Source organism: Streptomyces chilikensis, assembly GCF_001642695.1.
GTDB lineage: Bacteria > Actinomycetota > Actinomycetes > Streptomycetales > Streptomycetaceae > Streptomyces > Streptomyces chilikensis.
Map to the genome: position 1 here is coordinate 1,349,682 of NZ_LWCC02000005.1, position 55,598 is coordinate 1,405,279.

A 55,598-nucleotide genomic window follows, 5' to 3' on the forward strand; every position below is an offset into this window, starting at 1 on the left:
GGCGCGGGCAGCACGCGCGGCGCGGGCGGCACGCACGGCGCGGGCAGCAGGCGCGGCGCGGGCGGCGGCAACCACCCGGACGGCACGGAGCGGGGGCGGCCACCGGCCGCCCCCGCTCCACGTGTTCCCGGCGTCTACGCCACGTTCACCCGCTGCCCCGGAGGCGCCGCCTCCAGCCAGGCCAGGAAGCCGGTCAGGGCGTCCTCGCTCATCGCCAGCTCCAGCCGTGTGCCCTGGTGGACGCAGACCAGCACCACCGCGTTCAGCAGCAGGGCCAGCTCCTCCTCGCCCTCCGGCATCCGCCGGCCCACCACCTCGATGGCGGAGCGCTCCAGCATCCTGCGCGGCCGGGGCGAATAGGAGAAGACCCGGTACCAGGCGATGCTGTCACCGCTGTACCGGGCCACCCCGTACGCCCACCCCTTGCCGTCGCCCTCCGTGCCCTCGGGCAGCTCGGGGGCCTCCCAGCGCAGGCTGCAGTCGAAGGTGCCCCCCGACCGCTGGAGCAGGCGGCGCCGCATTCCGAAGGCGAACAGGCCCACCGCCGCGAGCACGACCAGCGTCCCGAACACAGTCAGAGCGAGGACCATCGACACCGACCTCCTCGTCTCCTAGAACTGGGAACCTGTCAACTGGCAAAAATGAAGAGCGGTAACGGACGAACCGTCTCCGGATTCACCTCAGCCGCGGCCGGTTCCGGAGTATTCCGGAACCGGCCGCGGCTGAGTCACGCGCGTGCACAGCGCGCGCCGGGCGCGCCGGGGTCAGCGAGCCGACACCGCCCGCAGACGGACGTCCGCACGGCGCTCGGCGGAGGCGTCGGCCTCCGACTTGGCGCGCTCGAGCGCCCGCTCCGCACGCTGGACGTCGATCTCGTCCGACAGCTCGGCGATCTCGGCCAGCAGCGACAGCTTGTTGTCCGCGAAGGAGATGAAACCGCCGTGGACCGCTGCCACGACCGTCTCACCACCACTGGTACGGATGGTCACGGGGCCCGACTCCAGCACACCGAGCAGCGGCTGGTGACCGGGCATGACGCCGATGTCGCCGGAGGTGGTGCGCGCCACGACCAGGGTGGCCTCACCGGACCAGACCTGGCGGTCGGCAGCGACCAGCTCGACGTGCAGCTCAGCAGCCAAGGGTGGCTCCTCGGGTCACCACCCGGCGGTATGCCGGGTGTTGGGTCAAAGTCTAGACCCGTCCGAAGACGGGGGTCCCGGGAACGCGTCCCCGGGGGAGGTGGAGCGGGAGGTGGGAGGGCCCGCCCGAAGACGGGCCCTCCTTGCCTCGACCGGCTACCCGAACCCGGGGGTTCAGGAAACGCCCAGCTCCTTGGCGTTGGCCTTGAGGTCCTCGAGGCCACCGCACATGAAGAACGCCTGCTCCGGGAAGTGGTCGAACTCACCGTCGCAGATCGCGTTGAACGCGGCGATCGACTCGTCCAGCGGCACGTCCGAACCGTCCACGCCGGTGAACTGCTTGGCGACGTGGGTGTTCTGGGACAGGAAGCGCTCCACGCGACGGGCACGGTGGACGACGAGCTTGTCCTCCTCGCCGAGCTCGTCGATACCGAGGATCGCGATGATGTCCTGGAGGTCCTTGTACTTCTGCAGGATCCCCTTGACGCGCATGGCGGTCTCGTAGTGGTCCTGCGCGATGTAGCGCGGGTCCAGGATGCGGGACGTGGAGTCCAGCGGGTCCACGGCCGGGTAGATGCCCTTCTCGGAGATCGGACGGGAGAGAACCGTCGTCGCGTCGAGGTGGGCGAAGGTGGTGGCCGGGGCCGGGTCGGTCAGGTCGTCCGCGGGGACGTAGATCGCCTGCATCGAGGTGATCGAGTGACCACGGGTCGAGGTGATGCGCTCCTGGAGGAGACCCATCTCGTCGGCCAGGTTCGGCTGGTAGCCCACCGCGGAGGGCATGCGGCCGAGCAGGGTCGACACCTCGGAACCGGCCTGGGTGAAGCGGAAGATGTTGTCGATGAAGAACAGCACGTCCTGCTTCTGCACATCGCGGAAGTACTCCGCCATGGTCAGACCGGCCAGGGCCACGCGCAGACGGGTGCCCGGCGGCTCGTCCATCTGACCGAAGACCAGCGCGGTCTTGTCGATGACGCCGGAGTCCGACATCTCCTCGATCAGGTCGTTGCCCTCACGGGTGCGCTCACCGACACCGGCGAACACGGAGACACCGTCGTGGTTGTTGGCGACGCGGTAGATCATCTCCTGGATGAGCACCGTCTTGCCGACGCCGGCGCCGCCGAACAGACCGATCTTGCCGCCCTTGACGTACGGGGTCAGCAGGTCGATGACCTTGACGCCGGTCTCGAACATCTCGGTCTTCGACTCGAGCTCGTCGAAGTTCGGCGCCTGGCGGTGGATGGACCAGCGCTCGCCGTCGTAGGACTCGTCCGCGTTCAGCACCTCACCGAGGGTGTTGAACACCTTGCCCTTGGTGAAGTCGCCGACCGGGACGGTGATGCCCGTGCCCGTGTCGGTCACCGCGGCCTGGCGGACCAGGCCGTCGGTGGGCTGCATGGAGATGGCGCGGACCAGGCCGTCGCCCAGGTGCTGGGCGACCTCGAGGGTCAGCGTCTTCTTCGCGCCGGCGTTGGCCGGGTCGGCCACCTCGACGTGAAGGGCGTTGTAGATCTCCGGCATCGCGTCGACGGGGAACTCCACGTCGACGACCGGGCCGATGACCCGCGCGACGCGGCCGGAGGCCACGCCCGCGCCAGCGGTCGGCTCAACAGTGGTGGTCATTAGCTGTCACTCCCCGCGGTCGCGTCGGCCAGGGCGCCTGCGCCACCGACGATCTCGCTGATTTCCTGGGTGATTTCGGCCTGGCGGGCCGCGTTGGCAAGCCGCGAGAGCGTCTCGATGAGCTCTCCGGCGTTGTCGGTGGCCGACTTCATCGCGCGCCGCGTGGCGGCGTGCTTGGAAGCGGCCGACTGCAGCAGCGCGTTGTAGATCCGGCTCTCGACGTACCGCGGCAGCAGCGCGTCGAGGACGTCCTCCGCGGACGGCTCGAAGTCGTACAGCGGAAGGATCTCGTCCTTGGCGGGCGACTCCGCGGCAACCTCGTCGAGCTTGAGCGGAAGCAGCTGCGCCTGGACGGCGGTCTGCGTCATCATCGAGACGAACTCGGTGTAGACGATGTGGAGCTCGTCCACACCACCCTCGGCCGTGTCCTTCTCGATCGCCTCGATCAGCGGCGCCGCGACCTGCTTGGCGTCCGCGTACTCCGGCTCGTCGGTGAAGCCCGTCCACTGCCCCGAGATCGTGCGCTCGCGGAAGTTGTAGTGGGCGACACCTCGCCGGCCGACGATGTACGTGTCGACCTGCTTGCCGTCCGCCTCGAGCTTCGCCGTCAGCTGCTCCGCCGCCTTGATGGCGTTGGAGTTGAACGCGCCGGCCAGACCGCGGTCGCTCGAGAGGAGCAGGACCGCGGCACGGGTCGGGTTGTCCGCCTCCGTGGTCAGCGGGTGGCGCGTGTTCGAGCCGGTGCCCACCGCCGTGACCGCGCGCGTGAGCTCGGTCGCGTACGGCGTGGAGGCCGCCACCTTGCGCTGCGCCTTGACGACACGCGAGGCGGCGATCATCTCCATCGCCTTGGTGATCTTCTTGGTCGCGGTGACGGATCGGATGCGACGCTTGTAGACCCGGAGCTGAGCTCCCATGAGTCAGGTCCCTTCCTTACGTCACTTGGAGACGGAAACCGGAGCGTCCTCGCCGAGCAGCTTGCCGTCCGACGTCGTGAACGTCTTCTTGAACGCGGCGATGGCGTCGGCGACGGCCGTCAGGGTGTCGTCCGACATCTTGCCGCCCTCGCGGATCGACAGGAGCAGGCCCGACTCGTTCTGACGCAGGTACGCCAGCAGCTCCGACTCGAAGCGGCGGATGTCCTGGACCGGGACGTCGTCCATCTTGCCGGTGGTGCCGGCCCAGACGGAGACGACCTGCTCCTCGGTGGCCATCGGCTGGTACTGAGCCTGCTTGAGCAGCTCGACCATGCGCTGACCGCGCTCCAGCTGCGCCTTCGACGCGGCGTCCAGGTCGGAACCGAAGGCGGCGAACGCCTCGAGCTCACGGAACTGGGCCAGGTCGACGCGGAGACGGCCGGAGACCTGCTTCATCGCCTTGTGCTGCGCGGAACCACCGACTCGGGAGACGGAGATACCGACGTTCAGCGCGGGGCGCTGACCGGCGTTGAAGAGGTCCGACTCCAGGAAGCACTGGCCGTCGGTGATGGAGATGACGTTGGTCGGGATGAACGCCGAGACGTCGTTGGCCTTGGTCTCGACGATCGGCAGACCGGTCATCGAACCGGCACCCATGTCGTCGGAGAGCTTGGCGCAGCGCTCCAGCAGACGCGAGTGCAGGTAGAAGACGTCACCCGGGTAGGCCTCGCGGCCCGGCGGACGACGCAGCAGCAGCGACACGGCGCGGTAGGCGTCGGCCTGCTTCGACAGGTCGTCGAAGATGATCAGGACGTGCTTGCCCTGGTACATCCAGTGCTGGCCGATGGCCGAGCCGGTGTACGGCGCCAGGTACTTGAAGCCGGCCGGGTCGGACGCCGGGGCGGCGACGATGGTCGTGTACTCCAGAGCGCCGTTCTCCTCCAGCGCGCGGCGGACCGACGCGATGGTGGAGCCCTTCTGGCCGATGGCGACGTAGATGCAGCGGACCTGCTTCGACGGGTCGCCGGTCTTCCAGTTGGCCTTCTGGTTGATGATGGTGTCGACGGCCAGGGCGGTCTTGCCGGTCTGGCGGTCACCGATGATCAGCTGGCGCTGACCACGGCCGACGGGGGTCATCGCGTCGACGGCCTTGTAGCCGGTCTCCATCGGCTCGTGCACCGACTTGCGCTGCATGACCGTGGGGGCCTGCAGCTCGAGGGCGCGGCGGCCCTCGGAAGCGATCTCGCCGAGGCCGTCGATGGGGTTGCCGAGGGGGTCGACCACGCGGCCGAGGTAGCCCTCGCCCACGGCGACCGACAGGACCTCTCCGGTGCGGTGCACCGGCTGGCCCTCCTCGATGCCGCTGAACTCGCCGAGGACGATGGCACCGATCTCGCGCTCCTCGAGGTTGAGGGCGAGGCCGAGGGTGCCGTCCTCGAACTTCAGCAGTTCGTTGGCCATGGCCGAGGGAAGACCCTCGACCTTCGCGATGCCGTCGCCGGCAAGGGTGACCGTACCGACCTCCTCGCGCGAGGCCGCGTCCGGCTTGTACGACTGGACAAAGTTCTCCAGCGCGTCCCGGATCTCCTCCGGCCGGATCGTGAGCTCCGCCATCTGGGTTCCCTGCTCTCCTTGTTGGGCCCGAAGTTTCTTGGGGGAATCTGGGGGGCTCCCCCAGAAACTTTGCATCCTCTGCACGGCCCAACCAGGGCCGTAAAAACGTACTGCTTGCGGTGGTTCTCTAGTCGCTGCCGCGGCTCGTCGGTCAGCCCGCGAGGCGCCGGTTGGCGGCCTCGAGGCGGTCCACGACGGAGCCGTTGATGACCTCGTCGCCGACCTGCACCCGGATCCCGCCGAGGACCGCGGGGTCCACGTCGAGGTTGAGGTGCATCGCCCGGCCGTAGAGCTTCACCAGGGCGGCGCTCAGGCGCTGCTTCTGGATCTCGCTCAGCGGCACCGCGGAGGTGACCACGGCGACCATCCGGTTGCGGCGGCCGGCGGCGAGCTTGGCGAGGGACTCGAGTCCCGACTCCAGGCTACGTCCACGCGGCGCGGACACCAGACGGATCACCAGGCGCTCGGTGACGGCGTTCGCCCGGCCGCCGAGCAGGCTGCGCAGCAGACCGCTCTTGGCCTCGGCGCTCGCGGACCGGTCGGTCAGCGCGGCGCGCAGGGGGGCGTTCGAGGCGACGATCCGGCCGAACCGGAACAGCTCGTCCTCGACGTCGTCCAGGGCGCCGGCCTTCTGCGCGGCCGTGAGGTCGGCGAGGTTCGCCAGCTCCTCCATCGCGTCCACCAGGTGGCGCGGGGCGGACCAGCGGGACCGGACCGTGCCCGACACCAGGTCGGTGGCCGGACCACCGATCTGGCTGCCCAGCAGGCGCTGGACCAGGTCGGCCTTGGCCTCTCCGGACTGCGCCGGGTCGGTGAGGACCCGACGCAGCGACACCTCACGGTCGAGCAGCGCGGTGACGGCGGCCAGCTCGTCGGCGAGCCGCGTCGCGTCGACGGACGTGGAGTCCGTCAGCGCGTCGAGTCGCTCGCGGGCGGCTGCCAGGGCCTCGCGGCTCGCTCCGTTCATCGCGCGGCCTCGGCCTTCTCCTCGAGCTCGCCGAGGAAGCGGTCGATGACGCGGCTCTGACGGGCGTGGTCCTCGAGGGACTCGCCGACGAGCTTGCCGGCCAGGTCGGTGGCGAGCTTGCCCACGTCCTGGCGCAGCGCGGTCGCGGCGGCCTTGCGGTCGGCCTCGATCTGCGCGTGACCGGCGGCGATGATCTCCTCGCGCTGGCGCTGGCCCTCCGCGCGCATCTCGGCGATGAGCGCGGCACCCTGCTCCTGCGCCTCCGAGCGCAGGCGCGCGGCCTCGTGTCGGGCTTCGGCGAGCTGAGCCTTGTACTGCTCGAGCACGCTCTGGGCCTCGGTCTGAGCGGCCTCGGCCTTCTCGATACCGCCCTCGATGGCCTCGCGGCGCTCTTCCAGAACCTTGTTGATGTTCGGGAGGAGCTTCCAGGCGAGGACGCCGAAGACGATGACGAAGGCGATCAGGCCGATGACGAGCTCGGGGATCGGCGGCACGAGGGGGTTCTGGGCCTCCTCGGCTGCGATCGTGAGCAGCTGGCTCATGTCAGTGCCTTTCGTCTAGGTCGGCTGGTCTGGGATCGCGTGGATCAGACGCCGTAGACGAACGGCATGACCAGGCCGATCAGGGCGAGCGCCTCACAGAAGGCGAAGCCCAGGATCTGGTTGGCGCGGATCAGGCCGGCCGCCTCGGGCTGACGGGCCAGGGCCTGGGTGCCGTTGCCGAAGATGATGCCGACGCCGACGCCGGGGCCGATGGCAGCGAGGCCGTAACCGATGGAGCCGAGCGAACCGGAAACAGCGGCAAGGGTCTGGGACATGCCAGTTCTTCCTTTTCTTTACGGACCGGTGGGGGTTGGCCACCGGACGGATCGGGGGTCTGTGCGCGGGGCGGCGCTCAGTGGTGCTCTGCGAGCGCGCCCTGGATGTAGGTGCAGGCCAGTAGCACGAAGACGTACGCCTGCAGTGCCTGGATGAACAGCTCGAAGACCGTCATCACGATGGTCATGACGAAGCTGACGCCGGCGTAGGCGATGCCGATGCCGTTCAGCAGGTACCAGCTGGCGATCGTGAAGAGCACCAGAAGCGTGTGGCCCGCGAACATGTTCGCGAACAGTCGCACCGCGTGGGTGAAGGGGCGGACCAGCAGGTTCGAGAAGAACTCGATCAGCATGGCCAGCGGCAGAACCGGGCCGAGGTCCTTGTTGTAGCCGGTGATGTTCTTCCAGGCGCCGACGAAGCCGTGGCGCTTGAAGGTGAGGGTGACCCACAGGACGTACACGATGAGCGCCAGGACCGCCGGGTAGGCGATGATCGACGTCACCGGGAACTGGGCGAGCGGGACGATCGACCAGAGGTTCATCATCCAGATGAAGAAGAACATCGAGACGATGAGGGGGACGTACTTCTCGCCCTCCTTGCGCCCGAGGGTCTCGTACACCACGCCGCGGCGGATGAAGTCGTAGCCGGCCTCGGCGACCATCTGCAGCTTGCCGGGGACGACCTTCGGCTTGCGGAAGGCGGCCCAGAAGAAGCCGATCACGACGAGCGAGCCCAGCAGGGCGAGCAGCATCGGCTTGTTGAAGTACAGGTTGCTGTCCGCGTCGCCCCACAGGGGCTCGAACAGGAACGAGTGCAGGCCCGGAGCCGGGAAGCCACAGCCATCGAAGATGTGGCAGTCGGTCTCGAAGGCGAGCACCTGCGTCGGGTCAGCACTCACCGCGGGCTCCTTCAGCGTGGCGCATAGGTACGGCAACCTCGTTGTGTCGGCGCGGCACGAGGCCGCGGTTCGGCACGGGACTGGTCTTACGGATGTGGGGGCGGCTGGGGGGCATCAAGCCTCGCGTTCGAGCAGGCGTCAGCTCGGATGCCCGCGCCCGCGATGCCGCAGTCGGCAACGGACGATAGCAGGAACGCTCAGCTGTGCTTGCCCCGGCCCCGTTCCTCACGACGAGCGCCCCGTCTTCTGCGTCTTCTCGTTCTCGGTCGACTCGGGTTCGACGTACAGGATCTTGGCCTTCATGTGCGCGCGGGCCTGCGCGGCGACCCAGACGAGGGTCGCGGCGACCAGCGCGATCGCGAAGGTCTTGGGGTGGAACAGCGACGTGTTCTTGAACACGGCCACGAAGAAGAACATGAGCAGGATCTGCACCGTGTAGAGCATCAGGCCCATGGCCTGGAACAGGTGCGGGAGCGACTTCGCGACGCGCTGCAGTACGTAGAGCCCGATACCCATGAAGAGGAGTACGACCAGCGTTCCGACGACGGCGCCGAGCGCACCCTTGCCGCCGGCGAACACCCCGCTGAGGACCGCGGCGATCGCGCCGGCGGCAGCGGTGGGCACCGCGGTGTGGATGAGCATCCGAACGTCGTTGGACGGCATGGCGGCAACTCCGCTTGCTGAGGGGGCAGGGTGTCGTCATGGACGAGCGTAGACCCGGGGTGAGAGAGAGAACCTCGGTCCGGGGAACCACCGCGCTGGGGGATCGTGCGCGCTCGTCCGACTCCGGTCCGGGCTACTCGTGAACGCTATCACAAACTATTTGATGAGGTCTTTACCTACTTCGTGTGCCCACTGTCACACGAGGGGGCTAAGTGGCGCACCAGTAACGATTCGCCACACCTATTGGATGGTATAGGACCGATTTGCCCGCCCAAGCGCTCCCCAAGAGCGTCCCTCGGGCGGGTCAAGCTCTAGTCGGATTCTTACCTAGCGCCCGGACGAGGACGGGCCGGGCCGGCGGAACCGGGTGCGGTTGCCCACCGCGGAGGATCCGTTGGCGGTCCGGGCGGCGCCCACGGCGACCGGCTCCAGGTCCTCCCGCCCTCCGGGCTCCACCGCGTCGCCGTCCGCGCCCCGCGTGCCGTCGGCGCCGTGCGCGGCGCTGTCGGTCGCCTGCGCGCCCGCGGGGGCCCGCCCGGCCTCCTGGCCCCGGCCGTCCTCCTCCGGGGCGTCCACGGCGCTCCCACCGGCCTCCTGGCCGCCGCCCGCCCTCGGACGGCGGTAGCGCGGCGGCAGCATCCACTCCGCCCAGCGCGGGGCGCGCGGGGTGAACCGCGGCATCAGCAGCAGCACCAGGCCGAGCGCGCTCAGCAGGGCGACGCTCAGCACGATCCACATCGAGGCCGCGGTCACCGAGTACGACAGGGCGCCGAAGGCGATCAGCCCGCACCAGAAGTACATGATCAGCACGGCCCTGCTGTGCGAGTGGCCGATCTCCAGCAGCCGGTGGTGCAGGTGCCCGCGGTCCGCGGCGAACGGCGACTGGCCGCGCCAGGTGCGGCGCACGATGGCCAGCACCAGGTCGGCGGCCGGGATCGCGATGATCGTCAGCGGCAGCAGCAGCGGGATGTAGACCGGCACGGTCGCGTGCACCGCGCTGCGCTCGGAGCCGGCGAACAGCTTCAGCGCGTCCGGGTCGATCTGCCCGGTGATGGAGATCGCGCCGGCCGCCAGGATCAGGCCGATCAGCATCGACCCGGAGTCGCCCATGAAGATCCGCGCCGGATGCATGTTGTGCGGCAGGAAGCCCACGCACATGCCGATCAGGATGGCGGCGAACAGGGTGGCCGGGGCGGCCGCCTCGATGCCGAAGCCGAACCAGATGCGGTAGCCGTACAGGAAGAACGCCAGCGAGGCGATGCCCACCATGCCGGAGGCCAGACCGTCGAGGCCGTCGACGAAGTTCACCGCGTTGATGGTGATCACCACCAACGCCACGGTGAGCAACGTGCCCTGCCAGGAGGTCAGCGCCACCAGGCCGACGCCCGGCACCGGCAGCCACAGGATGGTCAGGCCCTGCATCACCATCACGCCGGCCGCGATCATCTGCGCGCCCAGCTTGATCAGGGCGTCCAGCTCGAACTTGTCGTCCAGCACGCCGATGATCCAGATCAGCGCCGCCCCGGAGAGCAGCGCGCGCGGCTCGTTGGACCGCTCGAAGACCTGGCCGAGGTTGGCGAGCTGGGAGGCGACCAGCAGACCGGCGCACAGGCCGAAGAACATCGCGATGCCGCCCAGCCTCGGGGTGGGTTCGCGGTGCACGTCCCGCGCCCGCACCTGGGGCATGGCCCCCGCCACGATCGCGAACTTCCGCACCGGACCCGTCAGGAGGTACGTCACCGCGGCCGTGACGCAGACCGTCAGCAGGTATTCACGCACGGGCTTCCCCACAGATCTCGCTGGCCAACTCCGACCCACACCCTAACGAGGGACGGTCCCTGGTGATGACTTCCGGGTGGCCGGGACGGTTTCACCCCGCGGGTCACGGGTAGGGCGGCGGGAAGGCCTCGGCCAGTTCGCGTGCCCCGGCGCGCGCCCCGTCCACGTCGCCCCGCAGGGCCCGTCCGACCAGGGACGCGATGGTCCGCGCCTCCTCCTCCCCCATGCCCAGGGTCGTCACGGCAGCCGTCCCCAGGCGGATGCCCCGGCCGTCGTGCGGCAGTGCCGATGTGTCGAGGACCATGCCGGCGGCGCCCAGCAGGTCGCGGGCCGCGCGGCCGTCCAGGCCGCCGAGCGGGGCGGGGTCGGCGGTGATCAGGTGGGTGTCCGTGCCGCCGGTGGAGACGTGGAGCCCCTCGGCGGCGAGACCGGCCGCCAGGGCGCGCGCGTTGGCGACCGTGCGGCGGGCGTAGGCGGCGTACCCGGGCGTCGCCGCCTCCCCGAAGGCCACCGCCTTGGCCGCGACCACGTTCATCGGCGCCCCGCCCTGGGTGAACGGGAAGACCGCGCGGTCCACCCGCTCGGCCAGCTCCTCGCCGCACAGGAGCATTCCGCCGCGGGGGCCGCGGAGCACCTTGTGGGTGGTCGCGCAGACCACGTCGGCGTAGGGCACGGGGCTGGGCGCCGCCCCGCCGGCCACCAGGCCGATGGGGTGCGCGGCGTCGACGATCAGGTAGGCGCCGACGTCGTCGGCGATCTCCCGGAACGCCGCGTAGTCGATGTGGCGCGGGTAGGCGATCGACCCGCACACCACCGCCTTGGGCCGGGTGGCCCGGGCCAGCGCCCTGACCTGCTCGTAGTCCAGCAGCCCGGACTCGGCGTCGACGCCGTAGCCGGTGAAGCGGAACCAGCGGCCGGAGAAGTTGGCGGGCGAGCCGTGGGTGAGGTGGCCGCCGAAGGCCAGTCCCAGGGCGAGCACCGCATCGCCCGGGCGCAGCAGGGCGGCGTAGGCGGCCAGCACGGCGGCCGAGCCGGAGTGCGGCTGGACGTTGGCGTGCGCGGCGCCGAAGAGGGCGGTGGCGCGGTCGACGGCGGTGCGCTCGGCGAGGTCCGCGTAGGCGCAGCCGCCGTGGAAGCGGTTGCCGGGGTAGCCCTCGGCGTACTTGTCGGCGAGCGGCGAGGCGAGGGCCGCCAGGACGGCGGGCGAGGTGAAGTTCTCGGCGGCGATCAGCTGGAGCGTGGTGCGCCGCCGCTCGGCCTCGGCGTCGAGGATCCCCGCCACCTCGGGGTCCCGGGCCCTCAGCTCGGCGCTCCGCGCCTCCGCGCGCACGGCCTGGGTGTTGGCGACGGTGCCCATGCGGAGCCTCCTCGTCCGGACGACAGGTCCAGCGTAGGACGCGGGGAACGGGGGTGCGCGGCGCGCGTGGCGGCCGGAGGTCAGCCCTTGACGCCCGTGAGGGCGGTGACCACCGGGTCGAGGGCTCCGTGTATCTCGTCGCCGACGGACCGGAAGAACGGCAGCGGCGCCCCGTACGGGTCGTACACCTCGTCCGCCTCGGGGGTGGGCGCGAGCAGCCAGCCGCGCAGCGCGGCGGCGGCCCGCACCAGGGCGCGGGCGCGGGCGCAGACGCCGTCCTCGACCGGCGGCAGGGTGGCGGGGTCGATGGCCCGCACCAGGCGGGTGAACTCCTTGAGCGTGAAGGTGCGCAGCCCGGCCGAGTGCCCCATCGAGATGACGTGGGCCCGGTGGTCCCGGGTGGCCGTCAGCACCAGGTCGGCGCGGATGACGTGCTCGTCGCGCAGCTCGCGCCCGGTGAAGCCGGAGGCGTCCGCGCCGTACTCGTCGAGCACGGTGACGGCGTTCTCCTCCATGGGGGCGCCCTCGTGCCCCCAGGTGCCGGCGGACTCGACGACGAGTCCGCCCCACCGGGGGTCACCGAGCCGCTGGGCGAGGGCGTGCCGGGTCAGCCGCTCGGTGATCGGCGAGCGGCACACGTTGCCGGTGCTGACATGCAGGATCCGGAAGCCGGCCTCCCCGCCGTCTTCCTCTCGTATGCCAAGCCCCGCGTCAGGGGCGGGGGTCAATTCGCCACCTCGAGGTCGGGTACCACCTTGCGCAGCTCCTCGGCGGAGAGGGCGCCCTCGCGCAGCAGCACCGGCACCGCGCCGGTGACGTCGACGATCGACGAGGGCACGTTGCCCGGCGTCGGGCCGCCGTCGAGGTAGACGGAGACGGAGTCGCCGAGCATCTGCTGCGCGGCGTCGCAGGTCTCCGGCGAGGGGTGGCCGGTCAGGTTGGCGGAGGAGACCGCCATCGGGCCGACCTCGGTGAGCAGCTCGATGGCGACCGGGTGCAGCGGCATGCGCACCGCGACCGTGCCGCGGGTCTCGCCGAGGTCCCAGACCAGCGAGGGCTGGTGGCGGGCGACCAGGGTGAGCGCGCCGGGCCAGAAGGCGTCGACCAGCTCCCAGGCGGTCTCGGAGAAGTCGGTGACCAGTCCGTGCAGCGTGTTGGGCGAGCCGATCAGCACCGGGGAGGGCATGTTGCGGCCGCGGCCCTTGGCCTCCAGCAGGTCGCCGACGGCCTCCGAGGAGAAGGCGTCCGCGCCGATGCCGTACACCGTGTCCGTCGGCAGGACGACCAGTTCGCCACGGCGGACGGCGGACGCGGCTTCGCGCAGACCGGTCGCGCGGTCGGTCGCGTCGTTGGTGTCGTATCGCCGTGCCATGTCAGCTGGCCTCCTCGTACGGGTCGTGCAGGGGGAAGAGTCGGGGAGAAGAAGTGGTTCCGGTGGGACGCGCGTTCACGGCGTCGCCTTGCGGGCCGTGGCGAACCGCGGCCGCCTGTTGAGGTCGGGGTGGTCGGCGGCGTCGGCCCAGCCCCGTTCCTCGGTGAAGATCCAGGGGACCTGGCCGCCCTGGGTGTCGGCGTGCTCGACCACCACGACGCCGCCGGGCCGCAGCAGGCGGTGCGCGGTGCGTTCCAGGCCGCGGATCAGGTCGAGCCCGTCCTGGCCGGAGAACAGCGCCATGTCCGGGTCGTGGTCCCGCGCCTCGGGGGCGACGTACTCCCACTCGGTGAGGGGGATGTACGGCGGGTTGGTGATGACCAGGTCGACCTGGCCGTCCAGGTCGGGGAAGGCCGTCAGCGCGTCGCCGTGCCGCAGGTCGACGCGTGAGCCCTCCGTGTTCTTGCGGGCCCACACCAGGGCCTCCTCGGAGAGCTCCACGGCGTGCACCGAGGACCGCGGCACCTCCTGCGCCATGGCCAGCGCGATCGCGCCGGAGCCGGTGCACAGGTCGACGATGCGGGGTTCGGCGACGTCCATGGCGCGCACCGCGTCTATGGCCCAGCCCACCACCGACTCCGTCTCCGGCCGGGGCACGAAGACCCCGGGGCCGACCTGGAGCTCCAGGTACCGGAAGAAGGCGCGGCCGGTGATGTGCTGCAGCGGCTCGCGGGCCTCCCGCCGGGCGACGACCTCCCAGTAGCGGGCGTCGAAGTCGGAGTCCTTGACGGTGTGCAGCTGGCCCCGCTTCACGCCGTGCACGAACGCGGCGAGCTCCTCCGCGTCGTTGCGCGGCGAGGGCACGCCGGCGTCCGCCAGCCGCTGGGTGGCCTGGGCCACCTCGGCGAGCAGCACGCTGCGCGGGCTCTGGTTCTGCGGCACGCTGGTCCTCCGGTGTCGTCAGGGGGCGTCTTCGCGCGGTCGGCGCCGGGCGTCAGGCGGCGGCGAGCTTGGCGGCCGAGTCCGCGTCGACGCAGGCCTGGATCACCGCGTCCAGGTCGCCGTCGAGGACCTGGTCGAGGTTGTAGGCCTTGAAGCCGACCCGGTGGTCGGAGATCCGGTTCTCCGGGAAGTTGTACGTGCGGATCTTCTCGGAGCGGTCGACGGTGCGGACCTGGCTGCGGCGGGCGTCCGCGGCCTCCCGCTCCGCCTCCTCCTGCGCGGCGGCGAGCAGCCTGGAGCGCAGGATACGCAGGGCCTGCTCCTTGTTCTGCAGCTGGCTCTTCTCGTTCTGGCAGGAGGCGACGACGCCGGTGGGCAGGTGGGTGATGCGCACCGCGGAGTCGGTGGTGTTCACGGACTGGCCACCGGGCCCGGAGGACCGGTAGACGTCGATCCGCAGGTCGTTGGGGTTGATCTCCACGTCGACCTCCTCGGCCTCCGGCGTGACCAGCACGCCCGCGGCGGAGGTGTGGATCCGGCCCTGCGACTCGGTGGCCGGCACGCGCTGCACGCGGTGCACGCCGCCCTCGTACTTCAGGCGCGCCCAGACGCCCTGGCCGGGCTCGGTGGCGCCGTTGCCGCCCTTGGTCTTCACGGCGACCTGGACGTCCTTGTAGCCGCCCAGCTCGGACTCGGTGGCGTCGATGATCTCGGTCTTCCAGCCGACGCGCTCCGCGTACCGCAGGTACATGCGCAGCAGGTCGCCCGCGAACAGCGCGGACTCGTCGCCGCCGGCGCCGGCCTTGATCTCGAGGATGACGTCCTTGTCGTCGCTGGGGTCGCGCGGGACCAGCAGGAGGCGCAGCTTCTCGGTGAGTTCCTCGCGGAGCCTCTCCAGCTCCTTGACCTCGGCCGCGAAGTCGGGGTCGTCCTGGGCGAGCTCCTTGGCCGCCTCGACGTCGTCCCCGGTCTGCTTCCAGGAGCGGTAGGTGGCGACGATCGGAGTCAGCTCGGCGTAGCGCTTGTTCAGCTTGCGCGCGTTGGCCTGGTCGGCGTGGACCGACGGGTCGGCGAGCTTCTTCTCGAGATCGGCGTGCTCACCGACGAGTTCCTCGACGGCCTCGAACATGTGGGGCTCCTGGCTCCTGGAAGGTGTGCATGGCTGCGAAGGCGGGCGACCAAAAACGCCGGTCCCGGCCGCCCGCGTGGGGCGGCCGAGGACCGGCGCGGTGGCTCGCTACTTCTTCGAGCCGGCAGCCGCCTTGCCGAAGCGGGCCTCGAAGCGGGCCACGCGGCCACCGGTGTCGAGGATCTTCTGCTTGCCCGTGTAGAACGGGTGGCACTCGGAGCAGACCTCGGCGCGGATGGCGCCGGAGGAGATGGTGCTGCGAGTCGTGAACGACGCGCCACAGGTGCAGCTGACCTGCGTCTCGACGTACTCGGGGTGGATGTCGCGCTTCAAGGTGTCTCCTAGGTTCCGGGAGGGCGCCGGGTCGCCGCCGCGGGATGCGGGAGCGTGAACCGGAGCCGACGTACCAGTCTGCCAGCACTGGCCGCATCCCCCAAAACCGGGTCCGGGACCGTTCTATTCCCCGGGTGCTCCCCGGCCCGCCCGGGTCTCAGGAGGCGGCGCGGGAGGCCGCGGAGCGCGACGGGGAGCCGACGACCTCGTCGGCGTGGCCCGTGGCGGATCCCTTGGCCTTGGCCGGAATCGCCTTGTCGTGCCGCAGCGCCGACCAGACCAGCGCGGCCTTGTCCTCGTCGAGCAGGACCCGGTTCGGGGCGTCGGGGTCGTAGTCGACCGGCAGCGTCGTCATCGTCAGCTTCGACGGCCCGATGTCCTTCAGCCCGCCCGCGAAGGAGGCGAGCGCCGTGACGCTGCCGAGGTCCTCGTCGGTGGTGACCGACCTGGTCGCGGTGTCGGCGAGGTCGTACAGCCGCTTCGGGTGGGACAGCACGCCGACCTCCTTGACCTGTTCGGCCAGCGCCTTGAGGAACGCCTGCTGCAGCTGGATCCGCCCGAGGTCGGAACCGTCGCCGACCCCGTGCCGGGTGCGGACCAGGCCCAGCGCCTGGGTGCCGCTCAGCCGGTGGGTGCCGGCGTCGAGCCTGAGGCGGCTCTCCGGGTCGGAGATCCTCTCCCGGGTGGTGACCTCGACGCCGCCCAGCGCGTCGACCATCCGCCTGAAGCCCGTGAAGTCGACCTCGACGAAGTGGTCGACGCGGACGCCGCTCATCGCCTCCACGGTCTTCACCGTGCAGGCCGCTCCTCCGGTGGAGTACGCCGAGTTGAACATGACGTCCTTCTCGGCCGGCTTCCGCTGCCCGGACCGGTCGACGCAGGACGGCCGGTCGACCAGCGTGTCGCGCGGTATGGACACCACGCTCGCGGAGGTGCGGCCCTTGTGGACGTGGACCAGCATCGCGGTGTCCGCGCGGGCGCCCGCTTCCCCGGCGCCGCCGCCGAGCCGCTTGTTGCTGCCTCCGGAGCGGCTGTCGGAACCGAGCACCAGGACGTCCTGCGACCCGTCGTCGGTGTTCGCGGGGCGCGCGGAGCCGAGCATGTGGTCGATGTCGATGCTCGCGATGTTGCCGTCGAGCCGCGTGTACAGGTAGCCGAGTCCCGCGCCGCCGAGGGCCACGACGCCCGCCGCGCTCCAGGCGGCGGCGCGCAGCGCCCTCTGCCGGGGCGTGCGGGGCCTGCGGCGGCGTCCCCCGCCCCCGCCGCGCGTTCTCGCGCGCTCGGGGCCGGGCGTGCCGGGGTTCTCCTCCGGTATGCCGGGCGGCGGCGTGCTCTCGGCTGACATCTGAATCCTCTGGGCCTCTCGGTTGGACGGTGTACCCCTACCGGGTGAAGCCGAAAGATTCGCACATGGGGGGTTTGCGCTCCGTGCCGGAGCGGCCACCGGCCGGCCCGCCGGGGACCCGCCCGCACCGCCTCCGACCAGCGTCTTTCCGCGCCGTCCCCGCGATCACCGGCGGCCTGCCGCCTGTGGGGAAGCTCTCCCGCCGCCCTCCCGGCGCACACGGCGGAGGGCCGCCCCGCGCAGTGCGCGGGGCGGCCCTCCGGGTGCCGTGGTGCCGGTGCGACCGTCAGTCGCCGCTGGGGTTCGGCGTGTTCTTCTGGATCATCATCAGGAACTCGGCGTTGGACTTCGACTGCTTCATCTTGTCGAGGAGCAGCTCGATGGCCTGCTGCTGGTCCAGCGCGTGCAGCACGCGCCGCAGCTTCCAGACGATCGCCAGCTCCTCGGCGCCCAGCAGGATCTCCTCCTTGCGGGTGCCGGAGGCGTCGACGTCGACGGCCGGGAAGATGCGCTTGTCGGCGAGCTTCCGGTCGAGCTTGAGCTCCATGTTGCCGGTGCCCTTGAACTCCTCGAAGATCACCTCGTCCATGCGGGACCCGGTGTCCACCAGCGCGGTGGCGAGGATGGTCAGCGAGCCGCCGTCCTCGATGTTGCGCGCGGCGCCGAAGAAGCGCTTGGGCGGGTACAGCGCCGTGGAGTCGACACCACCGGACAGGATGCGCCCGGAGGCCGGGGCGGCCAGGTTGTAGGCGCGGCCCAGTCGGGTGATCGAGTCCAGCAGGACGACCACGTCGTGGCCCAGCTCGACCAGGCGCTTGGCGCGCTCGATGGCGAGCTCGGCGACGGTCGTGTGGTCCTCGGCCGGGCGGTCGAAGGTCGAGGAGATGACCTCGCCCTTGACCGACCGCTGCATGTCGGTGACCTCCTCCGGACGCTCGTCGACCAGGACGACCATCAGGTGGCACTCGGGGTTGTTGCGGGTGATCGCGTTGGCGACCGCCTGCATGATCATGGTCTTGCCGGTCTTCGGCGGGGCCACGATCAGACCGCGCTGGCCCTTGCCGATCGGCGACACGAGGTCGATGATCCGCGTGGTCAGCACGCCCGGGTCGGTCTCCAGGCGGAGCCGGTCCTGCGGGTACAGCGGCGTCAGCTTGTTGAACTCCGGGCGGCCGCGGCCGTGTTCGGGCGCCATGCCGTTGACGGAGTCGAGGCGGACCAGCGCGTTGAACTTCTCGCGGCGCTCGCCCTCCTTGGGCTGGCGGACCGCGCCGGTGACGTGGTCGCCCTTGCGCAGGCCGTTCTTGCGGACCTGGGCGAGGGAGACGTAGACGTCGTTCGGGCCCGGCAGGTAGCCGGAGGTCCGGATGAACGCGTAGTTGTCGAGGATGTCGAGGATGCCCGCGACGGGGATCAGCACGTCGTCGTCGGCGACCTGCGGCTCGGCGACCTCGTCGCGGCCGCGGCGGCCACGGCGGTCGCGGTAGCGGCCACGGCGGCCGCGGCGGCCGCCCTCGAAGTCGTCGTCGTCCTGCTGCTGACGGTCGCGGTCACGGCCCTGGGCGCCGCCGCCCTGCTGGCTCTGCCGGCCGCCCTGGCCGCCGCCCTGCTGGTCGTCGCCCTTGCGGCGGTCGCCGCGGTCACGGCTGCGGTCGCGGTCCCGGCCGCGTTCCCGGTCACGGGTGCGGCCCGAACGGCCCTCGGCGTCGGCGGAGTCGCTCCGCTCGCCCTGCGTGCGGTCGCCGGTGTCCTGCTTGGTTTCGGTCTTCACGTCGCTCTTGTCACCGCGCGCGTCGCTCTTGGCACTGTCACTTCTGCCACGCTCGCCCCTGTCGGCGGCCTGGGTCTCGCCCTTGGCCTCCGCGGTGACGGTCTCGGGGCTGCCCGCCTCGGCGGTGGCGCGACGGCGGCGGCGCTCGGCCGGCTGCTCGTCGCTCTTCGTCTCCTGCCCGGCCTCGGCCTTCACGGCCTGCTCGGCCTTGGGCGACGGCTGGCCGGGGATCTGCGCCTTCTCGGCGGCCGACTCCTCACCCGTACGGGTGCGCGACGTGGTGCGGCGCTTGGGCTTCGCCTCGCCGTCGGCCCCGGACGCGGCCGCCTTGGCGGGTGCGCCCGCGGAGGCCTGGGCCTCCTTGATGACCTCGATCAGCTGGCTCTTGCGCATCCGCGCCGTGCCCCTGATGCCGAGGCCGGAGGCGACCTGCTGCAGTTCGGCCAGCACCATGCCCTCGAGGCCGGTACCGCGACGCCGCCGCGAGCCGGCACCGCTGGCAGGCGTGGAGGCGTCCGTGGCGGGCGCGGCAGCGGTCTCGTCGACACGTGCGCCCATCAGATCGGTGGTGTCGCTCACGAAGGGTCCTTCCCTGGAGCGGGCGTCGGCCTGTCTGGCTCGGCGACCGGTTGTGCTGTCCGGAATCGGTCCTGATCGAAAGGACCGGTCCGGGGCGGTGGTCCGCCACATCGGCGGAGGAAACAAATGGTGATTGGTGGCGCTCCCCGCGACGGCGACGACGAAATTCGTGTCACGTGGCTCGGGCGCACCGGTTCCGGAGCGTGCCCTGGGAGCTGCTCAGCATTCGCGTACGGGTTGCTGCCCGCGTACTACGTACCGTACGAAACACAGTGCGGCTTGGGAGACTCCCGGAAGAATGTCTGTCCCGGACGGGGACGTGAAGCACCTCGCCACGCTCGGGTGGTCGGGTGCGGACTTGACATTAACACTACCGGATCCCACAAACATTCCCCCTCTCCACATCCGGCAATCGCCTGAATGCGCGCTCATACGCGTCCCCGGTCACTGCTTATCCGGGAACACGGCCGTTCATGCGGCGGCCGCGAGCGGCAGCACGCTCGCGCCCGACAGATCCAGGCCCAGCCGGTTGGCGGCCCAGCCGTCCCCCGCCGACATCTCCACCTTCAGGGCCGTCTCCTCGTCGGCCAGCGCCAGCACGGTGGGGCCCGCGCCGGAGATCACGGCGGGAATTCCGTCGGCGCGCAGACGCTCCACCAGGGCCGCGCTCTCCGGCATCGCCGGGGCGCGGTATTCCTGGTGGAGGCGGTCCTCGGTGGCCGGCATCAGCAGCTCGGGGCGCCGGGTGAGGGCCTCGACGAGCAGCGCGGCACGGCCGGCGTTGGCGGCGGCGTCGACATGGGGGACGTTGCGCGGGAGCAGGCCGCGCGCGGTCTCGGTCAGTACCGGTTTTCCGGGAACGAAAACCACCGGAACGATGGAATCCGCGGGCTCGCTGCGGACGGCGCGGCCGACGCCGCCCTCCATCCAGGCGAGGGTGAATCCACCGAGCAGACAGGCGGCGACGTTGTCGGGGTGGCCCTCGATCTCGGTCGCGAGTTCCAGCAGCGCGGTGTCGTCGAGCCGGTTCTCGCCGCCTATCGTCACCGCGCGGGCGGCGACGATCCCGGCGCAGATCGCGGCGGAGGAGGAACCGAGGCCGCGGCCGTGCGGAATGCGGTTGGCGCAGACGATTTCCAGCCCTCGGGGCTGTCCGCCGAGCGCGTCGAACGCGGCACGCATCGAGCGCACCAGCAGGTGCTTCTCGTCGCGCGGCAGGTTGTCGCTGCCCTCACCGGCGATGTCGATGTGCAGCCCCGAGTCGGCCACGCGGACGACGACGTCGTCGTAGAGCCCCAGCGAAAGGCCCAGGGCGTCGAACCCCGGTCCGAGATTGGCGCTGGTTGCGGGCACGCGCACGCGGACGGCGGCGGCTCGGAAGGCGGGACCGGCCATCGCTGGATGACTCTCCTTGACTGCAGGACACGGGGAGACGCGGGACTTCGCAGGACGCGAACGCGTCGGAACCGGGCACGGCATATGCGGCGGGCCGGTTCAGTACAGACTATCGAAGGATGCTTCTCCGGCGACATAGGGCGCACGGGAGGCGCACGGTGCGTGTCGGTTCACGCCACGGTGCCCGCCGGTTCGCGCCACGGTACGTGTCCGTTCACGCCGAAGTGCGTGTCGGTTCGCGCCAATTCCCGCCGGGGACGGGCGCGGAACGGACACGGGGCGGGGGAACGCGCGACGCGCTCCTCCGCCCCGGTGCCCACCGCCTCCGCGGCCGGGCGCCTCAGGCAAGGCCGAGCCGCTCCGCCGCCGCCGCGGCGTCCACCGGGACGACCTCCGGGCGGGTCGGCGCGCCCATGACCGCCCAGTCGGGGTCCTTGAGCCCGTTGCCCGTGACGGTGCAGACGATCCGCTGGCCCGGGTCGACCAGCCCCGCCTCCGTCGCCTTCAGCAGGCCCGCCACCGACGCCGCCGACGCCGGCTCGACGAACACGCCCTCCTGCGAGGCCAGCAGCCGGTACGCCCGCAGGATCTCACGGTCCGTCACCTCGTCGATCAGGCCGCCCGAGTCGTCCCGCGCCGCCTCGGCGTACTCCCAGGACGCGGGGTTGCCGATCCGGATCGCCGTGGCGATGGTCTGCGGGTCCTTGACGACCTCGCCGCGCACCAGCGGCGCGCTGCCGGACGCCTGGAAGCCCCACATGCGCGGCGTGCGCGTCGCGAGGCCGTCCCCGGCGTACTCCCGGTAGCCCTTCCAGTACGCCGTGATGTTGCCCGCGTTGCCCACCGGCAGCACGTGCACGTCGGGCGCGTCGCCCAGCATGTCGACGATCTCGAAGGCAGCGGTCTTCTGCCCCTCGATCCGCACCGGGTTCACCGAATTGACCAGCGCCACCGGGTAGTTGTCGGACAGCGACCGGGCCAGCGTGAGGCAGTCGTCGAAGTTGCCGTCGACCTGCAGGATCTTCGCGCCGTGCACCAGCGCCTGGCCCATCTTGCCCAGCGCGATCTTGCCCTGCGGCACCAGCACCGCGCACACCATCCCGGCCCGCACCGCGTACGCGGCCGCCGAGGCGGAGGTGTTGCCGGTGGACGCGCAGATGACCGCCTTCGCGCCCTCCTCCTTCGCCCGCGTGATCGCCATCGTCATCCCGCGGTCCTTGAACGAACCGGTCGGGTTCGCGCCCTCGACCTTGAGGTGCACCTCGCAGCCGGTGCGCTCGGAGAGCACCTGCGCGGGCACGAGCGGCGTACCGCCCTCGCGGAGCGTCACGACCTCCGTCGTGTCGGAGACCGGAAGCCGGTCCCGGTACTCCTCGATGATTCCGCGCCACTGGTGAGTCTGAGTCATGACTCCGCCTACTCTCCTTCGACCCGCATGATGCTGGCGACGCCCCGGACGGTGTCCAGGCCGCGCAACGCCTCGACGACCCCGCTGAGCGAGGCGTCGGACGCACGATGGGTGACGACGACGAGCGATGCCTCGCCGTCCTTGCCCTGCTGGCGCACGGTGTCGATCGACACCCCGTGCTCGGCAAAGACAGTGGCGACCTGGGCGAGCACGCCCGGCTTGTCGGCGACGTCCAGGCTGATGTGGTACCGCGTGACCACCTCGCCCATCGGCGACACCGGAAGCGCCGCGTACGCCGAGTCACCGGGACCGGTGGCCCCGGCCAGCCGGTTGCGGCACACCGCCACCAGGTCGCCCAGCACGGCCGACGCGGTGGGCGAACCGCCCGCGCCCGGCCCGTAGAACATCAGCTGCCCGGCCGCCTCGGACTCCACGAACACCGCGTTGTAGGCGCCGCGCACCGAGGCGAGCGGGTGGGTGAGCGGAATCATCGCGGGGTGCACCCGCGCGGTGACCGAGCCGCCGTCCGCGGCCCGCTCGCAGATGGCGAGCAGCTTGATGGTGCAGCCCATCTCCTTGGCGGAGGCGAAGTCCGCCGCGGTCACCTCGGTCATGCCCTCGCGGTACACGTCATCGAGGAGGACCCGCGAGTGGAAGGCGATGCCGGACAGGATCGCGGCCTTGGCCGCCGCGTCGAAGCCCTCCACGTCGGCCGTCGGATCGGCCTCGGCGTACCCCAGCGCGGTCGCCTCGTCCAGCGCCTCCTGGTACCCGGCGCCCGTGGTGTCCATCTTGTCGAGGATGAAGTTCGTCGTGCCGTTGACGATGCCGAGCACCCGGTTGACCTTGTCACCGGCCATCGACTCGCGCAGCGGGCGGATCAGCGGGATGGCGCCGGCCACGGCGGCCTCGTAGTACAGGTCCCGGCCCTGCTCCTCGGCCGCCGCGTGCAGCGCCGCGCCGTCCTGCGCGATCAGGGCCTTGTTGGCCGACACGACGGACGCGCCGTGCTGGAACGCCGTCGTGATCAGCGTCCGGGCCGGCTCGATCCCGCCGATCACCTCGACCACGACGTCGATGTCGCCCCGTTTGACCAGGGCGGTGGCGTCGGTGGTGATCAGCGAGGGGTCGATCCCGGCCCGCACCCGGTCCGGACGGCGGACGGCGACACCGGCCAGCTCCACCGGCGCGCCGATCCGCGCGGCGAGGTCGGCCGCGTGCGTCGTCATGATGCGCGCCACCTCTGAGCCGACCACTCCACAGCCCAGCAGCGCCACCTTCAGCGGACGCGTACGCATCATCCGACCTCGTTTCCTCATACCGGTCAACGGTTGTCCAGTCTCAGGCACCGGACGGAAAAATCTTCCATTCGTCCGGATCCTGAGACCCATGTTTCCGGGATCCAGCCCGGTCCCCAGCGGCTTTTCCGCCGGACGTCCTCACTTCACCCGACGCCACCCGACGTCATCCGACGCCCCCGGCGCCGCCCGACGTCATCCGACGTCGAGGCGGAGCAGGTCCTCCTCCGTCTCACGGCGGACGATCACCCGGGTCCCGCCGTCCTTGACGGCGAGCACCGGCGGGCGCGTCACGTGGTTGTAGTTGCTCGCCATGGAGCGGCAGTAGGCGCCGGTGGCCGGCACCGCGATCAGGTCGCCGGGCGCGAGGTCGGCCGGCAGGAAGGCGTCCCTGACCACGATGTCACCGCTCTCGCAGTGCTTGCCGACCACGCGGGCGAGCATCGGCCCGGCGTCGCTGGCGCGGGAGACGAGGGCGACGGAGTACTCGGCGTCGTAGAGCGCGGTGCGGATGTTGTCCGACATCCCGCCGTCCACGGACACGTACGTCCGCAGCCCGTCCAGCGGCTTCAGCGTCCCCACCTCGTACAGCGTGAAGGCGGTGGGCCCGACGATCGCCCGCCCCGGCTCCACGGAGATCCGCGGCACCGCCAGCCCGGCGCCCTCGCACTCCCGGCCCACGATCTCGCCGAGCGACTTGGCGATCTCGTGCGGCCCCTGCGGGTCGTCCTCGCTCGTGTAGGCGATGCCCAGACCGCCGCCCAGGTCGATCTCGGGCAGCTCGACGCCGTGCTCGTCGCGGATCTCGGCCAGCAGCCCGACCACGCGCCGCGCGGCGACCTCGAACCCGGCCATGTCGAAGATCTGCGACCCGATGTGGCTGTGGATGCCGGCCAGCTCCAGCCCGTCCAGCTGCAGCGCCCGGCGCACCGCCTCGGCGGCCTGCCCGCCGGCCAGCGGGATGCCGAACTTCTGGTCCTCGTGCGCGGTGGCGATGAACTCGTGGGTGTGCGCCTCGACGCCGACCGTGACGCGGATCAGCACCTTCTGCCGCACCCCGTGCGACTGCGCGACGTGGGCGACCCGCACGATCTCCTGGAACGAGTCGAGCACGATGTGCCCGACCCCGACGGTCACCGCCCGCTCGATCTCGGCGAGCGACTTGTTGTTGCCGTGGTACGCGATCCGCTCGGCGGGCATCCCCGCCGCCAGCGCGGTGGCCAGCTCCCCGGCGGAGCAGACGTCGAGGTTCAGTCCCTCCTCGTGCAGCCAGCGCACCACGGCCTTCGACAGGAACGCCTTGCCTGCGTAGTACACGTCGGCGCCCTCGCCGAACGCCTCCCGCCAGGCGCGGGCGCGGGCCCGGAAGTCGTCCTCGTCCATCACGTAGGCGGGGGTGCCGTGCTCCCGGGCGATCTCGCGGACGTCGACCCCGCCCACGCGGACGGCGCCGTCCGCGTCACGGGTCACCGAGCCCGCCCACACCTTGGGGTCGAGGGCGTTCAGGTCGGCGGGCGGGGCGGTGTAGTGGCCCTCGGGGAGGACGTCGGCGTGACGGGGTCCGGCGGGGTGTGCGGAACGGCTCATCGTCTGTGTCTCTGCGTCTCTCTTCGGCTCCGGCCGGTTTCGGTCTCGCCCGGTCAGAGGTGTTCGGGTGCGTCGATGCCGAGCAGGGTGAGGCCACCGGCCAGCACCGTCCCGGCGGCTTCGGCGAGCGCGAGCCGGGCGCGGTGGGCGGCCGAGGGTTTCTCCTCCCCCGTCGGCAGCACCGCGGCGTGCGTCAGGAACTCCAGCGTGGCGTCGGCGACGGTCACCAGGTGCCGGGCCAGCCGGTCCGGGGCGTGCGCCCGCGCGGCCTGGGCGAGGACGCGGGGGTGGTCGGCGAGGGCGCGGAGGAGTGCGGGAGCGGTCGCGGCGGTCGCGGCGTTCGCCGGGGTATCCGCCGGGGTGTCCGCAACGGTGTCCGTGGGGCCCGCCGGGATGCCTGCAACGGTGTCCATGGGGCCCGCCGGGGTCTCCGCAACGGTGTCCATGGGGCCCGGCTCGGCGGTGAAACCGAGCTGCGCGGCGTTGCGGGCGGCGGCGCGGGCACGGGCGTGCGCGTACCGGACGCGGAACAGGGGGTTGTCCTCCCGCTGCGCCAGGTGCTCACCGCCGAGGCTCGGCCGGTCGTGCGGAGCCGGGTGCAGCAGCGCCCAGCGGGCGGCGGCCGGGCCGAGGGGGGCGGGGTCGCCGGGGGCGGGGACGGGGCGGATGTCGGCGGACTCGCCGTGCGCCACCTGCGTCACGCACGCCCGGCCGCCCTGGGCCCCGATCAGCCGCGCCGTGACCTCGGCGACGACTTCGGCGCGGATCTCGCGGGGGACGCGCAGGGTGACCGTCCGGCCGGCGAGGGCGTCCCCGTGGCCGTACCGCATCCCCTCGTCCCTGATGCGCCGCACCAGGGCCGCGTCGGCGTCCCCGGCCAGGCTGATGTTGAGGAACCCGGGCCCGGTGACGGCGACGTCCCGCACCCCGCCCGCCCGCAGCAGCCGGGCGCGCAGCACCTCCGCCACCTCCGCGGCGGGCCGCCCGGCGGGCTGCGCGAGCCGCAGCGCGACGTTGGTGGCGTAGTCCCCGCAGCCCCCGGGGCCGGGCGGGGCGACCTTGACGGTCTCGGGCACGGCCACCGCCAGCTCGCCCTCGTCCACGGCGGAACGCACCGCGTGAAGCACGGTGTGCGAGAGCTCGACGGGGGTCACGGGGACCAGATTAGGGGAGCCGGGGCGGGGTAGGTCGACCCGATTCGGCGGGGTCCCGCCATCCGGACAGCGCGTGTCCCTTTTGATCGCGCACGTCTCAGTTTCCGCCGCTTGACGAGGCGCCCCGCACCCGTTTCATCAACGCCCGCACGACACCGACGAGTTCGGCCGGCTCGAACGGCTTGGCCACGAACGCGTCCACCCCCACGTCCAGCCCGGCCTCCACCTCGGGGCGGCTGCAGGCGCTGACTATGGCGAGAGGCACATCACGCGTCCCCGGGTCCGATCTCAGCCGCGCCGCCGTCCCGAGCCCGTCGAGCCGCGGCATCACGACGTCCAGCGTCACGACGTCCGGCCGCACCTGATGGATCACTTCAAGACACTCGGCACCATCGGCCGCGGTCACCACCTCGAACCCTTCCAGCTCGAGATTGACCCTGATCAGCTGCCGGATCGCCTCACTGTCGTCCACGACAAGGATCCGGCCGGAAGCGCCCGCCACAACTAGAGAGTAGGCACGGCGTGCACTCCCCGTCCCGGTTTTCCGCACTTCCGCCCGTACCGGACAGGACACGGAGTGCCTCCGGGCCCGCGCCGGCCACCCCGGTGAAACCCGTGCACGACCACCCGCGATGAGCTGGTAGTGTTCTACCCGTCACCGCGACGAACGCGAACGCGGACGACACGCCCCCGTAGCTCAGGGGATAGAGCAACGGCCTCCGGAGCCGTGTGCGCAGGTTCGAATCCTGCCGGGGGCACGCAGCAGATCTCATGGCGATCATCCGCCTGACCTGCGAGTGCCAAGCATGAAGGGCGGAACCCAGTCCCACTGGGTTCCGCCCTTTGTCGTTGCTGCGCACTGGTCGCACGTCCATGACGTGTCGGTCATGCGCCGTGTTGGGCAAATGATCAACCTGCTCTCCGACTCTTCGCGCTGGACCAGCGGGACTTCCGGGCCATCAAGCCCTTCACGCGGGGATTCGCCACATTCCGTGTCCTACCCGCCGACGTCTGAGCCGTGAACAGCTCGGTGTTGCGCCTTGCTGCTCCGTGCTGTCGCTCAGCCAGCTTGCGCGCTCCTACCACCAGCAGTCGATACCGTCCATGTCCGATCTGACGACCGGATCGGTGATCGTGCCGATGATCCGTAGGGCACCGGTTTCCTCTCCCCAGTCCAGTTCGTACGCACCCTCTTCGACAGGCCGGTAACCGTCATCGACGGTCCAGGATCCGGCCGTGCCAAAAGCCAGACCGGTGCGTCCCACCGCGAACACCTCGCCGTCGCCGATCACGAGGAAGGATGTCTCACGGACCACGGCCGTGCAGCCCTCCGGGCCCTCCGGGTGCAGCACGTGGTACTCCGCGGAGACCAACAGGTCGGCGGTTGCTTCCAAGACGGTGCCGAGCACTGCCGTGACGATCAGCAGAGCGCTCGTCCGCCGGGCCCACTCGGCTTGCTTCCGCGGGAGCCCGAGCGGCGAAGTGCCATCCCTGCGCCTCCTTCGGGTGAATGCCCACCGGAAAACGAGCACCGCGACGAGGAGAGCCGCACTCACGCCCCAGCCGGGGATCACCCGCCCCTGGACGACCAGCAAGAGGCTGCCCCAAGCAGCCACGGCAGCGAGGACCAGACCCCCGATCACCACCGTGGTGAAGGTCGCCGGCGACAAAGCCCTATTGCGTCGGGCACGGACTTCGGTCATGACAGGGAGGACGCTCCGGCCTCGGCGACAGTTGCGCTGTGGCGCGGAACCGGAGGCAGCCGGTGTCTGCGGTTGACCGTCCGGTTGCCGTCATTGCTGCCCTCCGATCCACCTCCTGCCGCGTGAGTCCAGCCGGGTGGATCGCGACGAGGCGATCCCCGGCCGCCTCAGGTCTTCCGGAAGACCGGCGGGACGCGTTCCATCACCGCCCGGCCGGTCTCGTGCAACGCATCCGCGTGGGCAGGCCTCCACGGGGCCGGGGTCCGCCTGTCCATGACGGGCCCGAAGTTCCCCTGAGGTTCCCCCGGGATGCGGTTCGGCGTAGCGGCACAGCAGGGCCTCCACATTGTTGCCTGCATCTTCTTCGGCGACCTTCGCCAGATCGACGCCGGTGTTCGGTCACGTCGGGAACGCCGAGTTACGCAGGCCGTACAGCCGGAAGGCGAGCAGGGGGTGTCAGCAACGCTTCGAAATGGGTTGCAGCTCCCTTTCCGCGCCGGCACCGCTTTTCAGCCGTCACCTATACGCAGACGCGCGACCAGGCAGACACGGCGGCACCCTCCCTCTGGTGGCATGGAGGGCATGAGCGATCCCACCCGGAAGTACTCGATCACGATGCCCCGGGACATCGCCGAGGCCGCCCCCACCCGTAGCGGCCCCTCCGGCCTGTCCGCCTGCGTCACCGCCGCCGTCGCTCTCCGGGGCACCCGGCGCTGCTGCCGCCACCTGACGGGCCCCCGGGTCGGAAACCGTGCCGTGTTCAGCCGCCCGCGAGGGCCACGAGCTTGATGAAGATCAGGTCCGGGTCGGTGGTGAGGTCCACGACTTCGTCGAGGTGGTCCACCTGGCGGTCGCCGGCCAGGACGAAGAAGCCGTTGGCGAGGAAGGCGCGTTCGGCGATCTCGGCCTGGCGTTGCCAGTCGATGCGGCGGGGTTCGCGGAGGCGGTGGCCGCCGGGTTCCGTCTCGGCGTCGTCGGGGCGGACGAGGCCGGTGAAGCGGTCGCTGGGGCGGGCGTTGTGGCGGGTGACCTCCTCGCGGATCCGGAGGGTGATCAGCTCGCGTACGGTCATCCGCTCCGGCAGGCCGGTGACCTGCCATGCGGTGACCGGCCTGCCGGTCGCGGTCTCGTCCCGGAAGGTCACGGTGGCCATCAGGCGCCTCGCTCGATCTGCGTGAGGATGGACGGATCGGTGATCTTGGTGTCGGCGGCGAGCAGGAAGGCCTTGCTGAGGATGAGGGACAGCCGGTCGTCCTCGAAGGGGAGGAAGAGCTGGTTGGTGCTCCTGGTCGCCGGGCCGGCCGCCGGGACGATGCAGAGGTAGCTGTCGTCCGGTTCCATGAGGATGTTGGCCGAGCCCATGTGGATCTTGTAGGTGCGTAGGTCGCCGCGGACGACGAGGAAGCGGCCGGCGAGGGTGCACCGGTCGGCGATCTTCAGGCGGGGCAGGATGCGTTGCAGGGCGTCGCGGCGTGCCTCGGCGCTCTCGGTCAGTTCGGCGAAGGAGGCCCGTTCCCAGTAGGTCCGCGGGGGGCCACCGTCGGTCCAGTCGGGGTCGGCGGCGATCGAGGTCACGCCGACGAAGAGGTCCACGTCGCGCATCGCCTCGCTGAAGAGCAGCGGCGGGACGTCGGTGAGCGGCGTCTCGCTCCAGGTGCCGTCCACCCGGCGGTGGAAGCGGACCTGGTCGGTCGAGGCGAGTTCGTCGTCGCCCGCCTGGTCGGCCCAGGTGTGGAAGAAGCGGACCCGCCACTCCCCCGCCGCGAGGGTCCGCTCGGCGTGGGCGTCGTCGCCGCCGTCCCAGGGGCCTAGCAGGTCGCTCTTCCATCCCCGGGCCCGGAACAGGGCGAACATCCGGCGGTAGTGGACGAGGTGCGCGGCGAAGCGGTTGGAGTAGACGCGGGTCTGCTCCTCGGCCGGGGTGAGGCGGTAGACCTCGCGGAACGCCTGCTTGAAGGGTTGCCGGATGTGCCGCTCGGTGAGCAGGTCCCGCCAGGCCCGCACGCTGTCGGGGTCGGAGCGGAGCGGGTGCCACAGGCGTACGCGGGCGTCGTCGGCTACGTCGAGGGCGTCCAAGTCGTCCAGGGCGTCGGAGGCGTCGGGCCCGTCCGTCTCGGGGAGCACGGCCCGCCACTCGCCGGGGGTGGCCTCGACCTCCCAGATCAGCCTGCGGACGAGGGTCCGGGCGAGGGGGTGTTCCACGAGTTCGGCGCGCCACCAGCGGTAGGGGTGGGTGGCGTCGACGGTGAAGCCGCCCTCCAGCGCGCGGGTGAGCGTCGCGAGGTGGGCGTTCACGCGTTTCACCAGGTCGCGCAGCTCCGTGACCAGGGCGGGGTGTTCGCGGCGCACCGCTGCGGGGAGGCTGCGGAGCGGGCGGCCGTCCTTCTCCCAGGTCAGCGTGGCGGTCTCGGCGACCGTGACGACGGCCTGGTGGTCACCGGCCGGCCGGCGCAGGACGCCGCCCGCGGTGGAGCCGCTGAGGGTGGAGCCGCTGTCGGTCACGGTCTCGAAGCCGAGCCTCGGCAGTCGCAGTGCCACCTCGGTGCGCTCGGCCAGGGCCGCGTCCACCTTCTTGAGCATCTTGTCGAGCTGCTTGGGCACCCCGGCGTGCCGGACGGTCCGGCGCACGGTGCGGATCGCGGTCGCCAGTTCGGGCGTCGGGAACTCCTGCGCGGCGCGGACCACCTCGTACAGGAGGGCCTGGGAGGGGAGGGTCTTCGCCGACGCCGTCGGGGCGAGGGCGACGCCGGGCAGCAGGCGGTCGAACAGCTCCGGCAGCCACGGCTCGTCGCGGAGCAGTGCCACCCTCAGGGCGTTCCCGAGCGAGATGATCTCCCGGTCCGTGAACGCCTTGTCCGCCTGGTAGGGGATCTCGCCCGCGGCGATCGCGTCGGTGCGGTCGGCAGCCGCTTCCAGCGCACGGCGGGCGAACGCCACGTAGGCGGGGTTGTCGGCCGACCTGCGCCACGCGTCCAGGGGTGCCGAGGTGAACTTGTCGTTCCGGTCGGTGCCGGACAGCAGGGTCTGTTCGGCGCGGGGCAGGCCGGCGATGACGGCCATCTCGTCGGCGACGATGGACCCCACGTCGCGGGAGAGACGCCGCACGGCCGCGCGCAGTGTCACCTGGCCGGCGATCCGGGCGATCGCGAGCAGTGCGTACGGCTGGCGCACGGTTTCCTTCCCCAGGCAGAGTTCGACCAGCTCACGGGCTTGTTCGGACACGTCGGGCAGCGGGCCCGCGCAGTGTTCCAGCGCGCTCAGGCCCAGGGTGAGGTCGGCCCAGCCGCGTGTCCCGCACTTCTCGACGAGCGCTTCGAACAACCGGCGGCACGCGTCGGGCGTGTAGGACGGCTGTCGCTCCGCGGCCGCGTTCTCGATCGTGTGACGGATCGCCGTGGCGTGCGGGGTGGCGGGCATGGGTGCCGCGTAGGCCGTGACGACCAGGCTGCCGAGCTGCTCGTCGGAGAGACGCGTCAGGTCCGGGTGCCTGTCCTGGCCCTCCGTGGTGAAGTCGGGGTCGGTGAGCGCGCGCGTCAGCAGGGCTGCGAGGTCCGTCGGGTCGGCAGCGTGCCCGTCCGCCGGTCCCACGCCGTCGAGCGGGTCGTTCCTGTGGCGTGCGGCCGCCGCCGAGTCGTCGTACAGCATGGCGGGATGCTGGCAGGAGGCACTGACAATCCGACGGTGAACCCGGATGACGATCCGACCGGCACCCGGCCGATGATCCGCGATGCCGTATCAGGGCGCTCCCGGTGTTCGTTTCGGGCCACCGGGCTTGAGGGCCGGGACATCACGGTGGTCCACCTGGCGCTCCTCGGCGAGGAAGTGCCGGAGGAAGTCACCCAGGGCTGACCTGCCGGATGACGGTCCACTCCGCGTCGCCGGATCCTTCACCATCAGATGTCGACCTCAGCGCGTAGCGTTTTGCCCGGTCCCCCGTCCGTACGCGGTACCACCGCCCAGCGGCTCGCCAGCGCTGAGACCAGGCAGAGGCCGCGGCCCGACTCCGCGTCCCGTTCGGCCGGCAACGAGGGTGACTCCGGCGGCATGCGGTCGCCCCGAGTGTCCGTCACTTCCACTCGTACGAGCCCCGCGGCTTGGTCGAGCCACAGGCACAGTCTGAAGTCGCGGCCGGGCACGCGGCCGTGCGTCACCGCGTTCGCGGCGAGCTCGGCGACGATCAGGGTCACCGTGGTGTTCAGGTCGGATTCGTAGGGGTGGCCCCAGGCGTCGAGCCGCTGGGAGGCGAGTCGGCGGGCCAGGCGGGCGCCGCGCGGTGTCGAGGTGAACGCCATGCGGAACTCCCGGACGGGCTGCAGCGGTCGATGGGTCTCCCCGGATGGGTGCGTTTCTGTCGTCATGGCCTTGAGCGTGGTCCGGCGTGCGTACCGTGACCAGCGTCGACACCCATACACAGCGTGACTGTGCCACCGCGTGGGGTGGCCTGTCGGGGTGCTGGTGGGCGGGAAACGGGGAGAACACGATGACGCAGATCCCGGAGCAGACCGTCGCGCGACGGAGCGAGGACCCGGCCGACGAGCTGCTGCGGTCGTTCGGCAGGCAGATCAAGATCCTGCGGGAGCGGGCCGGTCATACCCAGGCCGCACTGGGGCAGCTCCTCGGGTACAGCGAGGCGCAGATCGCGGCGATCGAGCAGGGGCGGCGGATTGCACGGCCCGACACGATCGACCAGCTGGATCAACTACTCGACGCCGGGGGCATGTTGCTGGCGATGAAGCGGCCGGTGGCGTTGACGCGGTATCCCGCCTTCTTCCGTGACGCTGCGCGGATCGAGGAGGAGGCCGTTGAGTTCCACGCGTATGCGGCGCTCGCGATCCCGGGGCTTCTGCAGACGGAAGGGTATGCGCGGACCATGTTCACTGTTCGCCGTCCTCGTCGCAGTGAAGCCGAGATCGAGCAGATGGTCACCGCGCGCATGGCACGGCACAAGATTTTCGAGCGGTTGCCGGCACCAACGCTCAGCTTCTTGATCGAGGAGTCCGTGCTGCAGCGGCCCTACGGTGGCGTCGGCGTGCTTCGTGAGCAGCTGGAGCACCTTCGGCTCATGGGCGAGAACCCCAGTGTGGAGATCCAGGTCATGCTCACCCGAAGCGAGGATCACGCCGGTGCGGACGGCCCGTTCACGTTGATGACGCCGGCGGGCGGGGAGCAGGTCGCCTACGTCGAGAGCCAGGGCAGCGGCCAAGTCATCACCGACCGCGAAACCGTACGCATGATGGCGGTGCGGTATGGAATCCTGCGAGCCCAGGCGCTGTCGCCTGCCCAATCGCTGCGCCACATCGAGAAGTTGCTGCAAGGAGAGCTATGAACACCGAGCAGTCCCATGTCCAGCCCCTCACATGGTTCAAGAGCAGCTACAGCGGCGGCGAGGGCGGCGAGTGCGTTGAGGTCGCCCCCACTCCCGCCATCATCCGCATCCGTGACTCCAAGGCTCCGGCCCACGGCACTCTCACCGTGCGCCCCCACGCATGGTCCGCCTTCCTCGGCCTGGCACGCCAGGACTGACCGAAACGCGACTCGCCGGTCAGCCATGCCCTACACCTGGTCTGACTGTGCAGAGCCGTCTCGGCGGCATCGCACAGGTGTTGGTGGCGCCCGGGGTCGGAGACGACCAACAGGCAGGGACCCGGACAGGTCTGTTCGGGCACAAGAACTGTGGGCCGAGATCCAAAGAGGATCTCGGCCCACAGTGTTTGGTAGCGGGGACAGGATTTGAACCTGCGACCTCTGGGTTATGAGCCCAGCGAGCTACCGAGCTGCTCCACCCCGCGTCGTTGTGTCTTGACCGTACGGCATGGGCGGGGGAATGGCGAATCGGTTATGGCGGATTGCGGTGTCGAAGGGGGCAGGGCAGGGCGGTCGAGGCCCGGGAGGGGTGGGGCTTGGGGGCGGGTTTCAAGGGCTTGGGGCACCGGGGCGTGGGTCCCTGAGTTCCGGGAAGTCGGGACGCTCCAAGATCAAAGAACTGGGGGAAAGAAACGCCTGCCAAGCCCCTCCCCGCCTCCCCGTCGCGGTCGGGCGGGGCGGTGGCCGGCGCTCACACGGGTGAGTGAATATGCCTCAGATCGGGCGGGGTTGGGTGATTCGCGGGGCTACTCTCGGCGCAGACAACCGCAGACATGAGACGACCCCCGCCGGGACGGGCATCCCGGGCGAGGGTCTGACCACCGAGGAAGAAGAGGCTTCCTGATGGGTGCAATGCATCTTACTGGGCGGGTGCGTGACGCCGCCCGAGGCGGCGGTGTGGTCCACGAGATGCACCGCCACACGACGCACTTCACCGTCGTGGGCAATCACTTGGCGCAGCACGATGATCTGTCGCTCACGGCGATCGGGCTGGCCGTGTACGTCCAGTCCCTGCCGTCCGGGACGCCCATCGGCATCAAGGCCTTGGTCAGCCATCGGCGTGAGGGCGCGGTGCGGATCGCGGCAGCGTTGAGGGAGCTGGAGGAACACGGCTACCTGCGGCGGGAGAAGGTCCGCATCGCGGGTGGGCGGATCGTCACGCGAACCGTGTACTGCAACAAGCCGGATGCTGCTGCCCGTCGTGCGGTGGTGGAGACGCGTGAGGGGGCGGTGGCGCAGGACTGGGCCACCTCAGCTGCTCATACCGTTGTCGATGCCGATGCCGAGAGCGATGTCGGTGTCGGCTCGGCTGTGGTGACGTCCTCGTGCGCGGCGTCCTCCGAGGCCGGTTCTGCCTTGCCGCAGCCGGTTGTCGAGCAGCCGGAGGCCGCCCCGGAGACGGCGTCGAAGGTCGTGTCGGCACAGCCGCGGCGCGAGCGCAAGAAGCGCAAGCCGTTGCCGTCCGTGCCACAACCGACGTTTTCGCGGCCGGAGTTGGAGGAGCGGGCCGTCGAGTTGCTCACGGGGCTGCGGAGGTACGTGCCCGAGCTGCGGTTCACCGCGTGCGAGGTCGAGCACCTCACGCCCGGGGTGGTGGCCTGGCTGGAGCGTGAGGTCGCTTCCGGGGAGATCCGCCGGGCCCTGTTCACGGGGCTGCCGGAGGGCGGGCCGCGGTGGCCCGCGGCGTTCGTCGCGTACCGGCTGCGCGTGGACCTGCCGGCGCCGCCACCGCTGCGTCCGTCCGCTGCCGCGGCCCTGGAATCGCCACCGGTGCGGCATCCGCTGCGGAACTGCGAGGAGTGCGACCGCGGTTATCGCGGGCCCGACCCGCAGCGGTGCCGGGAGTGTGCCGGCGTGAACGCGGGGTTGGCGGCCGTCGCATAGGGACGATCGGTTCCCTGGCGGGGCTGGATCCGTGTCCGGCGCCTGAGGAGCGCGGCGCCTGACGTCCGGCACCGGGCAGACCGGGACCTCACGGTTGTGTGCGGTGTGCCTGCTTGCCCGCGCTTCTTCCCGCGCCTTCGTTCCGGCCCGCGCCGGAGCCGGGCAGCAGGCGCTCGCCGTCTCCGGGAGTCCCGCGGGGTCACCCGGGAGACCGTCGGACGCATGATCGAGTTCTAGACTGCCGTTCTGGCCGGCGCGAGCGGGCGGTCGGGGGAGGAATGGGTCGATGAGCCAGGTGACGGAGGTCTTCCGGCCGCTGCAGGCGGATGATCCGGCCGAGGTGGCGGGGTATCGGATCGCCGCGCGGCTCGGCGCGGGCGGCATGGGCGTGGTCTACCTGTCGCACACGCAGGGCGGACGGCCGGTGGCGCTCAAGGTCGTACGGCGGGAGCTGGCGGACGACCCGGACTTCAGGCGGCGGTTCGGCCGGGAGATCAAGGCGGCCCGGCGGGTCCGGGGCGCGTACACCGCCGAGCTGATCGACGCGGACGCGGACGGTGTGCCGCCGTGGCTGGCCACGCTGTACGTGCCGGGGCCGTCCCTGACGGAGGCGGTGGCCCGGCGCGGGCCGCTGCCGGTGCCGGCGGTGCTGTGGCTGATGGCGGGGGTGGCCGAGGCGCTGCAGGCCGTCCACGGGGCGGGCATCGTGCACCGGGACCTGAAGCCGTCGAACGTGCTGCTGGCCGCCGACGGGCCCCGGGTGATCGACTTCGGCATCGCGCTGGCCGCCGACGGAACCGCGTACACGGCCACGGGCGGCGCCATCGGCACGCCCTCCTTCATGGCCCCGGAGCAGGCGGTCGGCGACGAGGTCACGGCGGCCACCGACGTCTTCGCGCTCGGGCAGACGGCGGCGTTCGCGGCGCTGGGCCGGCCCCTGTACGGCGAGGGTTCGGCCATCAACGTGCTGTACCGGATCGTGCACTCCGAACCGGACCTGTCGCTGCTGCCGGAGCCGTTGCGGCCGCTGCTGGCCCGGTGCCTGGCCGCCGACCCGGCGGAGCGGCCCACTCCGGCGGAGGTCGTGGAGTGGTGCCAGCAGCGGCTGGGGGCGGACGCCGACGGGGGCGGGGCTCCGGCCGTGTGGCGGGACATCACCGGGCCGGAGGTCGCGGTGCCGGCTCCGGTGCCGGCACCGACCGTGGTGGCCCCCCGGCCGTCGGCCGACCACTGGCAGCCGCCGGCCGGCTGGCGGCAGCCGACGCCGGAGGAGCGGAAGGCCCGCAGGCGGCGCACGGCGCTGATCACGGCCGTCGGCGTGGCGGGCGGGGCACTGCTGGTGACGGCGCTGGCCTGGAAGATCGGCGACGTGCAGGGCGGGCTCGGCCGCCTGGGCGCGGCCGACTCCACGAAGTCCGCCGCGGGCCCGACCGGGCGGTCGTCGGCCTCCTCGTCGGGTTCGGAGGCGGGGTCCTCGTCGGGCGCCTCGGACTCGTCCGCCCGGGAGGCGGCCGGCGACGGCACGTCCGAGGGCTCGCGGCCCTCCTCCCCCGCGACGCCCGAGGAGCCCGTCGCCACCCCGTACCCCTCGGTGTGGGTGGACGCGAAGAACTCGGTGAACCTGAAGGACCCGCACGAGCAGTTGAAGAACGGCAAGGGGGAGATCCGCTTCGGCTGCGAGGAGGTCGGCTGTGAGCTGAAGAGCGACACCGCCGTGTTCATCCAGGTCGCGGGCGGGCCCGGCGACGGCACCTTCGACACGTGCCGTTTCCTGCTCGCGCACACGAAGGCCCACACCCTCCCCCTGGCGGGGTCGGCGAACGGCAGTGAGATCTGCGTCAAGGACTCCGACGGGAACATCGGCCTGCTGGTGATCCAGACGAAGTCGACCGCGATGCCCGAGGTCGCCTTCCTCAGGGGAGAGATGACGGTCTGGCGGAACGCGGCCTAGCTGCGGGGGTGCCGGGTTTCAGCCCCGGCCCTTCTGTGCCTGCGGGTGTGCGGGCTTGTTCTTCTTGGCCGCCTCGGCCGCCTCGTTCTTCCTGTCGGAAGGCTTCGTGGCGCCGTCCGGGGCGGACCCCGGGTTGTCGGCCGCGTTGTCGGACCCCGCGTTGTCGGACCCCGCGTTGTCGGACCCCGCGTTGTCGGACCCCGCGTTGTCGGACCCCGCGTTGTCGGCCGCGTGCCGGGGGCGGTTGGGGAGTGGGTGGCGGGATTCGCCGCCGTGAGGGCGGACCTGTGCGTGGTTCGGCGGGGCCGCCTGGTCGGAGGGGCGCGTGTCGGTGGAGGCGGGCACCGTTCGGGAACCGGTGTCCGGGGCCGCGCCGTCGCGTTCCCCGGGAGTCGCCGTGCCGGAGGGCCGGTCGGCGGGGGCCGCGGCGGTCGAGGTGGGGTCGTCGCTGGTCCCGCTGGTGCCCGGGGCCACGGCGACGGTGGTCCCCAGGGCCACGGAGAGCGCGGCGAGGACGGTGCCCACGGCCAGGCGGCGGCTGCGGTGCCGGGGGCGGCCCACGGGGGCGGTCCGGGTGACCGCCGCTTCGTCCGCGTGCGGCGATGCGTGGGCGGCGTGGGCGGCGTGGGCGCCCGGGGCGGCGGCCCGGTGCGCGTGGCGGCGGGTCGCCTGCGGTGCCGGCAGGGGTGCGGGGTGCGGGTCGCCCGTGAGGTGGAGGGCGGCGAGGGCCGTAGCGCACTGTTCGGCGTCCGGGCGGGACTCCGGGTCCAGGGCGGTCATGGCGCGCAGCAGGGCGGTCAGCTCCGGGGACACCCAGGAAGGGATCTCCGGCAGGCGGTGGACGCGGGCGATCGCCGCCTCCAGGAAGGTGCCCTCGTACTCCGGTGCGCCTTTCAGGCACTCCAGCAGGACCAGGCCGAGCGCGTAGACGTCCGCGGCCGGCCCGATGCGCTTGCCCTCGACCTGCTCGGGCGCCAGGTAGGCGGCGGTGCCGGTCAGGACGTCGGGGGCGGTGTGGCGGGTGGTGTCCACCAGGCGGGCGATGCCGAAGTCGGCCAGGTGGGGGTCGCCGGCCGCGTCGAGGAGGACGTTCGACGGCTTGACGTCGCGGTGCACGATGCCGGCCCGGTGGACGTGGGTGAGGGCCCGGGCGAGGGCGGCGCCGAGGCCGGCCACGCGCCGCTCGGGCAGCGTGCCGTCCGCCAGGAGGCCGCGCAGGGTGGGGCCGTCGACCAGCTGCATGACCAGGTACGGGCGCTCGTCGTGGTGTCCGACGTCGTAGACGGTGACCAGGCCGGGGTCCTGGAGGCGGGCGAGGAGGACGGCCTCGACCGCGAGGCTGTCCTCGGTCCGCGCGTGGGGGCCCGGCCGGAAGATCTTGACGGCGACGGGCCGGCGGAGGCGCGTGTCGACGCCCTCGTAGACGTCGGCCATGCCTCCCGCCCCGATCTTCTCGCCCAGGCGGTAGCGGTCGGCCAGGAGTTCGTCGGGCCACGGGTCCGCGGGAACCGGCGCCTGGGGCAGGGCTGCTGTTCGGCGGACCGTCATCTGGCTCTCCGTTGCTGTCACCGCGTACCGGACCGGGCCCCCCGATGGGAGGCCGTGGCGAAGCGGGTACCCCGGGAGGGCGTCGAATATCCGGACGAAGTCGGCGCGGTGTCCCGGAGGGGGCGGAACCGTGGGGTCGCCACGGGGGCCGCGGCAGGGTGCCGGCGGCCGGCCCGGAGGGTGAGGAGGGCGGCGGCCGGCCCGGAGGGTGAGGGGGCGGCGTGCCGGGCCGGCGGCGCGCCGTTCACGGTCGCCGCGACGCCTCCCGTTCCAGGTGTGCGGTGCGCACGCGGTTCCACAGGGCGGTCCGCGCGGGGGCGTCGACGTCGGCCAGGTCCAGGCGGAAGACGCCGGTGAGGACGTCGTACCAGTCGTCGGCGGAGTCGATCGTCCGCTCGTCCGTGCCCCCGGCGTCGATCCGGCGCAGCACGAGGCCGCGCAGCGCGTCGACGCCCTTGGCGTCGCGGCGGTGGACGGTGAGGACCCGGACGAAGCCGGAGTCGGGGGAGGTGGACAGCCGGAGGTGTTCCGCGGTGAAGGAGGGCAGCTCCACGGGGTCCGGCGCGAAGTCCATCGCCGTGAACGAGCCGCGCGGGTCGTGGGTGAGGCGCCAGCCGCCGGGGGTCGCCGTCGACGGGGCCAGGGTGTAGGTGAACGGCCCCTGGCGGTACGTGCCCTCGCGCAGCGGCAGGGGCTCGTGCAGGGCGTCGCCGAGGCCGGTGTCGACCAGCCACCGTTCGCCGCCGAGCCGCACGGTGAGCGCGAGGTGGTCGCCGGAGGCGCCCGCGGGGTGCCCGGGGGTGGCCTGCACCCCGGCGCGGTGCAGGGTGACGTCGTGGCCGAGGGCGGTCAGGAGGGTGGCGAAGGCCCCATTCAGGTGGAAGCAGTAGCCGCCGCGGCCGCGCAGGACCCGGGCCACGGATTCCGCGGCGCCGATGCCCGTCGGCCGTCCCAGGTGGATGTCGAGGTTCTCGTAGGCGACCCGCTCCACGTGCGCCCGGTGCAGTGCCCGCAGCGACTCGGGGGTGGGGGCCGCCGGCCGGGCCACCCCCAGCACGGCCAGATAACCGTCGACGTCGATCATGCTCCCCCTCCGCACCCCGCACCCCCGTTCGAACGGATGGTCAGCATAGTGGCCGGTACCGGCCATACGGGTGGTCCGTGGAGGAATGCGGCACGCCCGGGGGTGCCGGTTGTGCTTGCCTGGAGTGCACTCCAAGTCTCTAGCGTGGAGGTCATGACGGTGACCGAGACAGCCGCGGCGGCCGGTGTGGGCGATTGCGCGTCCCGGACGTCGGTCCGGCCCCGGCCGGACGGGCAGGACAGCTACACCATCGGCGAGGTGGCGGCCCTGACCGGGCTGAGCGCCCACACGCTCCGCTGGTACGAGCGGATCGGGCTGATGTCCCGGGTGGGCCGCTCGCACAACGGGCAGCGCCGGTACGACAACGACGATCTGCGCTGGCTGGAGTTCGTCGGCAGGCTGCGGCTGACGGGGATGCCGGTGGCGGACATGGTGCGGTACGCGGAGCTGCTGCGCGAGGGCGACCACACCTTCGCCGCCCGGCAGGAGCTGCTGGTCCGGCACCGGGAGGAAGTGCGGCGGCACATCGCCGAGCTGCGGGCGACGCTCGCGGTACTCGACTTCAAGATCGAAATCTATGGAGGTTCGGCACGGTGACTCTCGACAGGACTCCCCTCGACAAGGTGCGGCTCGGCGGCGCGGACGGCCCGGAGATCGGCGTCCAGGGGCTGGGCTGCATGGGCATGAGCTTCGCCTACGGGCCGACGGACGCCGGCGAGGCGCGGGCCACGCTGGAGCGGGCGCTGGAGCTGGGCGTGACGCTGTACGACACGGCCGACATGTACGGGCTGGGGGAGAACGAGAAGTTCATCGCGCCGTTCGTCGCCGCGAACCGCGACGCGGTGACCGTGGCGACGAAGTTCGCGATCCAGCTGGACCCGGAGCGGCCGCAGTGGCGCGGCATCCGCAACGACCGGCCGTACATCCGCCAGGCCGTCGAGGGCAGCCTGCGGCGGCTCGGCGTCGAGGTGATCGACCTCTACTACATGCACCGTCGTGACCCGTCGGTCCCCATCGAGGAGACGGTCGGCGCGATGGCGGAGCTGGTGGAGGAGGGCAAGGTCAGGCAGCTCGGCCTGAGCGAGGTGACCGGGCCGGAGCTGCGGGCGGCGCACGCGGTGCATCCGATCGCGGCCCTGCAGTCGGAGTGGTCGGTCTTCAGCCGGGACGTGGAGCGGACGGCGGTGCCGGCGGCGGCCGAGCTGGGGGTGACGCTCGTGCCGTACTCGCCGCTGGGGCGGGGCTTCCTCACCGGTGCGGTCACGTCGGCGGGGGAACTGTCGGCCGACGACTTCCGGCGCACGCTCCCCCGGTTCACCGAGGAGAACGCGGCGCGGAACGCGGAACTGCTCGCGCCGCTGCGGCAGATCGCCGAGGACCGCTCCCTCACCCCGGGGCAGGTGGCGCTGGCCTGGGTGCACACGCAGGCGGAGGTCCACGGGCTGACGGTGGTCCCGATCCCGGGGACGCGCAGGCCCGCGCGGGTGGAGGAGAACACGGCGGCAGCGGCGGTCCGGCTCACGGAGGACGAGCTGAAGCGGCTCGAACCGCTCGCGGAGCAGGTCGCGGGCGACCGTTACCCCGACATGAGCACCTCGTCGGCGGGACGCGAGTAACCGGAGCGGGCCCGGGGGCCGTCGCCCCCTCGGTGCGCCGCGTGCGCGGTGCGCACGTGCCCCGGAACGGCTGTTCCGTCAGCCGTTCCGGGGCACGCCCACGCGCGGCCGGCTGACGGAGGGGCGGGGGCGGTGGGGCCGCGCGTGTCCTCCCGCCCGCCGGCCGGGCCGCCGCCCACGCCCTCACCCGTCTAGCCCGCCCCGATCGACTCCGATTCCGCCGGGGCCGGACGCTCCTCGTCGCCCTTCCGCAGGGCCACCTCGACGTGGCCGTCGACGACGCGGGTGTCGAAGGCGGGCTGCGGGGCGGTCGCCGGGCCGCGGACGTTCCAGCCGTCGGAGAGGCGGAAGACGCTGCCGTGCCAGGGGCACTCGACGCATCCGTCGGCGACGGTGCCCTCGGAGAGCGGGCCCGCGAGGTGGCTGCACCGGTCGGCCAGCGCGTGGACGGTGCCGCCCGTTTCGCGGACCACCAGCACCGGGACGTCGTCCACCATGCGGCGCACCGGGCGGCCGGCGGGGAAGTCGGCCACCGGGCCGACGCGGTGCCAGCCCTCGGTGACGAGGTGCGGGACCTCTTCCGCGTGGTTGGCGCCGGAGGCCTGGCGGTAGGCGAGGTGGCCGCCCAGCATGCCGCCGATCCCGACGGCCGTCATGCCGAGGAAGCCCAGCACGCGGCCCGCCGTGCTGCCGTCCGCGTCGCCCTTGCGGCGGCAGGCGAAGGAGGCGGCGTACAGGCCGATGCCCACGGCGTTGGTCATGGCGTGGACCAGGCCGACGCGCTGCTGCTGGCGGTGCAGGTCCGCCCAGTCGACGGCGCCGGCCAGCGCGGCCGGGGCCGCCGCGGCCAGGCCGACGCCGACCAGCAGGCGCGCCTCACGGGCGTGGCCGGGGCTGAGGTCGAGGACGGCGGCGGAGAGCCAGCTGCCGATCGGGAGCTGCACCATCAGCGGGTGCACCGGGTGGCCGAGCCACCTGCCGTGCAGGGCGTCCCGGCCGCTGCCGAGCGGCAGGGCCCGGACCCGCTCGCGGAGCGTCTCGATCAGGGCGTCCGCCCTCGGGTCGCGCTCCAGGCGGTCCAGCAGCCACAGGGTTCGGTTCTGCCGCAGTCGGCGGCGACGAGGCGTCGTGGTCATGGCCGCCGGGTCCCCGCCGGGACCTCCGGCAAACGGACCGGCCGCCACCGCCCCGGCGCCCGGCCGCTACCGCCCCGGCTCGATCAGCGGGGCGAACGAGTCCAGCACGCGGTGCAGTCCGAACGCGTAGGCGTGGTCCGGGTCGAGGGCGCTGCCGTGGGTCTCGCCCACCGTCGTGCCGACGCGTGAGGCGAGGGGGTAGGCGGCGGGGTCGAGGACCCGGTCGAGCAGCGGGGCGTTGGCCTCCCACCACTCCTGGTCGTCCATGCCGCCGTCGCCGCGGGCGGCACGGGCGTCGGCGGCGGTGCGGGCGTTGGCCTGGACGAAGGTGAGCAGGTGGGTCAGGCAGTCGTCCATGGTGACGTCGTCGAGGCCGAGTCCGTCGAACGCCGAGAGTTCGTGCTCGTACTTGGCCATCTGCCCCGGCCCGAGCGGTGGCCGGACGGTGGAGACGGTGGCCGCCCAGGGGTGGCGGGCGAAGAGCGCGCGGTTCTCGTCGGCGACCGCGGTGACCCGGTCCCGCCAGGGGCGCCCGGAGGTGTCGGTGCGGGGCATGCGGGCGTAGGCGGCGTCCAGCATGAGGTCGAGCAGTTCGGCCTTGCCGGGGACGTAGGTGTAGAGCGTCATCGGGACCACGCCGAGGTCGCCGGCCAGCCGGCGCATGGCGAGCGCGTCCAGTCCTTCGGCGTCGGCGATGCGGGTCGCGGTGTCCACCACGACGTCGACGCTCAGTGCCCGGCGAGGGCCCCGGCGGGGGGATGCGGGCGCGTCGGCCTTCGGGTCCCCGAGGGTGTGGCGCCACAGCAGGCGCAGGGTGCTGGCGGGGTCCCCCGCGCTGGTTCGTTCGGTCGGCACGTCCACATCTTCCCCGGAACCATTGCTGTACGCTGTATAATGTACGTCGTACAGAGAAAGCCCGCCAGATCCGCCGCAGCCATGGTTCCGCCCAGGAGGCCCCCATGAAGATCACCGCATGCGCCGTCTCGCTGAACGTCGAGGACGTCTCCGCCTCCAGCGCCTTCCTCAAGGACCACTTCGGATTCCACGAGGCGATGGCGGCCGACGGCTTCGCCTCCCTCACCCGTGACGACCTCGCCATGAACGTGGTGTTCCTGCGCCGGGGCCTGGAGTCGCTTCCGGCCGACCAGCGCGACGACCACGCACAGGGCCTGATCCTGGCCTTCGAGGTCGACGACCTGGAGGGCGAGCTGGCCCGCCTGGAGGCCGAGGGCGTGACCGTGACCATGCCGCTGACCGAGGAGGAGTGGGGCGAACGCGCCTTCCAGGTCCGCGACCCCAACGGCGTCATCGTGCAGCTGGTCGACTGGAAGGGGAGCGCGGCCGCCTGACCCCTCGGGGCGGTCGCCCGACCCCTCGCGCGCGGCGCCGGAGAGCCGGACGGACGGCTCCCCGGCGCCGTTTCCAAGCCCTCCGGAAGCGGTCCGGCGGTGAGGTGGCCCATAGGGCCCAGATCACTTACTAAGCCGGATAGAAGGACGGGGGCGGGGCCTCGAGTGTCGTTCCGGCCGTCCGGGGACACGTTCCGGCCGCCCTGCCTGCACGTTTCCGTTTCATTCCGATTTGTGACGTTATGCGTAGCCATCTCACTCTCTGCGCCTCTTACGAAGAAGCTTCGTAGATCACACCTTTGTCACCCGGCTGGAGTACCGGTTACCAATGAACCCGTCGCCGGGCACCGCCCCGGTCCACCGGCGGCAGTCCCGATCTCCGAGCCAAAGGGTTCCGCATGTTCCAGCGCGTCACGCTCCGCACCTCCGGTACCTCCGCCCTCCGCACCCGTGCCGCGGTCGTCGCGGCCGGCCTCGGAGCCTCGGTGGTACTGGGCGCCGGGGTCGCGACGGCGGCCGGCGCTCCCGAGGCGGTCGCCCCCCAGGCGGTCGCCCAGGCCAAGAAGGCCGTGAAGCCGAGCTGGGTCGACCCGGTCCAGCACTACAAGCTGTCCGCGAGCTTCGCCTCGACCCGGCCCAGTTCCTCGCCTCCAAGGGCGTCAAGATCTGAACCGGTGACCGGTGACCGGTGACGCGCGGCGGCGCACGGTGGGGAGACCCCCGCACCAGGTGAACGAGAGGCCCTCCGGCACGACGCCGGAGGGCCTCTCGTGCGTCCGGTCGCGCGGCCGGGCCCGCCCGCCCTCCGGTACCGGTCTCATCTCACAGTGCACGAGGGCCTGCCGGGCGGCCCCGGCGGGCGCATACTGGCATCAATGACAAAGTCAGCAGCACCCAAGCGTCATCTGCCGACCAGCCCCTTCAAGGCCCCGGTCGCGCCGCCCCTCAAACACTTCGCCGTGGGTGACCGGGTCACCCACGACCTGTACGGCCTCGGCCGGGTGATCGGCATCGAGGACGGGATCGCCGCCCTCGTGGACTTCGGCCCGTCGCAGGTGCGGGTCCTGAGCCCGTACGCCAAGATGAGCAAGCTCTAGAGCTCCGTCGCCGTCACCGCCGCCGTGCCCGGCCAAGGCACCCGGGCCCGCGGCCACGCGGGCCCGTCAACGAACGGGAGATCCCCTCATCGAACTGTCCTCGCTGTTCTCGGCCCCCGACGGGGCATCCCAGCAGCGCGCCGCCGTGGCGTCGCCTCCTCCGGCGACCCAGCCGTTCCAGGCCCCGGACTTCGGGGAGGACGAGACCCTCTGGCTCGACGACGCGCAGCCCTTCGTTCCGGAGGCCGGGGCCACCCGGCGGGGCTGACCGCCACGCGCCCGCCCTCGCCGCGGGGCCGGGGAACGGCGTCCGGGCGGCGGAGGCGGGGGCAAGGGCGGGGCGGGTGACGCCTTCGGAGTCACGCACGCCCGCCGGGGCGCGGCACGGTTTTTCGGCCGCGGGTGTCGGTTACCCGCTCTACTGTTCTCCCTGTTCGAGAGCCCGGAAGGGCGGATGGGGGGAAGAACCAGGTGAGTCAGAGCTTCCGCGTGGATCTCCGCGGGATCGTCGATCTGCTGAGCCACCACCTGTACACCAGCCCGCAGGTGTACGCGCGGGAACTGCTGCAGAACGCGGTGGACGCCATCACCGCCGCGCACGGGGCCGACGCCGGGCAACGGGGCGTCGGCCGGATCGTGGTGGAGTCGGCGGACAGCACGGGGGACGGTTCGCTGACCGTCACCGACAACGGCGTGGGACTGTCCGAGGCCCAGGTGCACGAGCTGCTGGCGACCATCGGCCGCAGCTCCAAGCGGGACGAACTCGGCTTTGCGCGCCACGAGTTCCTCGGCCAGTTCGGCATCGGCCTGCTGTCCTGCTTCATGGTGTCGGACGCCGTCGAGGTCACCACCCGCCGTGAGGGGGAGCCCACCGTGCTCTGGCACGGCGCGTCGGACGGCAGTTACACCGTCCGCACCGCCGGGCCCGGCGAGGAGCGCCCGGAGACCGGCACCACGGTCACGCTGCGGCCGCGCCGGGGCAGCGAACACCTGCTGACCCGGGCCTCGGTGACCGAGTTGGCGACCCGCTTCGGCGGACGGCTGCCGCACGCGGTCACCGTGGACGGCGTGGGGATCACCGGCGGACCGGCGCCCTGGGACCGTCCGGAGGACGAGACGCCGGCGCGGCGGCGGGCGCGGCTGGAGGCCTACTGCCAGGAGGTGTTCGGGTTCGCGCCGTTCGACGTCGTGGACCTGGAGACCGCCGAGGCCGGCCTGCGCGGCGTGGCCTTCGTGCTGCCGATGCCGGCCAACCCGTCGGTGCCGGCCGCGCACCGGGTCTACCTGAAGCGGATGCTGCTCTCCGAGCGCGCCGAACGGCTGCTGCCAGAATGGGCGTTCTTCGTGCGGTGCGTCGTCGACACCGCCGAACTGCGGCCCACCGCCGGCCGGGAGGCGCTGTACGAGGACGCGCTGCTGGAGTCCACCCGCGACGCGCTGGGCGACGTGCTGCGGACCTGGCTGGTGCGGCTCGGCCGCCAGGACCCCGCGCGGCTGCGGGACTTCCTGCGCGTGCACCACCTCGGCGTGAAGGCACTGGCCCTGCACGACGACGAGATGCTGCGGCTGGTCGCCGACTTCTGGCCGATGGAGACCAACGTCGGCCCGCACACCCTGAGCGAGTTCCGCGAGCGGTACGGCCTGGTGCGCTGGACCCCGCTGGTGGACGAGTTCCGCCAGCTCGCCCCGGTGGCCGCCGCGCAGGGGCTGGCCGTGGTCAACGCGGGCTACGTGTACGACGCGCAGATCCTCGAGCGGCTCGCCGCGGTGGAGCCCGCCCTGGAGACGGAGGTGCTGCGGGCCGCGGACCTCACGACGCACCTGGAGCGGCTGGACGCCGAGGAGGAACGGGCGCTGGCTCCCGTGCTGGCGGCGGCCGAGAAGGTCCTCGGCCGGCTCGGCTGCGACCTGCTGGTGCGGTCCTTCCAGCCGGCCGGCCTGCCCGCCCTGTACCTCTTGGACGACGACACGGCGTTCCGGATGGACCTGCGGGAGACCAAGGGCCGGGTCGACGACGTGTGGGCGTCGATCCTCGGCAGCCTGGAGGCCGACGGCGAGCCACGGCCCCGGCTGGTGCTCAACCACCGCAACGCGCTGGCCCGGCAGGTGCTGTCGCTCGCCGACCCGGAGCTGCGGGCCACCTGCCTGGAGGGGCTGTACGTCCAGGCCCTGCTGCTGGGCCACCACCCGCTGCGCCCGGCCGACACCGCCGTGCTCAACCAGTCCTTCCTCGGCCTGATCGGCCGTGCCGTGTCCGCGTCCGCCACCTCCCCGGGAGACGACCGATGAGCCGTACCGAGCAGGAGGTCCGGCAGCTCTACGCCGAGGCGAACCGGATGCCCGCCGGACCCGCGAAGTTCGCCGCGCTGGAGCAGGCGGCCCGGCACGCGGACGCCCTCGGGCTGGTGGAGTTCGCCTTCGAGATCCGGATGCGCTCCACCTCCGTCTTCCACAACAACGGGGCGGCGCAGAAGGCGATGGTCGCCTTCTCCTGGTGCCTGGCGGCCTACGACCGCGAGCCGGAGCGCTTCGGCGGGTGGAGCGAGCGGAGCCTGCTGTGGAACCTGAAGTGGATGATCTACAACGTCCACCAGTTCCCGGAGATCCCGCTGCGGCACGCCCTGGACCTGCTGGAGGACATGGAACGCCGCTACCGGCGCGGCGGGCACAGCATGCACGCCGTGCTGCAGCACCGGGGCCTGATCGCCGAGAGCGTGGGCGAGCTGGAGCAGGCGCGCGAGCACTACGAGCGGATGGCCCGCGCCCCGCGCGACCACCTCTCCGACTGCGCGGGCTGCGTGCCCAGCAGCCAGACCCGCACCCTGGTGGCGCTGGGCCGGGACGAGGAGGCGATCGAGGTCGGCGAACCGGCCCGCACCTCCTACTGCAGCGACCAGCCGCAGTGGATCAACTCGGAGCTGCTGCTGCCGTACCTGCGGACCGGGCAGCCGCACAAGGCGCTGGAGGCGCACCGCACCGCCTACCGGCGGATCCGGGAGAAGCCGTACCACCTGGCCGAGCTCGCGCTGCACCTGATGTTCTGCGTGCACACCGGCAACCCGGAGCGGGGCCTCGACCTGGTCGAACGGCACCTGCACTGGCTGGACTCGCCGCGCACCCCGCTCGCCGACGCGGACTTCTGCGCGGCCGCGGTGGCGGTGCTGCGCACCCTGCAGGAGCGGGGCGAGGGCGACCGCCCGGTGCGCTCCCGCGCCGGCTCCGCGGGCGGGCGGGGCGCGGTCACCGTGGCGTCGCTGGCCGCCGGACTGCGGGAGCGGGCGCTGCGACTGGGCGAGCGGTTCGACGCCCGCAACGGCAACGCGTACCAGGGCGAACGGCTGCGGCGGCGGATGGCGGCGGGGCCGCTCGGCGAACCGCTGCCGCTGCACGTCTTCCACCCGGCCGCGCACTCCGCCGCGGATCCGCGGGCGCGGCGGATCCGGGAGCTGGTGGAGAACGTCGCCGCGCTGACCGCCGCCGGCGAGGGCGAGGCGGCGGCCGTGGCCCGGCTGGAGGCGGCGGAGGCGCTGCTCGACGCCGGCCGCGGCGAGGAGGCGGCGGAGGCCGCCGAGGAGGCCGTCCGGGAGGTCGAACGCCTCGGCCTGGACGGACACGGGCCGCGCGCCGCCTGGCTGCTGGTCCGCGCGCACCGGGCGGACGGCGACCGGCAGCGGGCCGCCGCCGTCCTGCGCGACCTGGTGGAGGGCACCGCCCCGGACGCCGTGCTCGACGGCCTGCCGTCCCGGCCCGGGCTGGAGGAGGACCTGGGCCACCTGCTGACGGACGCCGGCGACCGGCACCGCTGGTTCCTGTCCGCCTCCCTCGGCTACGCGGCGGCCGGCCGCACCGAGGAACGCCTGAGGTCACTGGTCATGGCCCTGCGCACCGCGGACGGTCCCGAGGCGCTGGCCCGTGCGGCCTCGGCGGCGGAGGCGGCCGTGACCGGGCCGGGCGTCGGAGCCCTCCGGGCGGCACACGTCCGCCTGGTCCTCGCCGACGTGCTGCGCGACGCGGGGCGCCCGGAGGAGGCCGCGGCACAACTGGAGGCGGTCCGGAAGGAACCGCCCGGCTCCGGCCCGGAGTACCGGGAGGTGCTCGCCCGGGCGCTGACCGCCCTGGGAGCGGTGCGGTTCCGGCTCGGCGAGCACGGGGCCGCGGAGGAGGCCGCCCGCGCGGCCCTCGCCCTCGGCGCGGACGACGACTGGACGGCGGCCGTCACCCTGGCGCTCGCCCTCCGCGCGCGCGGAGCCGCCGAGGAGGCCCGCGCCGTGATGGAGGCCCACGGCCTCGACGAGGAGGACGTCGACGAGGAGAGCCTGGACGACTGCTGAGAAGCCCGGACGACCGGTGAAGGACGCGGAACGAACCGCGGGGACGGGGAAGGCGGCGGTGGCCGGACGGCGTTATGTGGCCCGGGGGGGTACCGGGCGGGTACCGGATCTGGGACAACCGGGGGAAGCGCCACTGGGGCGACCTGTACGAGCTGTGTCCGGACGACCTGCTCACGGAGCTCAACGGGGCGAAGGACCCGGCGCGGCTGACGGAGCTGCTGCGGCGGTACCGCGCCGCCAGGCGTTGAGGGCGGGGAGAACCGGGGCGGGCCGGTGCGGTGCGGATCCGGGCCCGCTGCCACCATCGTGGGGACGGCCGGGAACGGCGCGCGGGGATCCGGCCCGCGCGCCCGGCCACGGGACGGAGGACCGGCGCATGCCGCACGTGATCATCAAGCACTTCCCCAAGGACCTCGACGAGGAGACCCGGGCGCGACTGGCGGCCCGGGTCTCGGAGGCGGTGCAGGAGGCGTTCGGGGTGCGGGCGGGGGCCGTGTCCATCGGGCTGGAGCCGGTGGAGCGGGAGGACTGGGACGCCGAGGTGTACCGGCCGGAGATCGCGGGGCGCGAGGACCGGCTGATCCAGTTCCCGGACTACTGACCGGCGGACCGCCGGTTGACGGGGCGTCGGTCGACGGACCACCGGGCGGCGGACCACCGGCCGGCGCCCCGCCGCCCGCTCAGCGGTAGAAGGTGATCCGCGGGTGCGCCTCGGGGTCGAGCCAGGCGATGATCTTCTCGACCGTGTCGCCGTCGACCATCAGGTCGGTGTCGTCCGGTTCCCCGTATCCGTGGACCAGGGTGTCCCCGGCCCCGTCCGTGTCGGCGACGAAACCGTGGGAGACGTTCGACGGGCCGAGGTCGAGGCCCCGGAAGGTTCCCCCGGTGACGCGCTCGTAGGGGAAGCGCGTGCCCTCGGGGGCCTTCCGGTCGCCGAAGGCCGTGGTGACGGGATAGGTGCCCTCGGGGACGCCGATGCCGTCCTCCGCCAGGCCGGCGGAGAATTCTTCCTTCCACGTGCCGGTGGCGGGGTCCTTGGTCCAGGCGATGACCTTCGGGAAGTACTGCTGGTTCAGGTAGACGGTGACCATCTGGGTCGCGTCGCCCGGCTCCGCCTCGTCCGGGAACTCCTCCGCGTAGAGGTCGGTGGGGTCCGAGCCGGAGGAACCGGACGAGCCGCCGGAGCCCGAGCCGTGGTCGTCGTCATCGTCGTCGTAGTCGTGGTAGCCGCCGTAGCCGGACGAGCCGCCGCCGGCGCAGGAGGACGAGCCGCCGCCGTCCGAGCCGCCGGAGTTGCCCTTGCGGCCTCCGGACACGGCGCAGCTGTCACCGCAGGCGGCGGTGAGCAGCACCGTGGAGGACAGCGCGCAGACCACCAGGACCGCGCGCGCCCGCAGCAGCCGGCGACGCGCCTTCGGGGCGGCGGGGACGGGCGGGGGGACGGACTCGGCCGGCGGAAGATCTTCCGGGGACACGGTGGGGCCCTTCGCGCGGGACGGTGACTGCGGTGCGCCAGGGACCCTATCGGAGCACGGCGGGGTCCGGTGCGGGAACGGGCGGGTCAGTCCTGCGGCTCGCGCTCCTCGCTCGGCAGGAAGCCCTCGACGACGCGGCGGTCGCGGCGGACCTGGTACGCCGTGGAGACGGCGATGAGCAGGAGGGCGGGGGCGACGGGGATCAGGTAGGGGGCCATCAGGGGGTCTCCTTCCGGTCACGGTCGTACGCGCGGTCGCGGCCGTGGTCCTGGCCGTGGGTGCGGTCCCGGCGGGGTCCACGCCCGCGGTCGCGGTGCGTCCTGGTGAGGGCGGTCCCGATCGCGGCGACGCGGTCGGCGAGCGGGCCGAGGGCGGCGACGGCCCGGGTGACGGGGTCGCCCTCCGGTCCGCCGGGGGCACGGGCGCGCGCGGACGCGGCCCGGACCTCCCGGAGGGGGTCGGCCTGTTCACCGGTCAGACTGCCACGCGGCTCCGACAGCCGGAGCAGGCCGGCCCCGGCGCCGGTGGCGGGGGTCCGGGCCCGGGCGCGGTGGTGGTCGTCGGTCACGGCGGCCGGCCCGGCGCCGGACGTGACGGGCCGCACGCGCCGGGCGATGCGGTTCATGCCGCGGTGCGGGCGCCGGAGCGGGAACGGCGGTTCGGTGCGAGGGGCGTCCCGCCCCGCTCCCCCCTCCGGAACGGCTTGGAGGAGACCGGCACCGGCGGCGGGGCGGCGGGCGGGCAGCCGGCGGCAAGCACGCCGGTGCCGGTGGGAACAGCGTCCATGGCAACGTCCTCGAGCGTCGGGAACACCTCTGAGCGGTGGGGAGAACGGTCCGGACGGCCGCGCGGACCGAGCCGCGGCGGGCCGTCGTCGAAGGCCCCGGTTCCGGACCCCGGCACACTGCCGGGGTCCGGAACCGGGGTCGTCCCCCGTGCTCCCCGTGTGCACATCATGAACGCCCGCGGCGGACCCGCGCATTGCCGGTTTCCGGCAGCGTTGGCTAAGGTCCCGCTGCCGGGTGGGCGTCAGGAACGCGTCAAGAAGCGTCGAGGGAACGGGCGGTGGAGCGATGACTCCAGGGGTGGGACCGGAGGACTTCCTGGACGGTTTCGACCGCATCCTCGTCGAGGTCGCGGCCACCGGACGCCGCCTGACGCGGGAGGAGCTGGAGTCCCGCCGGGACCTGGGCGAGCAGGCGGCCGAGGCCGGGCTGGGGCTGCGCGGAATGGTCGGCGCGCACTTCGCCGCAGCCCGGGAGGCCTGGCCCGCCGCGTCCGCCGGAGCGGGCGGGCCCGGTTCGGCGGACTCCGCGCTGGCCGCGGTCCAGCAGGCGGTCGACTCCTTCGCCGAGGGGTACGAGCGGGCGCAGCGGCAGGCGATCCGTCAGGAGGAGGCGGGGCGGCGGGAGTTCATCGACGACCTGCTGCACGGCCGCAGCGACCTGGGCCGGCTGGCGGAGCGGGCCGAGCGGTACGGACTGCGGCTGGCCCGCGCGCACGCGGTGGCCGTGGCGGAGGGGCCGGCCGCGTACGAGGAGGGCGACCCGGTGCCGCGGCGGGTGGTGCGGGCGATGACCGCGCGGTTCGACAGCCGGCGGATCCTGGTCACCACCAAGGAGGGGCGGATGCTGTGCATCGCGCCGGGCGACCAGGAGGACGTCCTCGCCTGGTTCGCCAAACAGGCGTACGCGGCGACGGACGGCGGACGGGTCGCGGTGGGGCGGTCCCATCCGGGGCCCGGGGGTGTCGTCCAGTCGTACGAGGAGGCGCTGAACACGCTGGAGATGGCGGAGCGGCTGGGATTCGACGGACCGGTGCTCAAGGCGGCGGACCTGCTGGTCTACCCGGTGCTGGCGCGTGACCGGCAGGCGCTCGCCGACCTGGTGGTGAGCGCGCTGGGGCCGCTGCGGTCGGCGCGGGGCGGGGCCCGGCCGTTGCTGGACACGCTCACCGCGTACTTCGACTCCGGGTGCGTGGCGGCGGAGGCGGCGCGGCGGCTGTCGCTGAGCGTGCGGGCGCTGACGTACCGGCTGGAGCGGATACGGCAGCTGACGGGGGCGGACCCCGCGGATCCGGGTCAGCGGTACACGCTCCAGACCGCGGCCATCGGCGCCCGGCTCCTCAACTGGCCCGCGCAGGAACTGTGAGCCGACGCCGTCCGCGCGGCCGCCCGACGGGCGGCATCACCGCCCGCGGCCCGCGCTCCACCCGGACGGCGCTCCACGGCGGGCGGGCGGACCGGCGTCTGCCTAGCGTGGCAGCACGTAACGGGTCCGCGACAACCGGAGGTTCCCATGGCCCTGCGCCGCTCCCTGTCCCGCGTCGTCATGAGCGCCGCCGCCACCGCCCTGCTGTTCGCCGGCGCCGCGCCGGCCACGGCCGGGGACGACCACCACCACCACCCCTCCCCGCCGAGCGAGCAGTTCTACCAGGGCCGCGTGACGGCCCCGGGAGGCCTGCGGCTGCACACCTCGCCCACCACCGGCAGCGAGGTGATCGGCTTCGCCCCCAGGGGCTCGGTGGTCGACATCTTCTGCAAGGCCCCCGGCGAGACCGTCGACGGCAACCCGCTCTGGTACCTGCTCGCCGACGGCACCTGGGCCTGGGGTCCCGCCCGGTACATCAAGAACATCGGCCCGGCCCCCCGCTGGTGCTGACATAACGGGACAACACGGCCGCCGCTTGCTACGTTCCGACCCATGACCACCCAGGCCGCGCGGGACGGGAAGGCAGCGGAGCCGACGCCCGCCCCGGCGGTGCCCGCCGGCCGCCGGGGCGTCGAGCTCGCCCTGATCGTCCTCGCCGTGTTCCTCTCCGTGTGCGGTTACTGCGCCGTGGGCCTGGCCCGCACCGGACACGTCCCGCCCGACGCCGTCCGTCACGGCGCCGGGCTCGGGGCGCTGGCCCTGACGGCCCACGTCGTGGTCCGGCTGCGCGCCCCCCGCGCGGACCCCCTGCCGCTGCCCATCGCCGTGCTGCTCAACGGCCTGGGCCTGGTGCTCGTCCACCGCCTCGACCTGGAGACGCCCGGCGACCGGGCGGCGCCCGCGCAACTGGTGTGGTCGATGCTGGGGGCCGGGCTGTTCATCCTGGTCGTCTGGCGGTTGCGGGACCACCGCGCGCTGCGGCGGGTCACCCGCGCGTGCGGGATCTCCGCGCCGGCCCTCCTGGTGCTCCCGGCCTTCTTCCCTGCGGTGAACGGCTCCCGGATCTGGGTCCGTGCCGCCGGCTTCTCGCTCCAGCCCGCGGAGTTCGCCAAGGTGCTGCTGGTGGTGTTCTTCGCCGGGCACCTGGCGGCCCACCGCGAGGCGCTCGCCGGGACCGGCCGCCGGGCGCTGGGCCCGGTGGCCGCGACCTGGCTGCTGAGCGTGGGCGTCCTGGTGCTGGAGCGGGACCTGGGCACCTCCCTGCTCTTCTTCGCCCTGTTCGTGATCCTGCTCTACGTCGCCACCGGCCGCCTCGCCTGGATCGCGCTGGGGTCGGCCCTGCTGTCGGCCGCCGCGGTGGCCGTGGCGCGGATCGAGCCGCACGTGCGCGGACGGGTGGCGGACTGGCAGGACCCGTTCGCCTCCGTCGCGGCGGGCGAGGGCGCGGGACAGCTCGCCCAGTCGCTCTTCGCCTTCGCGGCCGGCGGACTGTCCGGGGAAGGGCTGGGTCAGGGGCAGTCGAGCCTGATCGGCTTCGCGGTCAAGTCGGACTTCATCCTGGCCACGGTCGGCGAGGAGCTGGGGCTGGCCGGGCTGAGCGCCGTCATCGTGCTCTACGCGCTGCTCGTCGAACGCGGCTACCGCGCCGCCCGGCTGGCGCGCGACCCGTTCGGACGGCTGCTGGCGGTGGGGCTGGCCTCGCTGGTCGCCGTCCAGGTGTTCCTGATCGCGGGCGGGGTGACCGGTCTGATCCCGCTGACCGGGATGGCGATGCCGTTCCTGGCGCAGGGCGGGTCCTCGGTGGTCACCAACTGGGTGATCGTCGCCCTGCTGATCCGGCTCGGCGACGCGGCCAACCGCGCCCCGGCGGAGGACGTCCCCCCGGACGGCCCGTCCGCCGTGCCGGTGGGCGGTCCGGTGGGCGGTCCGGTGGGCGGTCCGGTGGGCGGTCCGGTGGGCGGTCCGCGGGAGGCGGGGCCGTGACCCGCACCGTCCGCCACGCCGCGCTGTTCTGCCTGCTGCTGCTCGCCGCGCTGCTGGTGAACGCCGCGCGGGTACAGGTGGTCGAGGCCGGCCCGTACGAGCGCCACCCGGCGAACCGGAGGGCCGACATCGACCGCCACCACCGGCCGCGCGGCGACATCCTGGTCGGCGGCCGCCCGGTGACCGGCTCGGTCGACACCGGGGAGCGGTTGCGCCACGAACGCACGTACACCGACGGCCCGTTGTACGCGCCGGTCACCGGTTTCGCCTCGCTGGCCTACGGCGCCACCCTGCTGGAGCACGCGGAGGACGACGTCCTCGCCGGCCGCCATCCGCTGCTCGCCGCGCTCCCCCTGTTCGGCGGACCGGCCGACGGCGGCGGCGACGTGTTCACCACGATCGAACCGGCGGCGCAGCGGGCCGCGTTCGAGGGGCTGGGCGACCGCAAGGGCGCGGTGGTGGCGCTGGAGCCGGCCACCGGGCGGATCCTGGCGATGGTCTCCACCCCCTCCTACGATCCCGCCGAGCTGTCGGGCAACGGGCCGTCCGCGGCCAGGGCCTGGCGCCGGCTGCTGGGCGACGCGGACCAGCCGCTGCTCAACCGGGCGGTGCGGCAGACGTACCCGCCGGGGTCCACCTTCAAGGTGGTCACCGCGGCGGCCGCGCTGGAGGCGGGGGTCGTGCGGGACCTCGACCAGCGGGTCGGCGTGCCGGGCCCCTACCGGCTGCCGGGCACCGGCACGGAGCTGACCGACGAGAGGGCGGAGTGCGGGCGGGCGACGCTGCGGCAGGCCTTCGAGTGGTCCTGCAACACGGTCTTCGCGCGGCTCGGCGTGCGG

General features: G+C 72.6%; 54 protein-coding genes, 2 tRNA genes and 3 pseudogenes (1 of these 59 only partly in view). 21 read left to right on the forward strand and 38 right to left on the reverse strand.

Annotation, left to right across the window (positions count from 1 at the left end):
- Positions 1-134: 134 nt before the first annotated feature.
- The 25 genes from A2U95_RS05980 to A2U95_RS06100 form a co-directional block, all read right to left on the reverse strand.
- Complete coding sequence (locus A2U95_RS05980; protein WP_166021177.1) at positions 135-590, reverse strand: DUF2550 domain-containing protein; 456 nt, start codon at positions 588-590, stop codon at positions 135-137.
- A gap of 174 nt (positions 591-764) precedes the next feature.
- A complete protein-coding gene (locus A2U95_RS05985; RefSeq protein ID WP_166021178.1) occupies positions 765-1,139 on the reverse strand; it encodes a F0F1 ATP synthase subunit epsilon in 375 nt (124 codons plus the stop codon).
- Between the two features lie 174 nt (positions 1,140-1,313).
- Positions 1,314-2,762 (reverse strand): F0F1 ATP synthase subunit beta, encoded by a 1,449-nt coding sequence (gene atpD / locus A2U95_RS05990; protein ID WP_166021179.1) that lies wholly within the window; start codon positions 2,760-2,762, stop codon positions 1,314-1,316.
- Positions 2,762-3,679 (reverse strand): F0F1 ATP synthase subunit gamma, encoded by a 918-nt coding sequence (locus A2U95_RS05995; protein WP_166021180.1) that lies wholly within the window; start codon positions 3,677-3,679, stop codon positions 2,762-2,764. The genes atpD and A2U95_RS05995 overlap by 1 nt, the downstream gene beginning before the upstream one ends.
- 21 nt (positions 3,680-3,700) lie before the next feature.
- Complete coding sequence (gene atpA, locus A2U95_RS06000; RefSeq protein WP_166021181.1) at positions 3,701-5,293, reverse strand: F0F1 ATP synthase subunit alpha; 1,593 nt, start codon at positions 5,291-5,293, stop codon at positions 3,701-3,703.
- Between the two features lie 151 nt (positions 5,294-5,444).
- The gene (locus A2U95_RS06005; RefSeq protein WP_166021182.1) at positions 5,445-6,260 is read right to left on the reverse strand and encodes a F0F1 ATP synthase subunit delta; all 816 of its coding nucleotides are present in this window, start codon (positions 6,258-6,260) and stop codon (positions 5,445-5,447) included.
- The gene (locus A2U95_RS06010) at positions 6,257-6,802 is read right to left on the reverse strand and encodes a F0F1 ATP synthase subunit B (protein ID WP_166021183.1); all 546 of its coding nucleotides are present in this window, start codon (positions 6,800-6,802) and stop codon (positions 6,257-6,259) included. The genes A2U95_RS06005 and A2U95_RS06010 overlap by 4 nt, the downstream gene beginning before the upstream one ends.
- Before the next feature lie 44 nt (positions 6,803-6,846).
- Positions 6,847-7,077 carry an ATP synthase F0 subunit C gene (gene atpE, locus A2U95_RS06015; protein ID WP_031039373.1) on the reverse strand — a complete coding sequence of 77 codons (231 nt, stop codon included), beginning with the start codon at positions 7,075-7,077 and terminating at the stop codon, positions 6,847-6,849.
- A 77-nt stretch (positions 7,078-7,154) separates the two neighbouring features.
- Positions 7,155-7,976, reverse strand: coding sequence for a F0F1 ATP synthase subunit A (atpB, locus tag A2U95_RS06020; protein ID WP_166021184.1), 822 nt, complete (start codon positions 7,974-7,976; stop codon positions 7,155-7,157).
- 225 nt (positions 7,977-8,201) lie between these two features.
- On the reverse strand, positions 8,202-8,639 hold the full coding sequence (locus tag A2U95_RS06025) for a Cg1360 family ATP-synthase-associated protein (RefSeq protein ID WP_166021185.1): 438 nt from the start codon (positions 8,637-8,639) through the stop codon (positions 8,202-8,204).
- A 327-nt stretch (positions 8,640-8,966) separates the two neighbouring features.
- A complete protein-coding gene (locus tag A2U95_RS06030; protein WP_166021186.1) occupies positions 8,967-10,418 on the reverse strand; it encodes an MraY family glycosyltransferase in 1,452 nt (483 codons plus the stop codon).
- Between the two features lie 103 nt (positions 10,419-10,521).
- A complete protein-coding gene (locus A2U95_RS06035) occupies positions 10,522-11,775 on the reverse strand; it encodes a serine hydroxymethyltransferase (RefSeq protein WP_166021187.1) in 1,254 nt (417 codons plus the stop codon).
- 80 nt (positions 11,776-11,855) lie between these two features.
- Positions 11,856-12,503 (reverse strand): arsenate reductase/protein-tyrosine-phosphatase family protein, encoded by a 648-nt coding sequence (locus A2U95_RS06040; protein ID WP_240957213.1) that lies wholly within the window; start codon positions 12,501-12,503, stop codon positions 11,856-11,858.
- Positions 12,500-13,147: an L-threonylcarbamoyladenylate synthase gene (locus A2U95_RS06045; protein WP_166021188.1), complete on the reverse strand. Its 648-nt coding sequence runs from the start codon at positions 13,145-13,147 to the stop codon at positions 12,500-12,502. The genes A2U95_RS06040 and A2U95_RS06045 overlap by 4 nt, the downstream gene beginning before the upstream one ends.
- A 75-nt stretch (positions 13,148-13,222) precedes the next feature.
- Complete coding sequence (gene prmC / locus A2U95_RS06050) at positions 13,223-14,062, reverse strand: peptide chain release factor N(5)-glutamine methyltransferase (protein WP_166024860.1); 840 nt, start codon at positions 14,060-14,062, stop codon at positions 13,223-13,225.
- A gap of 79 nt (positions 14,063-14,141) precedes the next feature.
- Entirely contained in the window at positions 14,142-15,218 is a 1,077-nt protein-coding gene (prfA, locus tag A2U95_RS06055) for a peptide chain release factor 1 (RefSeq protein WP_166021189.1), read from the reverse strand.
- Positions 15,219-15,326: 108 nt separating this feature from the next.
- Positions 15,327-15,551, reverse strand: a complete 225-nt coding sequence (rpmE, locus tag A2U95_RS06060; protein WP_166021190.1) for a 50S ribosomal protein L31 — start codon at positions 15,549-15,551, stop codon at positions 15,327-15,329.
- Positions 15,552-15,708: 157 nt separating this feature from the next.
- Positions 15,709-16,896 (reverse strand): LCP family protein, encoded by a 1,188-nt coding sequence (locus A2U95_RS06065; protein WP_166021191.1) that lies wholly within the window; start codon positions 16,894-16,896, stop codon positions 15,709-15,711.
- A gap of 286 nt (positions 16,897-17,182) precedes the next feature.
- On the reverse strand, positions 17,183-19,246 hold the full coding sequence (rho, locus tag A2U95_RS06070) for a transcription termination factor Rho (RefSeq protein WP_166021192.1): 2,064 nt from the start codon (positions 19,244-19,246) through the stop codon (positions 17,183-17,185).
- Positions 19,247-19,717: 471 nt separating this feature from the next.
- The gene (gene thrB / locus A2U95_RS06075; protein WP_166021193.1) at positions 19,718-20,641 is read right to left on the reverse strand and encodes a homoserine kinase; all 924 of its coding nucleotides are present in this window, start codon (positions 20,639-20,641) and stop codon (positions 19,718-19,720) included.
- Between the two features lie 340 nt (positions 20,642-20,981).
- Positions 20,982-22,049 carry a threonine synthase gene (thrC, locus tag A2U95_RS06080; protein WP_166021194.1) on the reverse strand — a complete coding sequence of 356 codons (1,068 nt, stop codon included), beginning with the start codon at positions 22,047-22,049 and terminating at the stop codon, positions 20,982-20,984.
- Positions 22,050-22,057: 8 nt separating this feature from the next.
- On the reverse strand, positions 22,058-23,350 hold the full coding sequence (locus A2U95_RS06085) for a homoserine dehydrogenase (RefSeq protein WP_166021195.1): 1,293 nt from the start codon (positions 23,348-23,350) through the stop codon (positions 22,058-22,060).
- 192 nt (positions 23,351-23,542) lie between these two features.
- The gene (gene lysA / locus A2U95_RS06090; protein ID WP_166021196.1) at positions 23,543-24,934 is read right to left on the reverse strand and encodes a diaminopimelate decarboxylase; all 1,392 of its coding nucleotides are present in this window, start codon (positions 24,932-24,934) and stop codon (positions 23,543-23,545) included.
- A 53-nt stretch (positions 24,935-24,987) separates the two neighbouring features.
- Positions 24,988-26,088 carry an ArgS-related anticodon-binding protein NrtL gene (gene nrtL / locus A2U95_RS06095; RefSeq protein WP_166021197.1) on the reverse strand — a complete coding sequence of 367 codons (1,101 nt, stop codon included), beginning with the start codon at positions 26,086-26,088 and terminating at the stop codon, positions 24,988-24,990.
- Between the two features lie 97 nt (positions 26,089-26,185).
- Positions 26,186-26,662: a response regulator transcription factor gene (locus A2U95_RS06100; protein WP_166021198.1), complete on the reverse strand. Its 477-nt coding sequence runs from the start codon at positions 26,660-26,662 to the stop codon at positions 26,186-26,188.
- Positions 26,663-26,774: 112 nt separating this feature from the next.
- Here A2U95_RS06100 and A2U95_RS06105 point away from each other — a divergent pair.
- Positions 26,775-26,846: transfer RNA gene (locus tag A2U95_RS06105), tRNA-Arg, on the forward strand.
- A 321-nt stretch (positions 26,847-27,167) separates the two neighbouring features.
- Here A2U95_RS06105 and A2U95_RS06110 read toward each other — a convergent pair.
- Positions 27,168-27,791 (reverse strand): hypothetical protein, encoded by a 624-nt coding sequence (locus A2U95_RS06110; RefSeq protein ID WP_166021199.1) that lies wholly within the window; start codon positions 27,789-27,791, stop codon positions 27,168-27,170.
- Between the two features lie 582 nt (positions 27,792-28,373).
- Here A2U95_RS06110 and A2U95_RS32480 point away from each other — a divergent pair.
- A pseudogene (locus tag A2U95_RS32480) lies at positions 28,374-28,487 on the forward strand (CopG family transcriptional regulator); the annotation flags it as partial.
- Between the two features lie 64 nt (positions 28,488-28,551).
- Here the strand turns inward: A2U95_RS32480 and A2U95_RS06120 are convergent.
- Positions 28,552-28,944, reverse strand: coding sequence for a hypothetical protein (locus A2U95_RS06120; protein ID WP_166021200.1), 393 nt, complete (start codon positions 28,942-28,944; stop codon positions 28,552-28,554).
- Complete coding sequence (locus A2U95_RS06125) at positions 28,944-31,436, reverse strand: DUF4132 domain-containing protein (protein WP_166021201.1); 2,493 nt, start codon at positions 31,434-31,436, stop codon at positions 28,944-28,946. The genes A2U95_RS06120 and A2U95_RS06125 overlap by 1 nt, the downstream gene beginning before the upstream one ends.
- 6 nt (positions 31,437-31,442) lie before the next feature.
- Between A2U95_RS06125 and A2U95_RS06130 the strand changes: the two genes are divergently transcribed.
- Positions 31,443-31,640 carry a hypothetical protein gene (locus A2U95_RS06130; protein WP_166021202.1) on the forward strand — a complete coding sequence of 66 codons (198 nt, stop codon included), beginning with the start codon at positions 31,443-31,445 and terminating at the stop codon, positions 31,638-31,640.
- A 44-nt stretch (positions 31,641-31,684) separates the two neighbouring features.
- Here the strand turns inward: A2U95_RS06130 and A2U95_RS06135 are convergent, their stop codons facing one another.
- Complete coding sequence (locus tag A2U95_RS06135) at positions 31,685-32,149, reverse strand: ATP-binding protein (RefSeq protein WP_166021203.1); 465 nt, start codon at positions 32,147-32,149, stop codon at positions 31,685-31,687.
- Between the two features lie 122 nt (positions 32,150-32,271).
- Between A2U95_RS06135 and A2U95_RS06140 the strand changes: the two genes are divergently transcribed.
- Complete coding sequence (locus A2U95_RS06140) at positions 32,272-33,117, forward strand: helix-turn-helix domain-containing protein (RefSeq protein ID WP_166021204.1); 846 nt, start codon at positions 32,272-32,274, stop codon at positions 33,115-33,117.
- Positions 33,114-33,314, forward strand: coding sequence for a DUF397 domain-containing protein (locus A2U95_RS06145; protein ID WP_166021205.1), 201 nt, complete (start codon positions 33,114-33,116; stop codon positions 33,312-33,314). The genes A2U95_RS06140 and A2U95_RS06145 overlap by 4 nt, the downstream gene beginning before the upstream one ends.
- A 189-nt stretch (positions 33,315-33,503) precedes the next feature.
- Here A2U95_RS06145 and A2U95_RS06150 read toward each other — a convergent pair.
- A tRNA-Met gene (locus A2U95_RS06150) sits at positions 33,504-33,580 on the reverse strand.
- 472 nt (positions 33,581-34,052) lie between these two features.
- On the opposite strand from A2U95_RS06150, the gene A2U95_RS33540 reads away from it, so the two are divergent.
- Positions 34,053-35,039: a helix-turn-helix domain-containing protein gene (locus A2U95_RS33540; RefSeq protein ID WP_166021206.1), complete on the forward strand. Its 987-nt coding sequence runs from the start codon at positions 34,053-34,055 to the stop codon at positions 35,037-35,039.
- Positions 35,040-35,325: 286 nt separating this feature from the next.
- Positions 35,326-36,990 carry a serine/threonine-protein kinase gene (locus tag A2U95_RS06160; RefSeq protein ID WP_166021207.1) on the forward strand — a complete coding sequence of 555 codons (1,665 nt, stop codon included), beginning with the start codon at positions 35,326-35,328 and terminating at the stop codon, positions 36,988-36,990.
- An 18-nt stretch (positions 36,991-37,008) separates the two neighbouring features.
- Here the strand turns inward: A2U95_RS06160 and A2U95_RS06165 are convergent, their stop codons facing one another.
- Both A2U95_RS06165 and A2U95_RS06170 read right to left on the reverse strand, forming a co-directional pair.
- On the reverse strand, positions 37,009-38,538 hold the full coding sequence (locus A2U95_RS06165) for a serine/threonine-protein kinase (protein WP_206282824.1): 1,530 nt from the start codon (positions 38,536-38,538) through the stop codon (positions 37,009-37,011).
- Between the two features lie 244 nt (positions 38,539-38,782).
- A complete protein-coding gene (locus A2U95_RS06170) occupies positions 38,783-39,622 on the reverse strand; it encodes an arylamine N-acetyltransferase family protein (RefSeq protein ID WP_166021208.1) in 840 nt (279 codons plus the stop codon).
- 153 nt (positions 39,623-39,775) lie between these two features.
- On the opposite strand from A2U95_RS06170, the gene A2U95_RS06175 reads away from it, so the two are divergent.
- Complete coding sequence (locus A2U95_RS06175; protein ID WP_166021209.1) at positions 39,776-40,219, forward strand: MerR family transcriptional regulator; 444 nt, start codon at positions 39,776-39,778, stop codon at positions 40,217-40,219.
- Positions 40,216-41,238 (forward strand): aldo/keto reductase, encoded by a 1,023-nt coding sequence (locus A2U95_RS06180; RefSeq protein ID WP_240957215.1) that lies wholly within the window; start codon positions 40,216-40,218, stop codon positions 41,236-41,238. Before A2U95_RS06175 ends, A2U95_RS06180 begins: the two co-directional genes overlap by 4 nt.
- A gap of 191 nt (positions 41,239-41,429) precedes the next feature.
- On the opposite strand, the gene A2U95_RS06185 is transcribed toward A2U95_RS06180, so the two are convergent.
- Positions 41,430-42,374, reverse strand: a complete 945-nt coding sequence (locus tag A2U95_RS06185; protein WP_206282825.1) for a Rieske (2Fe-2S) protein — start codon at positions 42,372-42,374, stop codon at positions 41,430-41,432.
- Positions 42,375-42,440: 66 nt separating this feature from the next.
- Entirely contained in the window at positions 42,441-43,229 is a 789-nt protein-coding gene (locus A2U95_RS06190; protein ID WP_166021210.1) for a TetR/AcrR family transcriptional regulator, read from the reverse strand.
- Positions 43,230-43,333: 104 nt separating this feature from the next.
- Here A2U95_RS06190 and A2U95_RS06195 point away from each other — a divergent pair, with 104 nt between their 5' ends.
- The 8 genes and pseudogenes from A2U95_RS06195 (at position 43,334) to A2U95_RS06230 (ending at position 49,752) form a co-directional block, all read left to right on the forward strand.
- Positions 43,334-43,723 (forward strand): VOC family protein, encoded by a 390-nt coding sequence (locus tag A2U95_RS06195; protein WP_166021211.1) that lies wholly within the window; start codon positions 43,334-43,336, stop codon positions 43,721-43,723.
- A 398-nt stretch (positions 43,724-44,121) separates the two neighbouring features.
- A pseudogene (locus A2U95_RS06200) lies at positions 44,122-44,349 on the forward strand (M23 family metallopeptidase); the annotation flags it as partial.
- 249 nt (positions 44,350-44,598) lie between these two features.
- Positions 44,599-44,820 (forward strand): hypothetical protein, encoded by a 222-nt coding sequence (locus tag A2U95_RS06205; protein WP_151771280.1) that lies wholly within the window; start codon positions 44,599-44,601, stop codon positions 44,818-44,820.
- Positions 44,821-44,965: 145 nt separating this feature from the next.
- Positions 44,966-45,088, forward strand: a complete 123-nt coding sequence (locus A2U95_RS33350) for a hypothetical protein (protein WP_277350866.1) — start codon at positions 44,966-44,968, stop codon at positions 45,086-45,088.
- A gap of 203 nt (positions 45,089-45,291) precedes the next feature.
- Positions 45,292-47,109, forward strand: a complete 1,818-nt coding sequence (locus A2U95_RS06215) for an HSP90 family protein (protein ID WP_166021212.1) — start codon at positions 45,292-45,294, stop codon at positions 47,107-47,109.
- Entirely contained in the window at positions 47,106-49,151 is a 2,046-nt protein-coding gene (locus A2U95_RS06220) for an ATP-binding protein (protein ID WP_166021213.1), read from the forward strand. The genes A2U95_RS06215 and A2U95_RS06220 overlap by 4 nt, the downstream gene beginning before the upstream one ends.
- 58 nt (positions 49,152-49,209) lie before the next feature.
- Positions 49,210-49,399, forward strand: a pseudogene (locus A2U95_RS06225) (hypothetical protein).
- Positions 49,400-49,527: 128 nt separating this feature from the next.
- Positions 49,528-49,752 carry a tautomerase family protein gene (locus A2U95_RS06230; RefSeq protein ID WP_166021215.1) on the forward strand — a complete coding sequence of 75 codons (225 nt, stop codon included), beginning with the start codon at positions 49,528-49,530 and terminating at the stop codon, positions 49,750-49,752.
- 79 nt (positions 49,753-49,831) lie between these two features.
- Here the strand turns inward: A2U95_RS06230 and A2U95_RS06235 are convergent, their stop codons facing one another.
- From A2U95_RS06235 to A2U95_RS06245, 4 genes are all read right to left on the reverse strand, one after another.
- Entirely contained in the window at positions 49,832-50,626 is a 795-nt protein-coding gene (locus tag A2U95_RS06235) for a hypothetical protein (RefSeq protein ID WP_166021216.1), read from the reverse strand.
- Between the two features lie 86 nt (positions 50,627-50,712).
- Complete coding sequence (locus tag A2U95_RS33355) at positions 50,713-50,844, reverse strand: hypothetical protein (protein WP_277350867.1); 132 nt, start codon at positions 50,842-50,844, stop codon at positions 50,713-50,715.
- Positions 50,844-51,251, reverse strand: coding sequence for a hypothetical protein (locus A2U95_RS06240; protein ID WP_166021217.1), 408 nt, complete (start codon positions 51,249-51,251; stop codon positions 50,844-50,846). The genes A2U95_RS33355 and A2U95_RS06240 overlap by 1 nt, the downstream gene beginning before the upstream one ends.
- Positions 51,248-51,412 (reverse strand): hypothetical protein, encoded by a 165-nt coding sequence (locus tag A2U95_RS06245; protein WP_166021218.1) that lies wholly within the window; start codon positions 51,410-51,412, stop codon positions 51,248-51,250. The genes A2U95_RS06240 and A2U95_RS06245 overlap by 4 nt, the downstream gene beginning before the upstream one ends.
- Positions 51,413-51,699: 287 nt before the next feature.
- On the opposite strand from A2U95_RS06245, the gene A2U95_RS06250 reads away from it, so the two are divergent.
- The 4 genes from A2U95_RS06250 to A2U95_RS06265 all read left to right on the forward strand — a co-directional run.
- On the forward strand, positions 51,700-52,776 hold the full coding sequence (locus A2U95_RS06250; RefSeq protein ID WP_166021219.1) for a PucR family transcriptional regulator: 1,077 nt from the start codon (positions 51,700-51,702) through the stop codon (positions 52,774-52,776).
- A 147-nt stretch (positions 52,777-52,923) separates the two neighbouring features.
- Entirely contained in the window at positions 52,924-53,286 is a 363-nt protein-coding gene (locus A2U95_RS06255; protein ID WP_166021220.1) for an SH3 domain-containing protein, read from the forward strand.
- 42 nt (positions 53,287-53,328) lie between these two features.
- Complete coding sequence (locus A2U95_RS06260; protein ID WP_166021221.1) at positions 53,329-54,759, forward strand: FtsW/RodA/SpoVE family cell cycle protein; 1,431 nt, start codon at positions 53,329-53,331, stop codon at positions 54,757-54,759.
- A protein-coding gene (locus A2U95_RS06265; RefSeq protein WP_166021222.1) for a penicillin-binding transpeptidase domain-containing protein crosses the window boundary here: on the forward strand, positions 54,756-55,598 show its 5' portion. Its footprint extends 606 nt past the window's final position; only the first 843 of its 1,449 coding nucleotides appear in the window; it begins with the start codon at positions 54,756-54,758; its stop codon lies beyond the right edge, outside the window. The genes A2U95_RS06260 and A2U95_RS06265 overlap by 4 nt, the downstream gene beginning before the upstream one ends.

What these genes read in the sequence shown, in the direction of transcription:
- A2U95_RS05980 (WP_166021177.1), bottom strand. Translation starts at nt 590, where the DNA reads ATGGTCCTCGCTCTGACTGTGTTCGGGACGCTGGTCGTGCTCGCGGCG.
- atpD (WP_166021179.1), bottom strand. Translation starts at nt 2,762, where the DNA reads ATGACCACCACTGTTGAGCCGACCGCTGGCGCGGGCGTGGCCTCCGGC.
- A2U95_RS05995 (WP_166021180.1), bottom strand. Translation starts at nt 3,679, where the DNA reads ATGGGAGCTCAGCTCCGGGTCTACAAGCGTCGCATCCGATCCGTCACC.
- atpA (WP_166021181.1), bottom strand. Translation starts at nt 5,293, where the DNA reads ATGGCGGAGCTCACGATCCGGCCGGAGGAGATCCGGGACGCGCTGGAG.
- A2U95_RS06005 (WP_166021182.1), bottom strand. Translation starts at nt 6,260, where the DNA reads ATGAACGGAGCGAGCCGCGAGGCCCTGGCAGCCGCCCGCGAGCGACTC.
- A2U95_RS06010 (WP_166021183.1), bottom strand. Translation starts at nt 6,802, where the DNA reads ATGAGCCAGCTGCTCACGATCGCAGCCGAGGAGGCCCAGAACCCCCTC.
- atpE (WP_031039373.1), bottom strand. Translation starts at nt 7,077, where the DNA reads ATGTCCCAGACCCTTGCCGCTGTTTCCGGTTCGCTCGGCTCCATCGGT.
- A2U95_RS06025 (WP_166021185.1), bottom strand. Translation starts at nt 8,639, where the DNA reads ATGCCGTCCAACGACGTTCGGATGCTCATCCACACCGCGGTGCCCACC.
- A2U95_RS06035 (WP_166021187.1), bottom strand. Translation starts at nt 11,775, where the DNA reads ATGGGCACCGTCGCCAACACCCAGGCCGTGCGCGCGGAGGCGCGGAGC.
- A2U95_RS06045 (WP_166021188.1), bottom strand. Translation starts at nt 13,147, where the DNA reads ATGGCACGGCGATACGACACCAACGACGCGACCGACCGCGCGACCGGT.
- prfA (WP_166021189.1), bottom strand. Translation starts at nt 15,218, where the DNA reads ATGTTCGAGGCCGTCGAGGAACTCGTCGGTGAGCACGCCGATCTCGAG.
- A2U95_RS06065 (WP_166021191.1), bottom strand. Translation starts at nt 16,896, where the DNA reads ATGTCAGCCGAGAGCACGCCGCCGCCCGGCATACCGGAGGAGAACCCC.
- thrB (WP_166021193.1), bottom strand. Translation starts at nt 20,641, where the DNA reads ATGGCCGGTCCCGCCTTCCGAGCCGCCGCCGTCCGCGTGCGCGTGCCC.
- thrC (WP_166021194.1), bottom strand. Translation starts at nt 22,049, where the DNA reads ATGACTCAGACTCACCAGTGGCGCGGAATCATCGAGGAGTACCGGGAC.
- A2U95_RS06085 (WP_166021195.1), bottom strand. Translation starts at nt 23,350, where the DNA reads ATGATGCGTACGCGTCCGCTGAAGGTGGCGCTGCTGGGCTGTGGAGTG.
- lysA (WP_166021196.1), bottom strand. Translation starts at nt 24,934, where the DNA reads ATGAGCCGTTCCGCACACCCCGCCGGACCCCGTCACGCCGACGTCCTC.
- A2U95_RS06110 (WP_166021199.1), bottom strand. Translation starts at nt 27,791, where the DNA reads ATGACCGAAGTCCGTGCCCGACGCAATAGGGCTTTGTCGCCGGCGACC.
- A2U95_RS06120 (WP_166021200.1), bottom strand. Translation starts at nt 28,944, where the DNA reads ATGGCCACCGTGACCTTCCGGGACGAGACCGCGACCGGCAGGCCGGTC.
- A2U95_RS06125 (WP_166021201.1), bottom strand. Translation starts at nt 31,436, where the DNA reads ATGCTGTACGACGACTCGGCGGCGGCCGCACGCCACAGGAACGACCCG.
- A2U95_RS06130 (WP_166021202.1), top strand. Translation starts at nt 31,443, where the DNA reads ATGCTGGCAGGAGGCACTGACAATCCGACGGTGAACCCGGATGACGAT.
- A2U95_RS06135 (WP_166021203.1), bottom strand. Translation starts at nt 32,149, where the DNA reads ATGACGACAGAAACGCACCCATCCGGGGAGACCCATCGACCGCTGCAG.
- A2U95_RS06140 (WP_166021204.1), top strand. Translation starts at nt 32,272, where the DNA reads ATGACGCAGATCCCGGAGCAGACCGTCGCGCGACGGAGCGAGGACCCG.
- A2U95_RS06145 (WP_166021205.1), top strand. Translation starts at nt 33,114, where the DNA reads ATGAACACCGAGCAGTCCCATGTCCAGCCCCTCACATGGTTCAAGAGC.
- A2U95_RS06160 (WP_166021207.1), top strand. Translation starts at nt 35,326, where the DNA reads ATGAGCCAGGTGACGGAGGTCTTCCGGCCGCTGCAGGCGGATGATCCG.
- A2U95_RS06165 (WP_206282824.1), bottom strand. Translation starts at nt 38,538, where the DNA reads ATGACGGTCCGCCGAACAGCAGCCCTGCCCCAGGCGCCGGTTCCCGCG.
- A2U95_RS06170 (WP_166021208.1), bottom strand. Translation starts at nt 39,622, where the DNA reads ATGATCGACGTCGACGGTTATCTGGCCGTGCTGGGGGTGGCCCGGCCG.
- A2U95_RS06175 (WP_166021209.1), top strand. Translation starts at nt 39,776, where the DNA reads ATGACGGTGACCGAGACAGCCGCGGCGGCCGGTGTGGGCGATTGCGCG.
- A2U95_RS06185 (WP_206282825.1), bottom strand. Translation starts at nt 42,374, where the DNA reads ATGACCACGACGCCTCGTCGCCGCCGACTGCGGCAGAACCGAACCCTG.
- A2U95_RS06195 (WP_166021211.1), top strand. Translation starts at nt 43,334, where the DNA reads ATGAAGATCACCGCATGCGCCGTCTCGCTGAACGTCGAGGACGTCTCC.
- A2U95_RS06205 (WP_151771280.1), top strand. Translation starts at nt 44,599, where the DNA reads ATGACAAAGTCAGCAGCACCCAAGCGTCATCTGCCGACCAGCCCCTTC.
- A2U95_RS06220 (WP_166021213.1), top strand. Translation starts at nt 47,106, where the DNA reads ATGAGCCGTACCGAGCAGGAGGTCCGGCAGCTCTACGCCGAGGCGAAC.
- A2U95_RS06230 (WP_166021215.1), top strand. Translation starts at nt 49,528, where the DNA reads ATGCCGCACGTGATCATCAAGCACTTCCCCAAGGACCTCGACGAGGAG.
- A2U95_RS33355 (WP_277350867.1), bottom strand. Translation starts at nt 50,844, where the DNA reads ATGGCCCCCTACCTGATCCCCGTCGCCCCCGCCCTCCTGCTCATCGCC.
- A2U95_RS06240 (WP_166021217.1), bottom strand. Translation starts at nt 51,251, where the DNA reads ATGAACCGCATCGCCCGGCGCGTGCGGCCCGTCACGTCCGGCGCCGGG.
- A2U95_RS06245 (WP_166021218.1), bottom strand. Translation starts at nt 51,412, where the DNA reads ATGGACGCTGTTCCCACCGGCACCGGCGTGCTTGCCGCCGGCTGCCCG.
- A2U95_RS06250 (WP_166021219.1), top strand. Translation starts at nt 51,700, where the DNA reads ATGACTCCAGGGGTGGGACCGGAGGACTTCCTGGACGGTTTCGACCGC.
- A2U95_RS06255 (WP_166021220.1), top strand. Translation starts at nt 52,924, where the DNA reads ATGGCCCTGCGCCGCTCCCTGTCCCGCGTCGTCATGAGCGCCGCCGCC.
- A2U95_RS06260 (WP_166021221.1), top strand. Translation starts at nt 53,329, where the DNA reads ATGACCACCCAGGCCGCGCGGGACGGGAAGGCAGCGGAGCCGACGCCC.